55 protein-coding genes (1 of these 55 only partly in view) are annotated in these 57671 nt (G+C 54.7%); 44 read left to right on the top strand and 11 right to left on the bottom strand.

Annotated features, from left to right (window positions below):
* The first annotated feature begins 63 nt into the window (after window positions 1–63).
* The 4 genes from FND52_RS09875 to rlmM all read left to right on the top strand — a co-directional run bounded on the left by FND52_RS09875 (window position 64) and on the right by rlmM (window position 3101).
* Window positions 64–291 (top strand): YgdI/YgdR family lipoprotein, encoded by a 228-nt coding sequence (locus tag FND52_RS09875; RefSeq protein ID WP_125295576.1) that lies wholly within the window; start codon window positions 64–66, stop codon window positions 289–291.
* 357 nt (window positions 292–648) lie between these two features.
* Window positions 649–1566, top strand: coding sequence for a glycine cleavage system transcriptional regulator GcvA (gcvA, locus tag FND52_RS09870; protein WP_125295577.1), 918 nt, complete (start codon window positions 649–651; stop codon window positions 1564–1566).
* A 46-nt stretch (window positions 1567–1612) separates the two neighbouring features.
* Window positions 1613–2008 (top strand): DUF423 domain-containing protein, encoded by a 396-nt coding sequence (locus FND52_RS09865; protein ID WP_125295578.1) that lies wholly within the window; start codon window positions 1613–1615, stop codon window positions 2006–2008.
* Window positions 2001–3101: a 23S rRNA (cytidine(2498)-2'-O)-methyltransferase RlmM gene (gene rlmM, locus FND52_RS09860; RefSeq protein ID WP_125295579.1), complete on the top strand. Its 1101-nt coding sequence runs from the start codon at window positions 2001–2003 to the stop codon at window positions 3099–3101. Before FND52_RS09865 ends, rlmM begins: the two co-directional genes overlap by 8 nt.
* A gap of 51 nt (window positions 3102–3152) precedes the next feature.
* Here rlmM and xni read toward each other — a convergent pair whose 3' ends face one another.
* The 5 genes from xni to queF all read right to left on the bottom strand — a co-directional run bounded on the left by xni (window position 3153) and on the right by queF (window position 9549).
* On the bottom strand, window positions 3153–3908 hold the full coding sequence (gene xni, locus FND52_RS09855; protein WP_144130668.1) for a flap endonuclease Xni: 756 nt from the start codon (window positions 3906–3908) through the stop codon (window positions 3153–3155).
* 130 nt (window positions 3909–4038) lie between these two features.
* Window positions 4039–5406 (bottom strand): L-serine ammonia-lyase, encoded by a 1368-nt coding sequence (locus FND52_RS09850; protein WP_144130667.1) that lies wholly within the window; start codon window positions 5404–5406, stop codon window positions 4039–4041.
* A 66-nt stretch (window positions 5407–5472) separates the two neighbouring features.
* On the bottom strand, window positions 5473–6759 hold the full coding sequence (gene sdaC, locus FND52_RS09845; protein ID WP_125295582.1) for an HAAAP family serine/threonine permease SdaC: 1287 nt from the start codon (window positions 6757–6759) through the stop codon (window positions 5473–5475).
* Between the two features lie 465 nt (window positions 6760–7224).
* Window positions 7225–8589: a nucleotide 5'-monophosphate nucleosidase PpnN gene (gene ppnN, locus FND52_RS09840; protein WP_144130666.1), complete on the bottom strand. Its 1365-nt coding sequence runs from the start codon at window positions 8587–8589 to the stop codon at window positions 7225–7227.
* 114 nt (window positions 8590–8703) lie between these two features.
* Window positions 8704–9549: an NADPH-dependent 7-cyano-7-deazaguanine reductase QueF gene (gene queF, locus FND52_RS09835; RefSeq protein ID WP_144130665.1), complete on the bottom strand. Its 846-nt coding sequence runs from the start codon at window positions 9547–9549 to the stop codon at window positions 8704–8706.
* 70 nt (window positions 9550–9619) lie between these two features.
* Between queF and syd the strand changes: the two genes are divergently transcribed.
* The 14 genes from syd to FND52_RS09760 all read left to right on the top strand — a co-directional run bounded on the left by syd (window position 9620) and on the right by FND52_RS09760 (window position 22519).
* Entirely contained in the window at window positions 9620–10165 is a 546-nt protein-coding gene (syd, locus tag FND52_RS09830; RefSeq protein WP_244290566.1) for a SecY-interacting protein, read from the top strand.
* A 632-nt stretch (window positions 10166–10797) separates the two neighbouring features.
* Complete coding sequence (locus tag FND52_RS09820; protein ID WP_125295586.1) at window positions 10798–11127, top strand: YqcC family protein; 330 nt, start codon at window positions 10798–10800, stop codon at window positions 11125–11127.
* A 2-nt stretch (window positions 11128–11129) separates the two neighbouring features.
* Entirely contained in the window at window positions 11130–11909 is a 780-nt protein-coding gene (truC, locus tag FND52_RS09815; protein WP_144130676.1) for a tRNA pseudouridine(65) synthase TruC, read from the top strand.
* An 18-nt stretch (window positions 11910–11927) separates the two neighbouring features.
* Window positions 11928–12377 (top strand): flavodoxin, encoded by a 450-nt coding sequence (locus tag FND52_RS09810; RefSeq protein ID WP_144130663.1) that lies wholly within the window; start codon window positions 11928–11930, stop codon window positions 12375–12377.
* A 471-nt stretch (window positions 12378–12848) separates the two neighbouring features.
* Window positions 12849–14207, top strand: a complete 1359-nt coding sequence (locus FND52_RS09805; RefSeq protein ID WP_144130662.1) for an MFS transporter — start codon at window positions 12849–12851, stop codon at window positions 14205–14207.
* Window positions 14204–15544 (top strand): enolase C-terminal domain-like protein, encoded by a 1341-nt coding sequence (locus FND52_RS09800; protein WP_144130661.1) that lies wholly within the window; start codon window positions 14204–14206, stop codon window positions 15542–15544. The genes FND52_RS09805 and FND52_RS09800 overlap by 4 nt, the downstream gene beginning before the upstream one ends.
* Before the next feature lie 24 nt (window positions 15545–15568).
* A complete protein-coding gene (gene gudD / locus FND52_RS09795) occupies window positions 15569–16909 on the top strand; it encodes a glucarate dehydratase (protein ID WP_144130675.1) in 1341 nt (446 codons plus the stop codon).
* 110 nt (window positions 16910–17019) lie between these two features.
* Window positions 17020–18162 carry a glycerate kinase gene (locus tag FND52_RS09790; RefSeq protein ID WP_144130660.1) on the top strand — a complete coding sequence of 381 codons (1143 nt, stop codon included), beginning with the start codon at window positions 17020–17022 and terminating at the stop codon, window positions 18160–18162.
* Window positions 18163–18592: 430 nt separating this feature from the next.
* Window positions 18593–19069 (top strand): PTS sugar transporter subunit IIB, encoded by a 477-nt coding sequence (locus FND52_RS09785; protein WP_144130659.1) that lies wholly within the window; start codon window positions 18593–18595, stop codon window positions 19067–19069.
* On the top strand, window positions 19066–19833 hold the full coding sequence (locus FND52_RS09780) for a PTS sugar transporter subunit IIC (RefSeq protein ID WP_144130658.1): 768 nt from the start codon (window positions 19066–19068) through the stop codon (window positions 19831–19833). The genes FND52_RS09785 and FND52_RS09780 overlap by 4 nt, the downstream gene beginning before the upstream one ends.
* Before the next feature lie 12 nt (window positions 19834–19845).
* The gene (locus tag FND52_RS09775) at window positions 19846–20679 is read left to right on the top strand and encodes a PTS system mannose/fructose/sorbose family transporter subunit IID (protein ID WP_144130657.1); all 834 of its coding nucleotides are present in this window, start codon (window positions 19846–19848) and stop codon (window positions 20677–20679) included.
* The gene (locus FND52_RS09770; protein WP_144130656.1) at window positions 20679–21110 is read left to right on the top strand and encodes a PTS sugar transporter subunit IIA domain-containing protein; all 432 of its coding nucleotides are present in this window, start codon (window positions 20679–20681) and stop codon (window positions 21108–21110) included. Before FND52_RS09775 ends, FND52_RS09770 begins: the two co-directional genes overlap by 1 nt.
* Window positions 21091–21807: a GntR family transcriptional regulator gene (locus FND52_RS09765; protein ID WP_167509347.1), complete on the top strand. Its 717-nt coding sequence runs from the start codon at window positions 21091–21093 to the stop codon at window positions 21805–21807. The genes FND52_RS09770 and FND52_RS09765 overlap by 20 nt, the downstream gene beginning before the upstream one ends.
* 1 nt (window position 21808) lies before the next feature.
* The gene (locus FND52_RS09760; protein ID WP_144130654.1) at window positions 21809–22519 is read left to right on the top strand and encodes a 6-phosphogluconolactonase; all 711 of its coding nucleotides are present in this window, start codon (window positions 21809–21811) and stop codon (window positions 22517–22519) included.
* Window positions 22520–22570: 51 nt separating this feature from the next.
* On the opposite strand, the gene barA is transcribed toward FND52_RS09760, so the two are convergent.
* Window positions 22571–25324, bottom strand: a complete 2754-nt coding sequence (barA, locus tag FND52_RS09755; protein ID WP_144130653.1) for a two-component sensor histidine kinase BarA — start codon at window positions 25322–25324, stop codon at window positions 22571–22573.
* A 55-nt stretch (window positions 25325–25379) separates the two neighbouring features.
* Here barA and rlmD point away from each other — a divergent pair, with 55 nt between their 5' ends.
* The 5 genes from rlmD to eno all read left to right on the top strand — a co-directional run bounded on the left by rlmD (window position 25380) and on the right by eno (window position 33072).
* A complete protein-coding gene (gene rlmD, locus FND52_RS09750) occupies window positions 25380–26681 on the top strand; it encodes a 23S rRNA (uracil(1939)-C(5))-methyltransferase RlmD (RefSeq protein ID WP_144130652.1) in 1302 nt (433 codons plus the stop codon).
* Between the two features lie 41 nt (window positions 26682–26722).
* The gene (relA, locus tag FND52_RS09745) at window positions 26723–28954 is read left to right on the top strand and encodes a GTP diphosphokinase (protein WP_144130651.1); all 2232 of its coding nucleotides are present in this window, start codon (window positions 26723–26725) and stop codon (window positions 28952–28954) included.
* Between the two features lie 82 nt (window positions 28955–29036).
* Complete coding sequence (gene mazG / locus FND52_RS09740; protein ID WP_144130650.1) at window positions 29037–29828, top strand: nucleoside triphosphate pyrophosphohydrolase; 792 nt, start codon at window positions 29037–29039, stop codon at window positions 29826–29828.
* A 224-nt stretch (window positions 29829–30052) separates the two neighbouring features.
* Window positions 30053–31690, top strand: a complete 1638-nt coding sequence (pyrG, locus tag FND52_RS09735; RefSeq protein WP_125295602.1) for a glutamine hydrolyzing CTP synthase — start codon at window positions 30053–30055, stop codon at window positions 31688–31690.
* Between the two features lie 83 nt (window positions 31691–31773).
* Entirely contained in the window at window positions 31774–33072 is a 1299-nt protein-coding gene (gene eno / locus FND52_RS09730) for a phosphopyruvate hydratase (RefSeq protein ID WP_125295603.1), read from the top strand.
* Between the two features lie 61 nt (window positions 33073–33133).
* Here eno and FND52_RS09725 read toward each other — a convergent pair whose 3' ends face one another.
* Window positions 33134–34471 (bottom strand): gluconate:H+ symporter, encoded by a 1338-nt coding sequence (locus FND52_RS09725; protein WP_144130649.1) that lies wholly within the window; start codon window positions 34469–34471, stop codon window positions 33134–33136.
* Window positions 34472–34771: 300 nt separating this feature from the next.
* Here FND52_RS09725 and queE point away from each other — a divergent pair, with 300 nt between their 5' ends.
* Window positions 34772–35443 (top strand): 7-carboxy-7-deazaguanine synthase QueE, encoded by a 672-nt coding sequence (queE, locus tag FND52_RS09720; protein WP_125295605.1) that lies wholly within the window; start codon window positions 34772–34774, stop codon window positions 35441–35443.
* A 46-nt stretch (window positions 35444–35489) separates the two neighbouring features.
* Here queE and queD read toward each other — a convergent pair whose 3' ends face one another.
* Complete coding sequence (gene queD, locus FND52_RS09715) at window positions 35490–35852, bottom strand: 6-carboxytetrahydropterin synthase QueD (protein WP_125295606.1); 363 nt, start codon at window positions 35850–35852, stop codon at window positions 35490–35492.
* Between the two features lie 300 nt (window positions 35853–36152).
* Between queD and cysJ the strand changes: the two genes are divergently transcribed.
* The 4 genes from cysJ to FND52_RS09695 all read left to right on the top strand — a co-directional run bounded on the left by cysJ (window position 36153) and on the right by FND52_RS09695 (window position 40835).
* A complete protein-coding gene (gene cysJ, locus FND52_RS09710; RefSeq protein ID WP_144130648.1) occupies window positions 36153–37955 on the top strand; it encodes an NADPH-dependent assimilatory sulfite reductase flavoprotein subunit in 1803 nt (600 codons plus the stop codon).
* Entirely contained in the window at window positions 37955–39667 is a 1713-nt protein-coding gene (gene cysI / locus FND52_RS09705; protein ID WP_144130647.1) for an assimilatory sulfite reductase (NADPH) hemoprotein subunit, read from the top strand. Before cysJ ends, cysI begins: the two co-directional genes overlap by 1 nt.
* 20 nt (window positions 39668–39687) lie before the next feature.
* A complete protein-coding gene (gene cysH, locus FND52_RS09700) occupies window positions 39688–40422 on the top strand; it encodes a phosphoadenosine phosphosulfate reductase (protein ID WP_144130646.1) in 735 nt (244 codons plus the stop codon).
* A gap of 260 nt (window positions 40423–40682) precedes the next feature.
* Window positions 40683–40835: a Hok/Gef family protein gene (locus FND52_RS09695; RefSeq protein ID WP_144130645.1), complete on the top strand. Its 153-nt coding sequence runs from the start codon at window positions 40683–40685 to the stop codon at window positions 40833–40835.
* Between the two features lie 61 nt (window positions 40836–40896).
* Here FND52_RS09695 and FND52_RS09690 read toward each other — a convergent pair whose 3' ends face one another.
* Entirely contained in the window at window positions 40897–41952 is a 1056-nt protein-coding gene (locus FND52_RS09690) for an aminopeptidase (protein ID WP_144130644.1), read from the bottom strand.
* A 241-nt stretch (window positions 41953–42193) separates the two neighbouring features.
* Here FND52_RS09690 and cysG point away from each other — a divergent pair, with 241 nt between their 5' ends.
* The 13 genes from cysG to rpoS all read left to right on the top strand — a co-directional run bounded on the left by cysG (window position 42194) and on the right by rpoS (window position 53461).
* Entirely contained in the window at window positions 42194–43609 is a 1416-nt protein-coding gene (gene cysG / locus FND52_RS09685) for a siroheme synthase CysG (RefSeq protein ID WP_144130674.1), read from the top strand.
* Between the two features lie 60 nt (window positions 43610–43669).
* Entirely contained in the window at window positions 43670–44578 is a 909-nt protein-coding gene (gene cysD, locus FND52_RS09680; RefSeq protein ID WP_144130643.1) for a sulfate adenylyltransferase subunit CysD, read from the top strand.
* Window positions 44579–44588: 10 nt separating this feature from the next.
* Window positions 44589–46016, top strand: coding sequence for a sulfate adenylyltransferase subunit CysN (gene cysN, locus FND52_RS09675; protein WP_144130642.1), 1428 nt, complete (start codon window positions 44589–44591; stop codon window positions 46014–46016).
* Window positions 46016–46621 (top strand): adenylyl-sulfate kinase, encoded by a 606-nt coding sequence (cysC, locus tag FND52_RS09670; RefSeq protein WP_125295614.1) that lies wholly within the window; start codon window positions 46016–46018, stop codon window positions 46619–46621. Before cysN ends, cysC begins: the two co-directional genes overlap by 1 nt.
* Before the next feature lie 51 nt (window positions 46622–46672).
* Entirely contained in the window at window positions 46673–46996 is a 324-nt protein-coding gene (locus FND52_RS09665) for a DUF3561 family protein (protein WP_144130641.1), read from the top strand.
* Between the two features lie 177 nt (window positions 46997–47173).
* Window positions 47174–47485 (top strand): cell division protein FtsB, encoded by a 312-nt coding sequence (gene ftsB / locus FND52_RS09660; RefSeq protein WP_125295616.1) that lies wholly within the window; start codon window positions 47174–47176, stop codon window positions 47483–47485.
* Between the two features lie 18 nt (window positions 47486–47503).
* Window positions 47504–48214: a 2-C-methyl-D-erythritol 4-phosphate cytidylyltransferase gene (ispD, locus tag FND52_RS09655; protein WP_144130640.1), complete on the top strand. Its 711-nt coding sequence runs from the start codon at window positions 47504–47506 to the stop codon at window positions 48212–48214.
* On the top strand, window positions 48214–48693 hold the full coding sequence (gene ispF / locus FND52_RS09650) for a 2-C-methyl-D-erythritol 2,4-cyclodiphosphate synthase (RefSeq protein ID WP_125295618.1): 480 nt from the start codon (window positions 48214–48216) through the stop codon (window positions 48691–48693). The genes ispD and ispF overlap by 1 nt, the downstream gene beginning before the upstream one ends.
* On the top strand, window positions 48690–49739 hold the full coding sequence (truD, locus tag FND52_RS09645; RefSeq protein WP_144130639.1) for a tRNA pseudouridine(13) synthase TruD: 1050 nt from the start codon (window positions 48690–48692) through the stop codon (window positions 49737–49739). The genes ispF and truD overlap by 4 nt, the downstream gene beginning before the upstream one ends.
* A complete protein-coding gene (surE, locus tag FND52_RS09640) occupies window positions 49720–50481 on the top strand; it encodes a 5'/3'-nucleotidase SurE (protein WP_144130638.1) in 762 nt (253 codons plus the stop codon). Before truD ends, surE begins: the two co-directional genes overlap by 20 nt.
* Complete coding sequence (locus tag FND52_RS09635) at window positions 50475–51101, top strand: protein-L-isoaspartate(D-aspartate) O-methyltransferase (protein ID WP_125294887.1); 627 nt, start codon at window positions 50475–50477, stop codon at window positions 51099–51101. The genes surE and FND52_RS09635 overlap by 7 nt, the downstream gene beginning before the upstream one ends.
* A gap of 124 nt (window positions 51102–51225) precedes the next feature.
* Window positions 51226–52353, top strand: a complete 1128-nt coding sequence (gene nlpD / locus FND52_RS09630; RefSeq protein WP_125294886.1) for a murein hydrolase activator NlpD — start codon at window positions 51226–51228, stop codon at window positions 52351–52353.
* A gap of 115 nt (window positions 52354–52468) precedes the next feature.
* Window positions 52469–53461, top strand: a complete 993-nt coding sequence (gene rpoS, locus FND52_RS09625; RefSeq protein ID WP_002434658.1) for an RNA polymerase sigma factor RpoS — start codon at window positions 52469–52471, stop codon at window positions 53459–53461.
* A gap of 75 nt (window positions 53462–53536) precedes the next feature.
* Here the strand turns inward: rpoS and FND52_RS09620 are convergent, their stop codons facing one another.
* On the bottom strand, window positions 53537–53941 hold the full coding sequence (locus tag FND52_RS09620; RefSeq protein ID WP_144130637.1) for a MarR family winged helix-turn-helix transcriptional regulator: 405 nt from the start codon (window positions 53939–53941) through the stop codon (window positions 53537–53539).
* Window positions 53942–54107: 166 nt separating this feature from the next.
* Here FND52_RS09620 and FND52_RS09615 point away from each other — a divergent pair, with 166 nt between their 5' ends.
* Genes FND52_RS09615 through FND52_RS09605 form a run of 3 tightly spaced genes read left to right on the top strand, consistent with a single transcriptional unit; the run spans window position 54108 to window position 56374 of the window.
* Window positions 54108–54710 carry a non-oxidative hydroxyarylic acid decarboxylases subunit B gene (locus FND52_RS09615; protein ID WP_144130636.1) on the top strand — a complete coding sequence of 201 codons (603 nt, stop codon included), beginning with the start codon at window positions 54108–54110 and terminating at the stop codon, window positions 54708–54710.
* Window positions 54700–56124 (top strand): non-oxidative hydroxyarylic acid decarboxylases subunit C, encoded by a 1425-nt coding sequence (locus tag FND52_RS09610; protein ID WP_144130635.1) that lies wholly within the window; start codon window positions 54700–54702, stop codon window positions 56122–56124. The genes FND52_RS09615 and FND52_RS09610 overlap by 11 nt, the downstream gene beginning before the upstream one ends.
* A gap of 13 nt (window positions 56125–56137) precedes the next feature.
* Window positions 56138–56374 (top strand): non-oxidative hydroxyarylic acid decarboxylases subunit D, encoded by a 237-nt coding sequence (locus FND52_RS09605; RefSeq protein WP_125294882.1) that lies wholly within the window; start codon window positions 56138–56140, stop codon window positions 56372–56374.
* A 44-nt stretch (window positions 56375–56418) separates the two neighbouring features.
* Here the strand turns inward: FND52_RS09605 and mutS are convergent, their stop codons facing one another.
* Window positions 56419–57671, bottom strand: the final stretch of a protein-coding gene (gene mutS / locus FND52_RS09600; protein ID WP_144130634.1) for a DNA mismatch repair protein MutS. The gene runs 1315 nt beyond the window's last position; only the last 1253 of its 2568 coding nucleotides appear in the window; its start codon lies off the right edge, out of view — the gene reads right to left on this strand; its stop codon occupies window positions 56419–56421.

The following is a 57671-nucleotide window of genomic DNA, read 5'->3' as shown; positions in this document are numbered from 1 at the left end:
CAAATATTTTTGCCTGTTAGCAGTTGAGCTTTACAGAGCATGAAACTCTACGAGGAGAAGAATATGAATAAGACAGCCGCAGTAGTATCCGCTTGTGTAATGGCCTTTGCCCTGAGCGCCTGTTCCAGCCCGAACTATGTGATGCACACCAATGATGGCCGCTCCATCGTGTCCGAAGGCAAGCCGCAAACCGATAAAGAAACCGGTATGATCAAATATACCGATGCCAACGGCAACAAGCAGCAGATCAATCACAGCGATATCAAAGAGATGGTTGAGCTGGAACGCTAAGAAATAGCAAGCAGTAGATAAAAAAAAGCACCGCAATTTGCGGTGCTACATTAATCACTATGGACAGACAGGGTAAATGTACAGGAAGTGAAAAGGGGTAGTCTCGCTACCGAGGTCTGAATCGCAGACCAATTGCAAACACAACAACACAACATCACAACCGTAAGCCAAAAGCCCTCAGAACTATCGTTCGACCATCCCAATGACTTTTCGTTCCGGCTCAGGAAGTGCCGCAATGATAGGTATTTGCTGGTGCAACCTCAACGGACAATTTATAATGTCTCAGATAAAAAAAACTAATAGGTTAACTCTTGTTTCCTGTTTGTTACTGAGCATTAACATACAAGTCCGGTGCCCATGTCAAAGCGATTACCACCCCTTAACGCATTACGCGTATTTGATGCAGCAGCCCGCCATTTAAGCTTCACCAAGGCGGCCGAAGAACTGTTCGTCACCCAGGCGGCAGTGAGCCATCAAATTAAGTCTCTGGAAGACTTTCTCGGATTAAAACTATTTCGCCGACGCAATCGCTCGCTATTGCTCACGGAAGAGGGCCAGAGTTATTTTCTGGACATCAAAGAAATTTTCTCGCAGCTTACCGAGGCGACCCGTAAACTTCAGGCGCGCAGCGCGAAGGGCGCGTTGACGGTTAGCCTGCTGCCGAGCTTTGCCATCCACTGGCTGGTGCCTCGTCTTTCCAGCTTTAATATGGCCTACCCCGGCATTGATGTGCGAATTCAGGCGGTCGATCGCCAGGAAGATAAGCTGGCGGATGACGTCGATGTGGCGATTTTCTACGGACGCGGCAACTGGCCGGGATTGCGGGTTGAAAAGCTGTATGCAGAATATTTGCTGCCGGTCTGCTCGCCGATGCTGTTAACCGGCGATAAACCGCTGAAAACACCGGAAGATTTAGCGCGCCACACGCTATTGCATGATGCATCGCGTCGCGACTGGCAAACTTATACGCGTCAGCTTGGTCTTACTCATATTAACGTGCAGCAGGGACCGATATTCAGCCACAGCGCCATGGTATTGCAGGCGGCGATCCACGGGCAGGGCATCGCGTTAGCCAATAACGTGATGGCGCAAACCGAAATCGAAGCCGGGCGGCTGGCTTGCCCGTTTAATGATGTGCTGGTGAGTAAAAACGCGTTTTATCTGGTATGTCATGACAGCCAGGCAGAACTGGGTAAAATAGCGGCCTTTCGTCAATGGATCCTGTCGAAAGCAGCCAGCGAGCAGGAAAAATTCCGTTTTCGCTATGAGCAATAATCAATTTTTTGCGTACCTCGGGTGCGCATTACTTTAGGGCTAACACATGACCAGCCGATTCATGCTGATTTTTACTGCCGTTAGCGGCTTTATTTTTGTGGCGCTTGGGGCGTTTGGCGCGCACGTATTAAGCAAAACCATTGGGCCGATGGAGATGGGATGGATCCAGACCGGCCTGCAATATCAGGCGTTTCATACCCTGGCGATATTCGGTCTGGCGGTCGCGATGCAGCGCCGGATCAGCATTTGGTTTTACTGGAGCAGCGTATTTATGGCGCTGGGCACCGTATTGTTCAGCGGCAGTCTGTACTGCCTGGCGCTGTCACATTTGCGCCTGTGGGCGTTTGTTACGCCGGTGGGAGGCGTCAGCTTCCTCGCCGGTTGGGTATTGATGTTAATTGGCGCAGTGCGTCTGAAACGAAAAGGCAGTGGGCATGAATAAGGTAATTTTGTATTGCCGCCAGGGTTTTGAGAAAGAGTGTGCGGCGGAGATTACCGATAAAGCGGCTCTCCTGAACGTTTATGGGTTTGCACGCGTTAAAGAGCAATCCGGCTACGTGATTTTTGAATGCTATCAGCCGGAAGAGGCGGATAAACTGGCGCGCGAACTGCCGTTCAGTTCGCTGATTTTCGCCCGTCAGATGTTCGTTGGCGGCGAACTGTTGCAAAACCTGCCGCCGGAAGATCGTATTACGCCGATCGTTGGCATGTTGCAGGGCGTGGTGGAAAAGGGCGGCGACCTGCGTGTGGAAGTGGCTGACACCAATGAAAGCAAAGAGCTGATGAAGTTCTGCCGCAAATTCACCGTGCCGCTGCGCGCCGCGCTGCGTGAAGCCAATGTGCTGGCGAAGTTCGAAACCCCGAAACGCCCGGTGGTGCACGTTTTCTTTATTGCTCCCGGCTGCTGCTACACCGGCTATTCGTACACCAATAACAATTCCCCGTTCTACATGGGTATCCCCCGGCTGAAATTCCCGGCCGATGCGCCCAGCCGCTCGACGCTGAAGCTGGAAGAAGCGTTCCACGTGTTTATCCCGGCGGATGAGTGGGACGAACGTCTGGCGAACGGCATGCACGCCGTTGACCTGGGCGCATGCCCCGGCGGCTGGACCTATCAGCTGGTGAAACGCAATATGTGGGTGGCGTCGGTGGATAACGGCCCGATGGCGCAAAGCCTGATGGATACCGGGCAGGTCACCTGGCTGCGCGAAGACGGTTTCCGCTATCGTCCCAACCGCAATAACATCTCCTGGCTGGTGTGCGATATGGTGGAAAAACCGGCCAAAGTGGCGGCACTGATGGCGCAGTGGCTGGTCAACGGCTGGTGCCGCGAGGCGATTTTTAACCTCAAGCTGCCGATGAAAAAACGCTACGAGGAAGTGTCCCAGAATATCGCGTTTATTCAGCAACAGCTGGATGCGAATAGCATCAGTGCCCAGATCCAGGCGCGTCAGCTTTATCACGATCGTGAAGAAGTGACCGTACACGTACGCCGCATGTGGGCGGCGGTGGGCGGACGGCGCGACGAGCGCTAAGCTGTTATCACTTTTCTAAAGGGCCTGCGGGCCCTTTGTTGTTTCTCAGGCTCAGCGCCGCGTCAGGCGCAGCTGTTGCAGATTGCCGTCCAGCTGGAGATCGGTTTTCAGGGTCGAAATCGTCCGGCTCAGGAAAGCGCTCTCGCGGTGCGCTTCAAGCTTTTTACGCCATTTCTCCGGCACGTTTTCCAGATTGGCATAAATATTTTCCAGCGAGCCAAACTCGCTAATAAGCTGGGTGGCGCTTTTCGGCCCGATGCCCGCCACGCCGGGGATTTTTGAACTGCTGATGCCCGCCAGTCCCCAGTAATCCGGAAGCCTCTGCGGCGCGACGCCATACTCATTTTCGATAAACGGCGCATCCAGCCAACGCTTCTGAAAGTAATCACGGATCTGGATGGCCGGTGACAACAGCTGGCAGTAGCCTTTATCGGTGGAAACAATCATCGCCTGATGCCCGGCGCTGGCGATTTTAACCGCCAGGGTAGCAGCGAGATCGTCTGCTTCGTTACCCGGGGAATGCCAGCACGCTACGCCGTGGTCGGTAAACGCCCGGCGCAGGGCGGGCATTTCTGCGTGCAGATCGTCCGGCATTGGTGCGCGTCCCGCTTTGTAATCCGGGAACAGCTGATGACGCCAGCCGCTATCGCGCGCCTCGTCGTCAAACACGGCGACGGCGTGGGTCGGATTACTGTGCACGATTAACTGCTGAAGCGCATGAATGCAGGTATCTGTACAGGGCGAACCCTGTACGGCATGAATGCGACGAATAAGATTCAGTGCGTCAACGATTAAGAGTACCGCCATGGTTTCCGCCTCCGTGTCAATGTGGGGCTACCCTATCATTTCTCGAAAGCATGAACCACAAATGAGGGGAAATCAGGAAGATATGCCGCAAAAACAGCTCCGCCTTAACGGGGAAGGCGGAGAAGGGGAGTTAATCGCAGGTGACGACTTTCATCGCCAGGCCGCCGCGAGAGGTTTCGCGGTACTTGGCGTTCATGTCTTTACCCGTTTCGTACATGGTTTCGATAACTTTATCGAGGCAGACGCGCGGCTCGCTGGTGCGGCGCAGCGCCATACGCGCGGCGTTCACCGCTTTTACAGCAGCGATAGCGTTACGCTCGATGCACGGCACCTGCACCTGTCCGGCAACCGGGTCGCAGGTCAGGCCAAGGTTGTGTTCCATGCCGATTTCCGCCGCGATGCACACCTGCATCGGGCTTGCGCCCAGCAGCTCTGCCAGCCCCGCCGCCGCCATAGAGCAGGCTACGCCCACTTCACCCTGGCAACCCACTTCCGCACCGGAAATAGAGGCATTCATTTTGTAGAGCGAGCCGATAGCGCTGGCAACCAGCAGGTAACGCGCCAGCGAGTTGGCGTTCACTTCGCGGATAAACTTGTCGTAGTACGCCAGCACCGCCGGAACGATGCCGCATGCGCCGTTGGTCGGCGCGGTGACCACGCGGCCGCCTGCGGCGTTTTCTTCGTTAACTGCCAGCGCGAACATGTTGATCCAGTCAACCACCGCCATCGGGTCCATGGTGGTTTTGTCGCTGCTTACCAGCATACGGCGCAGCGCCGCAGCACGACGCGGTACGCGCAGTTTACCCGGCAGGACGCCTTCGGTGGTGATGCCGCGCTCAATGCCGCCGCGCATCACTTCCCATACCTGCGCCAGATGCGTTTCGAGCTCTTCTTTGCTGTGCAAAGCGAGTTCGTTTTTCATCATCAGGCCGGAGAGCGACAGGCCGGTTTCGCGACAATGGCGCTGTAAATCCGCCGCGTTTTTATACGGATAAGGCACTTCAACCGGTGACGCGCTGGTCACGCCGAAGTGGTCTTCATCGACGATAAAGCCGCCGCCGATGGAGTAATAAGTCTGGCTGTAAACCACCTTGTCACCGGCAAGCGCGGTAATGCGCATCCCGTTTTCGTGCAGGGAAAGGTTATCAGCGTGGAAATTCATGCACTGATCGACCGGGAACTCGACTTCGTGTTCGCCGTTCGCCAGCAGCAGGCGTCCATGGGTGTTAACGTCCTGGATAAAGCCAGGAATGCTATCGATATCAACCGAGTGCGGCAGGTTGCCCGCCAGACCCATAATGATAGCAATATCAGTGTGGTGGCCTTTGCCCGTCAGGGAAAGAGAACCGTAAACATCAACAACGACACGGGTAACATCACGCAACATTCCTTGTGCGATTAAATCATCCGTAAACTGCTTGCCCGCTTTCATCGGCCCGACAGTATGGGAACTGGAAGGACCGATACCGATTTTGAAAATATCAAAAACACTAATCATGATGCATCCATTGCGTAGTGAGAGGTAAGGGCATGCGCCGCTCAGCGAGCGGCGCGGACGAGGCTATTAGCCGAACAGCGAGTAGAAGATAGCGGAGATGGCAATCAGGCCCATCACAACCACGAATACGTTGCTGATATGGCCGCTGTACTTGCGCATAGCCGGTACTTTCTGGATGGCATACATCGGCATCAGGAACAGGATCATTGCGATAATCGGGCCGCCCAGGGTTTCAATCATGCCCAGGATGCTCGGGTTCAGGGTCGCCACAATCCAGGTGGTAACCAGCATGAACAGTGCAGTGATGCGGTTCAGTTTGTTGATTTCGATAGATTTACCTTTGCCACGCAGAGATTTAATCACCATACCGTTGAAGCCTTCACGCGCGCCCAGGTAGTGGCCGAGGAAGGATTTGGTGATAGCGATAATCGCGATGATCGGTGCCATCCAGGCGATGATCGGCGCGTTAAAGTGGTTAGCCAGATAAGACAGAATCGAGATGTTCTGCGCTTTCGCTTCTGCCAGGTCAGCCGGGGTCAGGCTCAGTACGCAGCTGAATACGAAGAACATGACCGTCAGCACCATCATGATGTGTGCGAAGGCCAGAATGCGTGAACATTTCTTCTCTGCGTCCACACCGTACTCTTCACGCTTCGCCACGGCGAAGGAGGAGATGATCGGCGAGTGGTTGAAAGAGAACACCATTACCGGGATAGCCAGCCACAGGGTCATCCACAGGCCGTTGCCGGTAGAGGCAGAGCTCAGGGACAGCGTGTCCAGCGCCGCGCCGTTCCACTGCGGGATCAGGTAAAGCGCCAGCAGCATCAGGGCCGCAACAAACGGGAACACCAGCACGCTCATCGCTTTCACGATCATCTGCTCACCGAAACGCACGATGGTCATCATGCCGATAATCAGGATAAGAGAAAGAATCGCACGCGGCGGCGCAGTCATACCCAACTGGTGGGTAATGAAGCTGTCGACCGTGTTGGTGATTGCCACGCTGTATACCAGCAGGATGGGGTAAATAGCAAAGAAGTAGAGCAGGGTAATCAGTTTGCCTGCGCCAACGCCGAAGTGCTCTTCAACCACTTCAGTGATGTCTTCGCCCGGGTTTTTGCCTGACAGCACAAAGCGGGTCAGCCCACGGTGTGCAAAGAAGGTCATCGGGAAAGCAATGATCGCCATGATGATCAGCGGGATCATGCCGCCGACACCGGCGTTAATCGGTAAGAAAAGAACACCTGCGCCGATTGCCGTGCCGTACAGGCCAAGCATCCACATGGTGTCGGTTTTGCGCCATGAACTACGCGTCGCGGTTGACGCAATGGTGCTGGTTTGGGTGGTTTCCATCTGTTTCTCCTGGAGGAAGCATAAAAATCAGGCTTTTAGAGACATCCAATGCAAAAGCGCCTGACTGTAAAACGAAATACTGGTAAAGAGGGGATTTTTATTATTTTTTCCCGTAACTATTTTCGGGCGGAAAGATACATTTATGGCGTCAATCTATCAGTGATCGGGATCTCAATTGCCATAATCTACTTTTTGTAAGGGTAATTTTTGGGCCTTTGCGCTGCTTTTTTACTCCTTTGCCAGATTATTGGACGCGAAGCCTATCATTCGCAGGGCAGGGCAGGATACTGCCAGCGACAGATATCAGATTTTACTCTGTTAAATTGCGGTTAAACGGGATTTATTAAGGGAAATTCATTGGTTAGGATGATGTTTTTCGTCAGGAACGTGAAAGCAATCGTTTTCCTTTTGCCGTAAAAGTGAAAAAAAGGGCGGCTCATGGCCGCCCGGGTATTTTAGATTATGCTAGGTACAGATCTCATAGCAGGGGATGTACGCACTGCCCGGCAGTTTCATACGGTGCTGTGCCACAAAACCCTGTAGCAGATGATCCATCTGCTTCATCATGTGCGCATCGCCGTGAATTTTATACGGGCCAAATTGCTCAATGGCCCGTATGCCGTTTTCCTTCACGTTACCTGCGACGATGCCGGAGAAGGCGCGACGCAGATCCGCCGCCAGCACTTCCGTCGGCTGGTCAGGATAAAGTTTCAGGTTCGCCATATTGGTATGGGTCGGCTCGAACGGCACCTGTAGATCCGGCGAAATGCGAATCGACCAGTTAAAGCTGTAGGCGTCGCCGGTTTCACGACGGTTCTCTTTCACCTGCGGCATCGCTTTTTTCATCTGGCGCGCCACTTCCGGTGCATCCTCAATAATAATGCGATAGTAACGACGCGCCTGCTCGCCCAGGGTACTGACAATAAACTCATCCAGCACCCGGAAGTAATCCGCGCTCTGCTTCGGCCCGGTGAGGATCAGCGACAGCACCTGGTCCTGGTTATGCGGATTCATCAGAATGCCCAATAAATAAAGCAGCTCTTCCGCCGTCCCCACCCCGCCCGGGAAAATAATGATCCCGTGGGCGATACGCACGAACGCTTCGAGGCGCTTTTCGATATCCGGCATGATGATCAGTTCATTCACCAGCGGGTTTGGCGGTTCCGCCGCGATAATCGACGGCTCGGTCATGCCGATAAAGCGACCATCTTTATAACGCTGCTGAGCGTGGCCTACCGCCGCACCTTTCATCGGCGCTTCCATCGCCCCCGGCCCGCAGCCGGTGCAGATATTCAGTTCGCGCAGGCCCAACTGGGTGCCGACGCGGCGGGCATACAAATATTCGGTTTCGTTGATTGAGTGGCCGCCCCAGCACACCACCATATTCGGCGCTTCCCCGACGTGCAGCGCGCGGGCGTTGCGCAGGATCGAAAACACCAGGTTGGTGATATGGGTGGAATCTTCCAGATCGAGATGCTGTAACCGACCGGCGCTGGTGATTTGCCCGTTAACGAACAAAATATCGCGCAGTACGGCAAACAGGTTGGCCTGTAGCGAGCGGATAATCCGGCCATCAACGAAGGCCTCGTCCGGCGGATTAATGAGTTCGAGCTTTACGCCGCGCTCGCGACGCAGCACGTTAATATCGAAATTTTCGAAGCGAGAAAGCAGTTCTTTACTGTTGTCGGTTTGACTACCGGAATTCAGTACGGCCAGTGAACAATTGCGGAAGAGTTGATAAAGGTCGCTGCTGGCCGTGCGTTTAAGCATGTCGACTTCCAGCTGCGACAACATATCCATTGAGCCAAGCGGGCTAATATGTGTAATCAAGTGAACTCCTTACGGGCACAACGCGCCGATCCCTGTGATTACAATAGCCCTGCCTGCTCCGGTTTAACAACCCGCTAACGTAAAATGGTGTGTCAAATGCGAGACATATTCCAGTTATTGACGCACCAGCCGCCCGGTGGCAGGGGTGAAATCGCAATTGCTGCGCCAGGGGTTAATGTCCAGCCCGCCGCGACGGGTATAGCGCGCGTAGACGCTCAGGGTTTGCGGTTGGCAGAATCGCATGATGTCGCTAAAAATCCGCTCCACGCACTGCTCGTGGAATTCGTTATGGTGGCGGAATGAGACCAGATAACGCAGCAGTTTTTCCCGGTCGATTTGCGGGCCGCGATAGCGAATTTGCACCGAGCCCCAATCCGGCTGATGGGTAATCAGACAGTTGGATTTCAGGATATGGCTGACCAGGGTTTCTTCAACCTGCTGCTCCCCGGCTGCGCCGTCCAGATAGGCGGCATCAAACTCGTAGTTATCAATGGTGATGGGCTGATTGTCGATACACACGCCGTCGAATGCAGCGATCGCTTGCCCTTCAATATCCTGGATCCGGTAAAGCTGTACCTCAACCTTGCCCTGCGCGCAGTGGCATAAATCCCGGGCAAGGGTGTTTTGCACCTCATCCCAGCTGGCGAAGCGGCTCTGGTTAAAGCTGTTGAGGTAGAGTTTGAAGCTCTTGGACTCCACCAGATTTACACTGGTGGAATCAATGCTGACGTGCCCGACAGCCACCTGCGGTAAGCCGTTGCTGTTAAGCCATGAGAGCTCGTACAGCGTCCAGATATCCGCGCCGTGAAACGGTAAATCATCGGCGCTAATTCCCAGCGGGTCGCGGTTTAAACTGCGCGGCACCGGCTGCAACAGGCTGGCATCGTAAATATCCCGATAATCCGTGGATTTGCCGAGCGTCAGTCCGCTTAACGCTGCGTGGTTTTCATAAGAAGTCATGTGTCACCAAAATAAAGCAGGTACAATATTCGGCCTAGTGTACCGTACCTGGCAAAGAGAGAGAAACGTGGTGGAAAGTGACGTGCAGCAGGCCCTGAAAGCCTTTACCAGCCGATTTTGCGATGCGTGGCATGAGGCCTACGCAACCTGGCCGCAAAGCGAAGAGCTGTACGGGGTGCCCTCGCCGTGCATCATTTCGACGTTGCAGGATAAGGTAATTTGGCAGCCGCAGCCGTTTGAACCTGCCGCCGATCTCAGCGCCGTGGAGCGGGCGATGGATATCGTCCTGCGCGCGGACATCCATCCTTTTTATACCACCCAGTTTGCTGGCGATATGCCCGCGCAGTTTGCTGGCGAAGCGCTGACGCTACTGCAAACCTGGAGCGAAGACGACTTTCGCCGGGTACAGGAAAACCTGATCGGGCACCTGGTCACGCAAAAGCGCCTAAAACTTTCTCCTACGCTATTTATTGCCACCCGTGAGGATGAACTGGAAGTGATTTCGGTGTGCAATTTAAGTGGTGAAGTGGTGCTGGAAAAACTGGGAACCCGCCAGCGCGCCGTGCTTGCACCTACGCTGAGTGACTTCCTGTCCCGCCTCGAACCGCGGGTGTAAGCAATTTTTGCTAATCAGCGTGTGAGATATCTCTTACAAGTTTGTGAGATATCGACACTAACACTTTAGGGTATTGGCCTGGGCTTAAAATTTAATTCGTTTTTTATCAGTGGGTTACGATTCATATGGGCGCTTTCGAATGAAACTTAACTGCAATTTGTGATCTGCGTTCGCTTGTAAGACGAGCCGTAATAGCGGATTCTATACGTGTCGACAGGACGTCGCGATATGAAGTGTACATCAGGATGATGTTACTTCAGACAGGGAACACACCGGGAAGGTGATTCAGGGAAGGCTTCAGGAAGAAGCAAGGATAACGCAAGGCTGCGTTAAAGGACACCTCCAGGAGGGAGAACGAGAGCCGGTCGGGATGTTCGGTGGATCAGGACGATCAGGGACTCAGCGCCAGGACGGTGCAACTAAACCATCAGGATGATGGCGTGCAGGATGCATGAATAAGGACATTGAGCTCTTGAGCTCGCAGGAAAAGTTGTCACGGATGAGCAGGGAGCAACAAAAGTAGCCGGACTGCTGCGAAACGAACCGGGAGCACTGTTTTTACAGTGCTCCCTTTTTTTATTCCCGCCATGTAATGCTATGCTTCGCGCCTGTTTGCCGGAATCGAGGTCATCATGAACAGAGCTGAGGCTGTGCGTCAGCAGCTTTTACGCATCGAAACCACGCTGCGTCATCATCAACAGTGGCAGGGTACGCCCCCGGATACCGCTGCGTTTAACAGTGATCAACCATTTTGCCTGGATACCCTCGCACCTTATGAATGGTTACAGTGGATTTTTATTCCGCGGATGAATGCGCTGCTCGACAGCAACACCCCGCTGCCGCAGGCGTTTGCCATCGCGCCATATTATGAAGTGGCCCTGCACCCCGGTCATCCGGCGCGGGAAGAGGTGCTGGAGCTTCTTCAGGAAATGGACGTCTGGTTCACTGAGGAAAACCAGTGAGTCTGGAGATCCTGTATCAGGATGAGTGGCTGGTGGCGGTAAATAAACCGTCCGGCTGGCTGGTGCATCGCAGCTGGCTCGATCGCGATGAAAAAGTCGTGGTGATGCAAACCGTGCGCGATCAGATAGGTCAGCACGTGTTTACCGCTCACCGGCTGGACAGGCCAACTTCTGGCGTACTGCTGATGGGGCTTTCCAGTGAGGCGGGACGGCTGCTGGCACAACAGTTTGAACACCATCAGATCCAAAAACACTACTACGCGATTACGCGCGGCTGGTTGCAGGATGAGGCGGTGCTGGATTATCCATTGACCGAAGAGCTGGATAAGATCGGCGATAAATTTTCCCGCACCGATAAAGGCCCGCAGCCGGCAGTGACTCACTATCGCGGCGTCGCCACCGCTGAAATGCCGGTCGCGGTTGGCCGCTATTCCACCGCGCGCTACAGCCTGGTGTCGTTACTGCCGCAAACCGGACGCAAGCACCAGCTGCGCCGCCACTTAGCCCATCTGCGCCACCCGATTATCGGCGACAGCAAACACGGTGATTTACGGCAAAACCGTGCGGCGGCAGAGCATTTTGGCTGCGATCGCCTGATGCTGCATGCCAGTTCGCTGTCGCTGAATCATCCGGTTACCGGTGAACCGCTGAAGATTACGGCTCCGCTGGATAATGTCTGGATGTCGGCGTTATCACATTTCGGCTGGCGTGGAATTCTCCCCGATATTGAAAGGGTTGAGTTTCCTTCCCTCAACGGTCAGGATGACTCTCATCAGGATTAACCGTAAGGAGTCACAGCAATGGCAAAGATAGGGATTTTTGTCGGCACCATGTATGGCAACGCGCTACTGGTGGCGGAAGAGGCGGAAGCTATCTTACGCGGCCAGGGGCATAGCGCCACCGTGTATGAGGATCCGGAACTCAACGACTGGCGGCAGTATGAGAACGATTACGTGCTGGTAGTGACCTCGACAACCGGGCAGGGGGATCTGCCGGACAGCATTGCGCCGCTGTTTCACGGCATTAAGGATCAGTTGGGCTTTCAGCCGGGGCTGCGCTATGGTGTGATTGCCCTGGGCGATAGCACCTACAAGAATTTTTGCGGTGCCGGAAAGCAGTTCGATGCGCTACTCGCTGAGCAAAGCGCCAAACGCGTCGGCGAAGTGTTGATGATCGACGCCAGCGAAGATCCGGAACCGGAATCCGTTTCCAATCCCTGGGTTGAAGCCTGGGGCGCGCAGCTTAATTAATGCCGGGCCCCTCATCCGGGGGCTCACATTGACTTTTCAGAATTTATCGCCAGTGGTTAATGCTGGATCAACTCTTTGATAATTAGTAATTTTACTCCATTCATTGTTTTCTTTTCTCGCCGTGCCTTTTTCTGCGTCAAGCGACAAGCCTCACAATCTTTATCTTCATTTCATTTGAAACAACGTTTCATGTACCTCCGGTTTCATTTCCGTGAAGCATCGCCCACTGCGTTGTGCGGATGCCATAAACCCTTAAGGGAATGCCGCGCAATGTTGTGGCGCTGCACGGTGAGCTCTTTTCGTCCCCTTCATATACTTTTTTCGCCAGTTCTTAAAACGCAGAAATCAGGGCGGTCACGCCTCTGGGCTAACAATACTGCGACTTACAACTAAAAAACTCATTCTGATTACCCTCCAGGTTGTGCTGTTCAGAATGAATGTAGCAACACGCTATGATTCAGGAGTGCAACAATGAATACGATTAGCCAGACGGCGAGCGCCGTGCAAAAGCGCACCAATGCTCGTTATTGGATAGTGGTGATGCTGTTTATCGTCACCTCGTTTAACTATGGCGACCGCGCCACGCTCTCTATCGCTGGGTCAGAAATGGCCAAAGATATCGGGCTGGATCCGGTCGGGATGGGTTATGTGTTCTCAGCGTTTTCATGGGCATACGTAATCGGTCAGATCCCGGGCGGTTGGCTGCTTGACCGTTTTGGTTCAAAACGCGTCTACTTCTGGTCCATTTTTATCTGGTCGATGTTTACCCTGCTGCAGGGCTTCGTCGATATCTTCAATGGTTTCGGCATCATCGTTGCGCTGTTTACCTTGCGCTTCCTGGTGGGGCTGGCTGAAGCGCCTTCTTTCCCCGGCAACAGCCGAATCGTCGCGGCCTGGTTCCCGGCGCAGGAAAGGGGCACCGCCGTCGCCATTTTTAACTCCGCACAGTACTTCGCAACCGTTATTTTCGCCCCAATCATGGGCTGGCTGACGCACGCGGTGGGCTGGTCGCACGTGTTCTTCTTTATGGGCGGTCTGGGTATTCTGGTTAGCTTCCTGTGGCTGAAAATGATCCACGAACCGAACCAGCATCCGGGCGTAAACCAGGCGGAACTGGATTACATCGAAGCCGGCGGCGCGCTGATCAATATGGATCAGAAGAGCAACAAACAAACCGTGCCGTTCAGCCAGAAATGGGGGCAAATTAAGCAGCTGCTGAAGTCCCGTATGATGATCGGCGTGTATATCGGCCAGTACTGCATTAACGCCCTGACGTACTTCTTTATTACCTGGTTCCCGGTGTATCTGGTGCAGGCGCGCGGCATGTCGATTCTCAAAGCGGGCTTCGTGGCGTCTGTTCCGGCGATCTGCGGCTTCGTGGGCGGCGTGTTAGGGGGCATTATTTCCGACTGGCTGATGCGCCGTACCGGCTCGCTGAATATCGCCCGGAAGACGCCGATCGTACTGGGTATGCTGCTCTCCATGACCATGGTGTTCTGTAACTATGTGGATGCGGAGTGGATGATTATCGGCTTTATGGCCATGGCGTTCTTCGGTAAAGGCATCGGCGCGCTGGGTTGGGCGGTGATGGCGGATACCGCGCCGAAAGAGATCAGCGGCCTGAGCGGCGGTCTGTTCAACATGTTCGGCAACATCTCCGGTATCGTGACGCCAATCGCTATCGGTTATATCGTTGGGGTTTCCGGTTCGTTCAACGGCGCGCTGATTTATGTGGGTGTCCACGCCTTTATCGCGGTGCTGAGCTATCTGGTGATCGTAGGCGATATCAAACGTATCGAACTTAAACCTGTTACCGGGAGCCGCGCATGAGCACACAATCAAGTCCCATGATTACCGAGATGAAGGTGATCCCGGTCGCGGGCCAGGACAGCATGCTGATGAACATCGGCGGCGCGCATAACGCCTGGTTCACCCGTAATATCGTGGTACTGACCGACAACGCCGGGAATACCGGCGTTGGTGAAGCCCCCGGCGGCGAAGTGATTTACCAGACCCTGGTAGACGCTATTCCCACGGTCGTCGGTCAGGAAGTGGCGCGTTTAAATCGCGTGGTGCAGCAGGTGCACAAGGGCAATCAGGCAGCGGATTTCGATACCTTCGGTAAAGGCGCCTGGACGTTTGAACTGAAAGTGAACGCCGTGGCGGCACTGGAAGCGGCACTGCTCGATTTGCTGGGCAAAGCGCTGAACGTCCCGGTGTGTGAACTGCTCGGCCCGGGCAAGCAGCGCGACGCGGTAACCGTGCTGGGTTATCTGTTCTACATCGGCGATCGCACCAAAACCGACCTGCCTTATCAGGCGGGCGAGCAGGGCAAGCATCCGTGGTATCACCTGCGCCATCAGGAAGCGATGGACAGTGAATCGGTGGTGCGCCTGGCGGAAGCCGCTCAGGATCGCTACGGGTTTAAGGATTTCAAACTTAAAGGCGGCGTACTGCCGGGTGAGCAAGAGATTGAGGCTGCCCGCGCCCTGAAAAAACGCTTCCCGGATGCGCGCATTACCGTAGACCCGAACGGGGCCTGGCTGCTGGATGAAGCCATCAACCTGTGCAAAGGGCTGAATGATGTGCTGACCTACGCCGAAGATCCGTGCGGCGCTGAGCAGGGCTACTCCGGGCGGGAAGTGATGGCGGAATTCCGCCGGGCGACCGGCCTGCCGGTCGCCACCAATATGATCGCTACTAACTGGCGTGAAATGGGCCACGCGATCATGCTCAATGCGGTAGATATCCCGCTGGCGGACCCGCATTTCTGGACCTTAAGCGGCGCTGTGCGCGTGGCGCAGATGTGTGATGACTGGGGTCTGACCTGGGGTTGCCACTCCAATAACCATTTTGATATTTCGCTGGCGATGTTTACCCACGTTGGCGCGGCGGCACCGGGCAACCCGACCGCCATTGATACCCACTGGATCTGGCAGGAAGGCGAATCACGGCTGACCCGCGATCCGCTGCAAATTAAAGACGGCAAAATTGCCGTACCGGATGCGCCGGGCCTGGGCGTGGAGATCGACTGGGATCAAATCCACAACGCCCACGAAGCGTATAAGAAACTGCCCGGCGGCGCGCGCAACGATGCCGGCCCGATGCAGTATCTGATTCCTGGTTGGAAATTTGACCGCAAACGCCCGGTATTCGGACGTTCCTGAAGGCTTAGATAAAGGATTTACATGATGACGACTTATCAATCCACGCCCGTAGTCACCGAAATGCAGGTTATCCCGGTGGCGGGTTACGACAGCATGCTGATGAACCTGAGCGGTGCCCATGCTCCGTTCTTTACGCGTAATATCGTGATTATCAAAGACAACTCAGGCCATACCGGCGTGGGCGAGATCCCCGGCGGCGAGAAAATTCGCCAGACCCTGGAAGACGCCGCCGCGCTGGTGGTGGGCAAAACGCTCGGTGAATATAAAAATATCCTCAATACCGTGCGCAATACGTTTGCCGACCGCGATGCGGGCGGCCGCGGCCTGCAAACCTTCGACCTGCGCACCACCATTCACGTGGTCACCGGTATTGAAGCCGCGTTACTAGACCTGTTAGGCCAACACCTGGGTGTGAATGTGGCGTCGCTGTTGGGCGATGGTCAGCAGCGCAGCGAAGTGGAAATGCTCGGCTATCTGTTCTTTGTCGGCGACCGTAAACGGACGCCGCTGCCGTACCAGAGCCAGCCGGACGACGCGTGCGACTGGTATCGCCTGCGCCACGACGAAGCCATGACCCCGCAGGCGGTAGTACGCCTGGCGGAAGCGGCTTACGAAAAATACGGCTTTAACGATTTCAAACTCAAAGGCGGCGTGCTGGCGGGTGAAGAAGAGGCCGAATCCATTATTGCGCTGGCGAAGCGCTTCCCGCATGCGCGAGTGACGCTGGACCCGAACGGCGCATGGTCACTGAACGAAGCCATTAAAATCGGCAAATACCTGAAAGGCTCGCTGGCCTATGCGGAAGATCCGTGCGGCGCTGAACAGGGCTATTCCGGTCGTGAAGTGATGGCGGAGTTCCGCCGCGCTACCGGCCTGCCGACCGCGACTAATATGATTGCCACCGACTGGCGTCAGATGGGGCACACCCTGTCGCTGCAATCCGTGGATATCCCGCTGGCGGACCCGCATTTCTGGACCATGCAGGGCTCGGTCCGCGTGGCGCAGATGTGCCATGACTTCGGCCTGACCTGGGGCTCACACTCCAATAACCACTTTGATATCTCGCTGGCGATGTTTACCCACGTTGCGGCTGCCGCGCCGGGCAACATTACCGCCATCGATACCCACTGGATCTGGCAGGAAGGCAACCAGCGTCTGACCAAAGCGCCGTTCGAAATCAAAGGCGGCATGGTGCAGGTACCGTCAACGCCGGGCCTGGGCGTCGAACTGGATATGGACCAGGTGATGAAGGCCAACGAGCTTTATCAAAAACATGGACTTGGCGCACGCGATGACGCCATGGGTATGCAGTATCTTATTCCTGAGTGGAAATTCGATAACAAGCGCCCCTGCATGGTGCGTTAATCGTCTCGGTGCCCTCGGGCACCGTTTTTTTTTAACGGCAGGCGGCTGCCGTTGTCGCCACTTATGCTTTATCAAAAGAGGCGAAATAAAACCGCGCGAAAGGAACAGCTATGAAAATCGTTATCGCTCCTGATTCCTGGAAAGAGAGCCTGACTGCGCTGGAGGTCGCGACCGCCATTGAGGACGGCTTCCGGCAGATTTTCCCTGATGCGGAGATGGTAAAAATCCCCATGGCCGACGGCGGTGAAGGCACCGTTGAGGCGATGGTGGCGGCGACGCAGGGCCGCATCGTCAATCTTCGCGTCACCGGGCCGCTGGGCGAGCCGGTTGATGCGTTTTATGGGCTTTCCGGCGATGAGCAGCAGGCGTTTATCGAAATGGCGGCGGCGAGTGGTCTGGAGTCGGTGCCGCCAGCGCGCCGCGACCCGCGCATCACCACCAGCTGGGGCACCGGCGAACTGATTCGCCACGCGCTGGATGCGGGGGTACGGCATATTATTATCGGGCTGGGCGGCAGCGCGACCAACGACGGCGGCGCGGGCATGGTGCAGGCATTGGGCGCGCAATTGCTGGATAAGCAGGGCGAACCCCTGGGCTTTGGCGGCGACGCGTTGAGCCAGCTGGCGCGCATCGACATCAGCCAGCTTGATAAACGGCTGGCAGAATGCCGCATTGAAGCCGCCTGCGATGTGACCAATCCCCTGACGGGTGAGGAAGGCGCAACCGCGATTTTCGGCCCGCAAAAAGGGGCGACGCCGGAGATGATTAAACAGCTCGACAATGCGTTGACCCATTACGGCCAAATCATCGAGCGCGATCTTGATAAATCGGTGATGACGTTAAAAGGCGGCGGCGCGGCAGGCGGCATGGGCGTGGCGCTGTATGCGTTCTGCGGCGCGGATCTGCGCCAGGGCATTGAAATTGTTACCGAAGCGCTGGCGCTTGACGCTGCCGTGCGTGATGCGGACCTGGTGATCACCGGGGAAGGGCGAATCGACAGCCAGTCGATCCATGGCAAAGTGCCCATCGGCGTGGCCCACGTAGCGAAACGCTACGCGATTCCGGTGATAGGCATTGCTGGCAGCCTGACGGCGGATGTAGAAGTGGTTTACGACCACGGTCTGGACGCAATTTTTAGCGTGATCCCGCGTATCTGTACTCTGGATGAGGCTCTGGAAAATGCTGCGGAGAATCTGCGGATGAATGCCCGCAATATAGCTGCCGTAATAAAAATGTCTTCGCTGAAATCATGAATGCCGCCTCTTCCTGAAGGGAGGAGCGGCAGTTTTAATCATTTTGACATGCAGGTCATCGAGAAAGTCTCCCCAGATATTCGTCTTGTCTATTATTTTATTATTACTGACTTATTATTTTATTTAATTGCCAGGTCGGTTCTTTCTTAGGAATACCTTGTTTTTATTGATTTTCTGTTGTCCTGACGAGTGCTGTATCTCTCTTTATTTATCCGAGTGGAAATTTGCTTAGGTATAATTCTTAAATAATCCTTTATGCTCGGGTTGGCTATTAATAACTCTAATAAATGACAGTCGTTCCTGATTCTTAATAATTTTATCCCATTGAAAAAACTGTCACACATCACATCCAGAGATGTTTATCACCGCTTACAGTAATAACGTAAACATTAGTATGTTTGCGTGGTCTATTTAATTAAGGTGATAATTCATGGCAAATATAGTTCATTGTCGAATCGACGATCGGTTAATTCATGGTCAGGTTGCCACCAGCTGGCTCCCTCATACCAAAGCCAACTTATGTTTAATTGCAAATGACGACGTTGCGGTTAATGACTCTCAAAAATTACTATTGGCGATGGCCGTTCCTGAGGGCGTTGACTTACGCTGTTTTTCAATTGACCGTGCGCTACAGACTATTAATAAAGCGGCACCGCATCAGAAAATATTTGTTCTGCTGCGCAGCATCAGCGATGCTGCGCGCCTGGTAAAGGGCGGCTTTCCCGTTACGCAGATTAATTTAGGAAATATCAGCGCCAAAGCGGGCGCAGAAAATCTCTTCCGCACGATTTATGTGACACCGGAGGAGCGCGCCATGCTGAAAGAAATCATGCAACAAGGCGTGGCGTTAACGTATTGCTTACTGCCGACCGATCAGATCGTCACGCTTGATGGGAAAACATTATGAATCTGGAAACGGCTTTATTACTGGCGCTGGTGGGTGCCATTTGTGGTGCGGATTCTTTTGCCGAACAATTCCAGATTTATCGGCCTGTGGTTGTCGGATTTCTCGTTGGCCTGGTATTAGGCGATGTGAAAACCGGTTTAATCGTTGGCGGCATGTTTGAGCTGGTCTTTTTAGGGCAAACCGCTGCGTTTGGCGGCGCACAGCCGCCGAATATGATTATTGGGACTTTAATGGGCGTCACGTTTGCTATTGTCAGTAAATTACCGCCGCAGACGGCTATTGCCGTTGGGGTGCCTTTTGCCGTGTTAATGCAGGCGATAATGACGACGTTTTGTACGCTACTGTCGTGGTTAATGCACCGTAATGATAAACATATCGAAGAGGGGAATTATAAAGGCATTGAAATAAACCAGTACATGGGGCTGGCATTGTGTGCGGTGCTCTATTTTATTGTCTCCTTTATTCCGGTCTATTTCGGTGCGGATAAAGCGGCTCAGGCAATTAAACTACTTCCTGAATGGATTATTCATGGTCTGGGCGTTGCGGGGGGCATTCTTCCTGCGGTCGGTTTCGCCATGTTATTGAAAATGATGTTCCGTACTGAATACGTGGTTTTTCTTATTCTCGGTTTCTTTGCTACCGCGTATCTGAATTTACCGGTACTGGCTCTGGCGATCTTCGCGTTTTGCTTTGTGATTTATGATTACTATTTGCAAAAGAGCCTGAGCAAAGACACCACGCCTGCTGAAACTGATGGTATTTAAAAGGATTTAACCATGGATGCATTACCTGAAAACCAAATCGAATTTGAAGATAAAACGCCCGTGACGCTGACGCACGCTGATTTAAATAAAGTCGCCTGGCGGACCATGCTGTTGAATACTTCATTTAACTACGAGCGTATGCAGGCGGGAGGCGTGCTGTTTGCATTGCTGCCTGCTCTGAAAAAAATCCACGCTAATAACCCTGAGGATTTAAAAAAATCCCTGAAACTCCATAACGAATTCTTTAACACCAATACATTCGTGGTGCCAGGCCCGCTGGCACTGGGCCTGGCGGCAGAAAGCCGCAAGGAACCTGTAGCCACCATCAATGCGGTGAAACTCGCTGCGATGGCGCCTCTGGCGGGTATTGGCGATTCGCTGCTGTGGGCGACGGGTATTCCCATTATCGGCGGCATTGCAGCCAGCCTTGCGTCTACCGGTAATGCGATTGCGCCATTCTTTTATATTCTGGCTTTTTTCCTGCTGCAAAACCTGGTGCGTTTTGGTTTGATGCGGGTGGGCTATCGCCAGGGGATCCAGGCGATCACTTCGCTGAAAGACAGTACCCGGATGATCACCCGCGCCGCCACGCTGTTAGGTCTTACAGTCATCGGCGGGTTAATTGCCGCCTATGTCAGCATCACGACGCCCTTAGTGATCCATGCCGGGGATGCCGTTGTTACTGTACAAAAAGATCTGCTGGATGCGATCGCGCCAAAACTGCTGCCGCTATTGGTCACCGGTTTGCTTTTCTGGCTAATTAAATATAAAGGGGCGAAACCTTTGACGCTAATTTCGCTGATTGCTGCGATCAGTCTGGTGTTTTCCTGGGCGGGGATCTTGTAATGAAAGGCATCGTTATATCGGGACATGGCGAGTTTGCCCAGGGATTATTTTCTCTGGTACAAGGGATTCTGGGGCATACAGAGCAACTGGCGATTGCGCCTTATGATTTTGAAAAAGGCGCTGAAGAGCTTAAATCCGATCTGATTGTTTGCGCGAATCGCGTCGACTCAGGGGAGGGTGTGATATTTTGCACCGACATTCTGGGGGGGACGCCGTTTAATAAATCCAGCGAGATTGCCATTGTTAATCCGGGATATCACGTTATTGCAGGCTGCAATTTTACCACGCTGCATGCGGCAATCAGTTTGCGCGAGGACGACGGCGACGATGAGTCACTTATTCAGGCAATAATACAGCAGGGTAAAGAGGGTATTACTTCTTTAGCTGAACAGCTGGTCAGGATAAATGCCAATGAAAACGACGGAATTTAATCCTAAATACCTGATGGTAGCCGAGGACATTAAAAATAAAATCGGCACGCTTTATACTATTGGCCAACTTTTGCCTGCGGAACCCGAGCTGGAAAAAATGTACATGTGCAGCCGCGCAACAATCAGAGGAGCCATCAGCTATCTGGCCTCGCTGGGTTATGTGACAAAAAGCCGTGGCATCGGCACTACCGTTAAAATGCCTTCGATGATGCATGATAACAGTAAGCCAATCAGTTTTACTGATGAGATGGCGGCATACGGCAAGCAACACAGTACCAGTATTAAAGATTTTACCGTCATTAAAGATGCCCGTATTGCTTCAGAATTAGAAATGGGGCGCGAGGGGTTAATTCTCAGAATTGCCCGGTTACGCCATATTGAAAAGAAACCCGCACTCTATGAAACCAGTTATTTACCCTATGAGCGCTTTAAAGGCATTACTGAGGAAAGTATTAAAAAGCACGGTTTGTACCACATGATTGCGCAATGCACGGGGGAATACAGCATTTTTGTTGAAGAAGTTTATCACCCCGTTTTAACCGGTAAGCGGGAAAGCGAAATGCTGGGACTGGAACCCGGTACGCCGATTATTAAAATTGTTCGCCAGGCCACAAATGGCGGTATTGCAATGGAATATACCGAAGCTTTCGCTCATCCGGTCAATTATCAAGTTACGTTATCTATGAAAAGAGGTTGAAATGAAATTTATCTGTATTGAGTCTGAACATACCCTTGCCGATAAAGCGGCAGGTGAAATTATCGGTATCGTCAATGCAAAACCGGATGCGTTTATCATGCTGGCATCGGGTCAGTCTCCGACGTTAGCTTATGATTGTGTTTCTAAGAAGCTAAACGGGGATACTGCGCGGTTTGCATCAGTAAAAGTTCATAAACTTGATGAGTGGGAAGGATTAGGACTTTCCGATCCACAATCCTGTGACAGCTATTTGATGAAGCATGTTTTGCAGCCATGGGGAATTAAGAAAGCGAATTACTCAGGCATTAATGCGCTGTCATCTAATCTTCAACAGGAGTGTGACAAAGCTAATGCGCTGCTAAACAATATCGTTAACCCCGATCTGTGTATTCTGGGGATAGGCCTCAACGGACATATCGGATTTAACGAGCCCGCCAACGCATTACCCGCTCAAACTGCGGTTGTGAAACTGGCTGACTCATCGATGAAACATCCGATGATTGAAGGAACGGCTCCCATTACGCGCGGCATTACTACCGGCATTGCGCAAATCCTGATGAGCAAAAAAATCATCGTGATCGTCACCGGTAAAAATAAGCAAGCGGTGTTGAAGCGGCTGATGGAAACCACACAGGTCTCCACCCAGTTCCCTGCCTCTCTGCTGCTTACTCACCCTGACGTTACCGTGATGTATGACGCTCAGGCGAAGTAAAAGTAGCAATGGCTGTCCGGCAATAATCACGCCATGGGGCTGTTTGCCGGACTAAGCCAGTATTTTCTGCGCCTCGCGCGCCACGTTGTCCATTTCATCCAACAATTCCAGCATTTCCGGCTCAAGATCGGCAGGCGGCGTACCGCTTCGCAACTGCTGCTCAATCAAATGGCACAGTTTTTTGAGCCTGGGAACGCCGCTATAGCCTGAGCTACCGTGCAGTTTATGGATGGTATCCAACAGGTTTTCCGGGTTTTCACCGACCAGTTGCTCCTCCAGGGCATTGCGCACTTCCGGCAGAAATTCCAGCAGCATATGTAGCATCTCCCTGGCCAGGTCAGGCTTATTGGCTGCCTGACGCAGGGCCAGTTGCCAGTCGAGGGTGACATCAGGTTGCGGCTCCGTGGTGACGGAAGTGGTCGCGGGCTGGCTGGCGACCACCTGTCCGGGCTGATAGCGCAGCAATAAAGCCCGCAGCTTCTCTTCCTCAATTGGCTTCGCCAGATAATCGTTCATGCCCGCTGCCAGCAGTTTTTCTTTCTGGCCCGCCATGGCATGTGCGGTGACCGCAATCACCGGCGTTTGTTGATGATGAGGCAACTGGCGGATCAGTTCGCAGGCGCGAATGCCATCCATACCCGGCATTTGAATATCCATCAGGATAATATCCAGCGGCTGCGCTTTGGCGCGTTCGATGGCTTCGATTCCGTTCTCGCACAGTTCAATATGCTGAACGTGATCGTTAAGCAGCGCGGCGATCAGCTTCAGGTTAGCCGGATTGTCGTCCACCGCCATCACCGTCATCGGCAACTTGCCCTGCTCGTCGGCTGGCGGATGCACAGGATGACCATTCGGGCAATGCTCCAGCAGTAGCGGGATCAGCCGGGTAGCCGTGATGGGCTTCAGTAAACAACCCGCAGCACCTTCTTGTTTCAACGCCTCAGCATCTACCTGCGCATGACAGGGAAGAGCCAACAACAGGCAGTCGGTCATGGTCGCCGCTTTCGCCAGTAACTCATGCTGCATGGTCAGCGGTTCACGCTGAGTCACAGAGGTGGCGTAAAGCAGGATATCGTAATGGCTTTCCGTCAGGCCGGTAAACGTGGGGCTATACACCACGGTGAGCGGCGTGGAGGCTAACACATCCAGCGTGCTTTGTGCGGCGGCCTGGTTAGGTTCGACATACGCAATTCGTCTGCCCGCCAGAATTTCGGTGGTCTGGCGGTCAATCACTACGTTTTGGTTCAAATCGAGATTGATGTGGAACCAGAAGGTCGAACCGCGATTCGGCTGGCTGTGGAAAGAGATATCGCCGCCCATTTCATTGACCAGCCGCTGGGTGATCACCAGCCCCAGACCGGTGCCGCCGTGCCGCCGTGAAATACTGGCGTCTGCCTGGCGGAATGCCTGGAACAGGCGCGACTGATCGCGCTCCGGAATGCCGATGCCGGTATCACGGATTTGGATTTCAAGCTGCACTTTGCTGTGGCTGATGGCCCGTTTCTCAACAAAAATGTCAATGTTGCCGCTTTCGGTGAATTTGATGGCGTTGCCCACCAGATTGGTGATCACCTGTTGCAGGCGCAGCGGATCGCCAATCACGTTATCCGGCACATCATTTTTAATATTGATGGTCAGCTCAAGCCCTTTGTCATGCGCCGAATGGGCCAGCAGCGTCATCACTTCATCCAGCGTGGTGCGCAGCAGGAAGGGGATGCTTTCGAGGATCAGTTTTCCGGCTTCCAGCTTCGAGAAGTCCAGCACATCGTTGATGATGGCCAGCAGGTTGTTAGCCGAACGCTCAATGGTGTTCAGATGATCGCGCTGGGTGGGGTTGAGATCGGTTTTCAGCGTCAGCCGGGTAAAGCCGATCACGCCATTGAGCGGAGTACGTAGCTCATGGGACATATTGGCGAGGAATTCGGATTTGATCCGCGCGGCTTCCTGGGCGCGTTTTTTGGCCAGATCCAGCTCCACGTTCTGGATTTCCATCTGCTCCAGCGTTTCGCGCAGGTCAGAGGTCGCCTGGTCGACGTTATGCTGCATCTCCTCGTGATAGGCCGCCAGCGACATTGCCATTGAATTGATGCCGTTTTTCAGCATATCCAGTTCGCCGAGCATAAAGCCTTCCACGCGACTGTCGAGCTGCCCACGACGGATACGGTCGACGGTGTTCACCATATTGCGGATCGGCCCGGTGACGTCGCGCATCAGACGCCAGGCGAATATTAATGCGCAAAAAATGCATAGCGATAGCATTAACACCGAGATGATCATCTCTTTATACTGTTGCAGCCGTACCGAACTGAGGTCGAGCTCCAGCGCCACGTAGCCGAGCATATTGCCTTCCGGCTTGGCGTCCGTGGCGGCCGATTCATCAGGCGAATAGCTCTCGGAGATGATCGGCGTGCGCATAATCATCAGGTTACCCTGGCGGCTTACCGTGAGATGAGTGGGCAGCGCGCTCCCTTCGCTGAGGCGCAGCCCTTCGGTGCGGGAATGGGAATTCGAGGTGACGAACAGGTTGTTGTCCCGATCGTAAACTGAAATCGCGCGCACAATATCCGAATGGCGGCGGTGTAAAACGCTAATCAATTGCCGGACGGATTCGCGATTTTTTTGGTTGATGCCGTATTCGCTGGATACCGCCAGCGGTTCGATAATGCTGGCACCGGCGTCTTCCAATTGGCGTTGTAAATCGTGATAGCGGTGGACGACGAAGAAAATACTCAGCAGCAACCCGATAAGAACGGTTGGCGCCAGGATCAGAATCATCATGCGTGCCCGCAGGCTGTAGTTGGTCATGGGCTTCCGTTATGGGACAATCATCGTCACTTAGTTTTAAGAATACCTGTAAGCAATGGCGCAATTCTACTCTGCAAAGCGACGCGTGACGACGCGTCAGATCATAACCGTTACGGTAAATGACCTTGACCCTTTTGGCCAGGGCGTAGCACGTCACGACGGAAAAACCTTATTTATTAACGGCCTGCTTCCCGGGGAGCGGGCGGACGTGACGCTCACCCAGGATAAACGCACCTTTGCTCACGCAACGGTAAAAAAACGGCTGAATGATAGCCCGGCGCGCGTCACGCCGCGCTGCCCGCATTTTGGCGTCTGCGGCGGCTGCCAGCAGCAGCATGCCAGCGTTGAGCTTCAGCAAACCAGCAAAGCCCAGGCGCTGGCGCGCATGATGAACCATCCGGTTGATGAGATTATCGCCGGGCCGGGGTGGGGCTACCGCCGCCGCGCGCGGTTGAGCTTGAATTACCTGGCCCGCGCACAAACCTTACAGATGGGGTTTCGCAAAGCCGCCTCAAATGAACTGATCGATATCCAGCAGTGCCCTGTTTTGGCTCCCCAGCTTGAGGCGTTGCTGCCCGCGCTGCGAGCCTGCCTGAACGAATTACAGGGCGCGCGGCGGCTGGGGCACGTGGAACTGGTGCTGGCGGATAACGGTCCGCTGATGGTGTTGCGCCATCCCGAACCGTTATCGGCAAAAGATAAACAAAAACTGGAACATTTCTCGCATCAGCATGATGTGGCGCTGTTTTTAGCGCCGCAAAGTGATTCACTGGAACAGGTGACCGGGGAAGCGCCGTACTATCATTCAGACGGTCTACGCTTAACCTTTAGTCCGCGCGACTTTATCCAGGTTAATGACGTGGTCAACCAGCAGATGGTGGCGCGCGCCATTGAGTGGCTCGATGTGCAGGCTGGCGATCGGGTTTTAGATCTGTTTTGCGGGATGGGGAATTTTACCCTGCCGCTGGCGAGGCGCGCCAAAAACGTCATCGGCGTGGAAGGTGTCCCCGCCTTAGTGGCTAAGGCTCAGCGTAATGCCGAAGATAATGGGCTTAAAAACGTCACCTTTTTTCATGAAAATTTGGAAGAAGATGTTACACGCCAGCCCTGGGCTGCGCAGGGGTTTGATAAGATATTACTGGACCCGGCCCGCGCCGGCGCGCCCGGCGTGATGCAGCATATTGTGAAATTAACGCCCAGCCGCGTGGTCTACGTTTCCTGTAATCCCGCGACGCTTTCGCGCGACAGCGACGTTTTACTGCAGGCGGGATACCAAATTCAGCGGCTGGCGATGCTGGATATGTTCCCGCACACTGGGCATCTGGAGTCTATGGTGCTGTTTGTTCGGCATGAGTGAAGGCCTGGTAACAGGCCAGCGCGTCCCTGAAGGAGAGGACAATGGTTGCGGTAAGAAGTGCACATCTTAATAAAGCTGGCGAATTTGACCATGAGAAATGGGTGGCGAGTCTTGGGATCAATAACCAGCAGTCGTGTGAACGCTTAACCGAAACCTGGGCGTATTGCGAACAGCTCACCAAAGGGCACCCGCAGGCGGAATTGCTGCTGTGGCGCGGCGTCGAGATGGTGGAGATCCTCTCGATGCTGAGCATGGATAACGACACGCTGCGCGCTGCGCTGCTTTTCCCTATCGCCGACGCTGACGTGGTGAGCGAAGAGGTGCTTAAAGAGACGGTGGGCAAATCCATCGTCAATCTCATCCACGGCGTGCGCGATATGGACGCCATCCGCCAGCTCAAAGCCACCCATACTGACTCCGTCTCTTCCGAGCAGGTCGACAACGTGCGCCGCATGCTGCTGGCGATGGTGGACGATTTCCGCTGCGTGGTGATTAAACTCGCCGAGCGTATCGCCCATCTGCGCGAAGTCAAAGACGCGCCGGAAGACGAACGCGTGCTGGCGGCGAAAGAGTGCACCAATATCTATGCGCCGTTGGCCAACCGCTTAGGCATCGGCCAGCTCAAATGGGAGCTGGAAGATTACTGCTTCCGCTACCTGCGGCCTGCGGAATATAAACGCATCGCCAAACTGCTGCATGAGCGGCGTATCGACCGCGAACATTACATCGACGAGTTTGTCGGGCTGATCCGCAAATCGATTAAAGAAGAGGGCGTGAAAGCCGAGGTTTACGGGCGTCCGAAGCATATCTACAGTATCTGGCGCAAAATGCAGAAGAAACATCTCGCGTTTGACGAGCTGTTTGACGTGCGCGCAGTACGTATCGTGGCCGAACGCTTGCAGGACTGCTACGCCTCGCTGGGGATCGTCCATACTTTGTTCCGCCATCTGCCTGACGAGTTCGACGATTATGTCGCCAACCCGAAACCCAACGGTTACCAGTCAATCCACACCGTGGTGCTGGGGCCGGGCGGTAAGACGGTGGAGATCCAGATCCGTACCCGCCAGATGCATGAAGACGCTGAGCTGGGCGTCGCCGCGCACTGGAAATACAAAGAGGGCACCGTGGGCGGCGGCCATGCCGGTTATGAGGACCGCATCGCCTGGCTGCGCAAACTGATTGCGTGGCAGGAAGAGATGTCCGATTCCGGCGAAATGCTTGATGAAGTGCGCAGCCAGGTGTTTGACGACCGGGTTTACGTGTTTACCCCGAAAGGCGATGTGGTGGATTTGCCGGCTGGCTCTACGCCGCTGGATTTTGCCTACCACATTCACAGCGACGTCGGGCACCGCTGCATCGGGGCTAAAATCGGCGGGCGCATTGTGCCGTTTACCTATCAGCTGCAAATGGGCGATCAGATTGAAATCATCACCCAGAAACAGCCGAACCCAAGCCGCGACTGGCTGAACCCGAACCTGGGATACGTCACCACCAGCCGTGGACGCTCTAAAATCCACGCCTGGTTCCGTAAACAGGATCGCGATAAAAACATTCTCGCCGGGCGGCAAATCCTCGACGACGAACTGGCGCATCTCGGTATCAGTATGAAGGAAGCGGAAAAGCATCTGCTGCCGCGCTATAACTTCAATGAAATCGAAGAGTTGCTGGCGGCAATTGGCGGTGGCGATATCCGCCTCAATCAGATGACCAACTTCCTGCAAGCGCAGTTTAATAAGCCGAGCGCTGCCGAGCAGGATGCCGCCGCGCTGAAACAGCTACAGCAAAAAACCTATCAGCCGCAGACCCGCAATAATAAGAACAACGGTCGCGTAGTGGTGGAGGGCGTCGGCAATCTGATGCACCACATTGCCCGCTGCTGCCAGCCGATCCCCGGGGACGATATCGTCGGATTTATCACCCAGGGGCGCGGGATTTCAATCCACCGCGCCGACTGCGATCAGCTGACCGAGCTACAGTCGCACGCGCCGGAACGTATTGTTGATGCGGTTTGGGTCGAAAGCTACTCTGCGGGCTATTCGCTGGTGGTGCGTGTCACCGCCAACGATCGCAGCGGATTGCTGCGCGATATCACCACCATCTTAGCCAACGAAAAGGTTAACGTGCTTGGTGTGGCGAGCCGCAGCGATACCAAACAGCAGTTGGCCACCATCGACATGGATATTGAAATCTATAACCTGCAGGTGCTGGGCCGCGTACTGGGCAAACTCAATCAGGTGCCGGACGTTATCGACGCCCGCCGTCTGCACGGATAATCGCTCGTAACCTCTGTTTACCAGAGGGCCGGGGTGCAGCGCCAGTGACGCTGCACCCCGTTTTTCTTAAAAGGATCTCTTGATGAATCAACTCGATCGCCTGCTGGGCATTATGGAACGACTGCGCGATCCGCAAACCGGCTGCCCGTGGGATAACGCACAGACCTTTGCCACCATCGCGCCTTATACCCTTGAAGAAACCTACGAAGTGCTGGACGCCATCGCCCGGGAAGATTTTGACGATCTGCGCGGCGAACTGGGCGATTTGCTGTTCCAGGTGGTGTTTTACGCTCGCATGGCGGAAGAGCAGGGGCGCTTTAACTTCAGCGATATTTGCCGCGCCATCAGCGACAAACTGGAGCGCCGCCACCCGCACATCTTCGGCGAGGCGAATTTTGCCGATAGCGAGCAAGTGCTCGCTAACTGGGAAAAAACCAAAAGCGCTGAGCGTGCCGAAAAAGCGCAGCACTCTGCGCTGGACGATATTCCTGAAAGCCTGCCGGCGCTGATGCGGGCGTATAAAATCCAGAAGCGCTGCGCGGCGGTGGGGTTTGACTGGACCACTCTCGGCCCGGTGGTCGACAAAGTGCATGAAGAGCTGGATGAAGTGATGCATGAAGCCAACCAGGCGGTGGTGGACGAGGCGAAGCTGGAAGAGGAGATTGGCGACCTGCTGTTTGCGACGGTAAATCTGTCCCGTCACCTGGGCAGTAAAGCGGAAATTGCGCTGCAAAAGGCTAACCGCAAATTCGAGCGCCGCTTCCGGGAAGTGGAGAAGATCATCGCCGCCCGGGGGGTAAAACTGGACGACGCCACGCTCGATCAGATGGAAAATGCCTGGTGCGAAGTAAAACGCCAGGAAGCTGATAAATAAACAGTTTTTGCGATCAAGCGCTTGTTGTTGCAAAACGTAACTGACAAGTGCTTGATTTACGTCAAAAACATTTCCGCCAGACGGGCTATTTTCTCCCGGCTTTATTAAGCGAGGTGTGGCGTTGATTGCTGAGAATGAAAGTTTGTGACCCCCGTCCTGTTCAGGTATACTACTTTCCCGTCCTGGTATTCCACCGTCTTTAAACCTAACTTCTCAGGTTCAGCATGACAACGAACTATATTTTTGTGACCGGCGGGGTCGTTTCCTCTCTGGGTAAAGGCATTGCCGCAGCCTCCCTCGCAGCCATTCTTGAAGCCCGTGGCCTCAACGTAACTATCATGAAACTGGATCCGTATATCAACGTCGATCCGGGCACCATGAGCCCCATTCAACACGGGGAAGTGTTCGTAACTGAAGACGGCGCTGAAACCGATTTAGACCTCGGCCACTACGAGCGTTTTATCCGCACGCGTATGACGCGTCGCAACAACTTCACTACCGGTCGCATCTACTCCGAGGTTCTGCGTAAAGAACGTCGCGGCGACTATCTGGGCGCGACCGTGCAGGTTATTCCGCACATCACCAACGCCATTAAAGAACGCATTCTGGAAGGCGGCGAAGGCCATGACGTGGTGCTGGTAGAAATCGGCGGCACCGTCGGCGATATCGAATCCCTGCCGTTCCTTGAAGCGATTCGCCAGATGGCGGTGGAAGTGGGCCGCGAGCACACCATGTATATGCACCTGACCCTGGTGCCGTATATGGCCGCAGCCGGTGAAGTCAAAACCAAACCGACACAGCACTCTGTAAAAGAGCTGCTCTCCATCGGTATTCAGCCAGATATCCTGATTTGCCGTTCCGATCGCGCAGTCCCTGCTAATGAACGCGCCAAAATTGCTTTATTCTGTAACGTTCCTGAAAAAGCGGTTATTTCTCTGAAAGATGTCGATTCCATCTATAAAATTCCGGGCCTGTTGAAATCCCAGGGGCTGGACGATTATATTTGTAAACGATTCAGCTTGAATTGCCCCGAGGCAAATCTGGCAGAATGGGAGCAGGTGATTTACGAAGAAGCCAATCCGGCTGGCGAAGTGACCATCGGTATGGTCGGCAAATACATTGAATTGCCGGACGCCTACAAATCGGTGATCGAAGCGCTGAAACACGGCGGGCTGAAAAACCGCACCACGGTCAACATCAAGCTGATCGATTCGCAGGATGTTGAAACCCGCGGCGACGAAGTGCTGAAAGGACTGGACGCGATCCTGATCCCTGGCGGCTTCGGCTATCGCGGCGTGGAAGGCAAAATCGCCACTGCGCGTTATGCGCGTGAAAACAATATTCCTTACCTGGGCATTTGCCTGGGGATGCAGGTTGCATTGATTGAATTTGCCCGTAATGTGGCGAATATGGACAACGCCAACTCAACCGAATTTGTGCCAGACTGTAAGTACCCTGTCGTGGCGCTTATCACGGAATGGCGTGATGAAGACGGCAATGTCGAAGTACGTTCTGAGAAGAGCGACCTCGGCGGCACCATGCGCCTGGGCGCACAGCAGTGCCAGTTAGATGATGAGAGCCTGGTTCGCAAGCTGTACGGCGCGCCGACCATCGTTGAACGTCACCGTCACCGTTATGAAGTCAACAACCTGTTACTGAAACAAATTGAAGCAGCGGGTCTGCGTGTTGCGGGTCGTTCTGGCGATGATCAACTGGTCGAAATCATCGAAGTGCCGAATCACCCGTGGTTTGTGGCGTGTCAGTTCCACCCGGAATTCACCTCCACGCCGCGTGATGGACACCCACTGTTTGCAGGCTTCGTGAAGGCCGCAACTGAGTATCAGAAGCGTCAGGCGAAGTAAAACGAGTTAGTACGGCAGTGCACCCACATACGGTGCACTGTTTGTCTGGAGTTTTAGTTAACTTGTGACTAGAGGAAAATCTAATGTCCAAAATCGTTAAAATCATCGGTCGTGAAATCATCGACTCCCGTGGTAACCCGACTGTTGAAGCTGAAGTTCACCTGGAAGGCGGTTTTGTCGGTATGGCAGCTGCGCCGTCAGGAGCTTCTACTGGTTCCCGCGAAGCGCTGGAACTGCGCGATGGCGACAAATCCCGCTTCATGGGCAAAGGCGTAACCAAAGCTGTTGGCGCGGTTAACGGCCCGATTGCTCAGGCTCTGCTGGGTAAAGACGCGAAAGACCAGGCTGGCCTCGACAAAATCATGATCGAGCTGGATGGTACTGACAACAAATCTAACTTCGGTGCTAACGCAATTCTGGCTGTTTCTCTGGCTGCCGCTAAAGCTGCCGCTGCTGCTAAAGGCATGCCGCTGTACGAGCACATCGCTGAACTGAACGGCACCCCGGGCAAATTCTCTATGCCGTTGCCGATGATGAACATCATCAACGGTGGCGAGCACGCTGACAACAACGTTGATATCCAGGAATTTATGATTCAACCGGTTGGCGCGAAAACCCTGAAAGAAGCGGTACGCATCGGTTCTGAAGTGTTCCACAACCTGGCGAAAGTGCTGAAGTCTAAAGGCATGAACACCGCTGTGGGCGACGAAGGCGGCTACGCGCCGAACCTGGGTTCTAACGCCGAAGCGCTGGCTGTTATCGCTGAAGCGGTAAAAGCAGCTGGCTACGAGCTGGGTAAAGACGTTACCCTTGCGATGGACTGCGCAGCATCTGAATTCTACAAAGACGGCAAATACGTTCTGGCTGGCGAAGGCAACAAAGCGTTCACCTCTGAAGAATTCACCCACTTCCTGGAAGAGCTGACCAAACAGTACCCGATCGTGTCCATCGAAGATGGTCTGGACGAGTCTGACTGGGATGGCTTCGCTTACCAGACTAAAGTACTGGGCGACAAAATCCAGCTGGTTGGTGACGACCTGTTCGTAACCAATACCAAGATCCTGAAAGAAGGCATCGAGAAAGGCATCGCTAACTCCATCCTGATCAAATTCAACCAGATCGGTTCTCTGACCGAAACTCTGGCTGCAATCAAGATGGCGAAAGATGCAGGCTACACTGCCGTTATCTCTCACCGTTCTGGCGAAACTGAAGACGCGACTATTGCCGACCTGGCAGTAGGTACCGCTGCTGGCCAGATCAAAACCGGTTCTATGAGCCGTTCTGACCGTGTTGCTAAGTACAACCAGCTGATTCGTATCGAAGAAGCACTGGGTGACCGCGCACCGTTCAACGGTCTGAAAGAAGTGAAAGGCCAGGCGTAATCGTCTGTACTTGCCGTAAAAAAGCCGGGCAGCGATGCCCGGCTTTTTGTTTTATACCCGCTTAGATGATCAAATCCAGCAGTAGTACTATCAACAAGCCCACCACTGAGTTAGTCAGTTCCAGTAAGCCCCATGTCTTAAACGTGTCTTTAATCGACAGGCCGAAATATTCCTTAAACAGCCAGAAAGCGGCATCGTTGACGTGGGTCAGGGTGTTACTCCCGGATGCGGTCGCCAGCACCATCAACGCGGGATCAACGTTAAACGTAGTAATCATCGGCCCGACAATCCCGGCTGCCGTGATTGCCGAAACGGTGCCCGCACCGGTCGCCAGACGTAGCAGTACGGTGATAAACCACGCCATGATCAGCGGCGATACCGATGAGGTACGCATCATATCGGCAATGTAGTCACCCACGCCGGTATCCATAATGATCTGCTTAAACGCGCCGCCCGCACCGATGATAAACACCACCAGCGCGACTTTTTCGATCGCGGTGGAATACGAGAGCATCACTTCGGTCATCGATTTGCCACGCGCGGTACCGAAGGCATAGAGCGCCACCAGCACAGCGATCAGCATACTGATTTGCGCGCTGCCGATGAAGTTCAGCAGCGACGTAATGTGCGGATTCGCCGGGACCACCAGCTTGATAAGCGTAACGCCGGTGATGATAATTGCCGGGATCAGCGGAACCAGCAAACTGACGGCGAATGAGGGCATCTCATCATCGCGAAATACTTTCTGCGATTCGAGCAGTTGTGGGATCGGGCGGTCCAGGTTACCCAACAGCTTCGGCAAAATAATCCCGGAACAAATTACCGTCGGGATCGCCACAATCACGCCATAGATATAGACCATCCCCATATCCGCATGGAACGCCGCCACCAGCGCGGTTGGACCCGGTTGAGGCGGGAACAGGCTGTGGGCGGTGGTTGCCGCCGCGACCATGGTGATGCCGAGTTTCAGGAACGGAATTTTTGCTTCCCGGGCGATACTGATCACCAGCGGCGCAAGGATCAGGAAGGCCACTTCATAGAACATGGCGAGGCCAAAAATTAGCCCGATAACCATAATCGCCCACTGTACTTTTTTCGGCCCGAAGCGCTGTAGCAGCGTTGAAGAGACCCGCTGTGCAGCGCCCGAATCCACCATCAATTTCCCGAGGATAGCGCCGAACAGAATAATCAGCGCCAGGTGCCCAAGGGTACTTCCTATCCCCGTCTCAATAGACTTGCCGATAGCTTCCAGCGGTAACCCTTCGCAAAAACCCACGAAGATTGCCGCCAGCAGCAACGCCAGCATCCCATTGATTTTAAACTTCATATTGAGTATCAGCAGTACCACGACGCCAAGTGCTACCCAGATGACCGGCATGGCTTCAACGAAAGTGTTCATCCAGTTTCCTTGTTAAAATTTATAATTGGTATGATATGTAGGTGAGATTGGATATTACTCGGCTGAATGTGTTATACCAATTTAATTAGCAGGGTAAGTTTTAAAAGGTGATGAACCGCAAAAAATGGTGAAATAAGAATTTTTGTTGCATATGTGATGCCAGAGTGTGTCACACAATGTGCTTTTACATTAGCAACGGGCGGATTTACCGCCCTGACAAGCCTTCCGGGCAGGAACTGCGCAAGCGCCAGTGGCGGGAATATGCGATACTAGTGGTTTACCACCAACGAAGAGCCGACGATGCAGTACCCGATAAACGAGATGTTCCAGACCCTGCAAGGCGAGGGTTATTTCACCGGCGTTCCTGCCATTTTTATTCGCTTACAGGGATGCCCGGTAGGCTGTGCCTGGTGCGACACCAAACACACCTGGGACAAGCTTGCCGATCGGGAAGTGTCGCTTTACAGCATCCTTGCCAAAACCAAAGAGAGCGATAAATGGGGGGCAGCCAGCCCGGAAGAGCTGCTGGCGGTCATTGAACGCCAGGGCTGGACCGCGCGCCATGTAGTGATCACCGGCGGCGAGCCCTGTATTCACGACCTCATCCCGCTCACCCATCTGCTGGAGAAAAGCGGTTTTAGCTGCCAGATTGAAACCAGCGGCACCCATGAAATCCGCGCTGTCGCCACCACCTGGGTGACGGTCTCGCCGAAAGTGAATATGCGTGGTGGATATGACGTGCTGCATCAGGCGCTGGAACGGGCCGATGAAATTAAACATCCGGTCGGACGGATGCGCGATATTGAAGCGCTGGATGAGTTGCTGGCGACGCTCAACGACCAGAAACAGCGCGTGATTGCGCTTCAGCCTATCAGCCAGAAAGAAGACGCTACGCGCCTGTGTATTGAAACCTGCATCGCCCGCAACTGGCGGTTCTCAATGCAGACCCACAAGTATTTGAATATTGCCTGATATAGCTTTGCGCCCGAACGTTTCTGATAACGTTCGGGCGAAGCACTTACTCGCCGCGATAAACGCAGCCTGCCGTGCAGGTTTCTTTAATCATCACTGCGCTCAGCAACGGCATTTTCGGCTTCATCTGCTGCCAAATCCAGCGCGCCAGCACTTCGCTGGTGGGGTTTTCCAGGCCTGGGATATCATTCAGATAATAGTGATCCAGCCGATCGTAGATCGGTTTAAACGCCGCTTTTAAATCAGCGAAATCCACAATCCAGCCGGTATGGGGATCGACTTCCCCGGTAATTTCCAGACGTACCAAAAATGAGTGGCCATGCAGACGACCGCATTTATGCCCTTCCGGCACATGGGGTAAACGGTGGGCGGCTTCGAAGATGAATTCTTTAAAAATTGTGGTTGGCATGACGGGATCCTGGTGCAAAAAAACCGCCGTAGGGTACAGGAAACCACTTTTTTTAGCATTAACTAAAACCGGCATCCTGCGGCGATGCGCGGATTTTGTCATTTACTCTTTGAAATACTATTAAAAATCAAAATGTTAATTAACCTGTTTTATCGCTAATACGTACCTGTAAAAACGGTTAGTCATTTTGGTTATTTGATATTTCAACCGCTTATTTAATAGATATCATGTCGCCCGGTAACCTTACATTCTGTTCTGTTTTTATAACGAAGACAGCTTTAATACTGGACATTACGACGCATGACGACTCAGGCCCCTCCGAACGCTTTGCTCCCGCTGAGCCCGGAACAACTGGCGCGCCTTCAGGCGGCCACTACGGACTTTTCCCCCACACAGCTGGCATGGGTTTCCGGCTATTTCTGGGGCGTGATTAATCAACAGGGCGCAGCGCCGGGCGCGGTCGTGCAGAGCGCGCCGGAAGCGGCGGCCATTACCCTGATCTCCGCGTCGCAAACCGGCAACGCGCGCCGCGTGGCGGAAGCGCTGCGCGACGACTTGCTGGCCGCGAAGCTGAACGTGACGCTGGTGAACGCGGGCGACTATAAATTTAAGCAAATCGCCCAGGAAAAATTGCTGATCGTCGTGACGTCCACCCAGGGCGAAGGCGAACCGCCGGAAGAAGCGGTCGCCTTGCACAAGTTCCTGTTCTCGAAAAAAGCGCCGAAGCTGGATAACACCGCGTTTGCCGTGTTCGGGCTGGGCGACAGTTCCTATGAGTTTTTCTGCCAGTCCGGTAAAGACTTCGACAGCAAACTGGCGGCGCTGGGCGCAGAGCGTTTGCTCGATCGCGTAGATACCGACGTTGAATTTCAGCCAGCCGCACAGGCGTGGCGCGAGCGCATCATCGAGGTGCTGAAATCCCGAGCGCCTGCCGCGACGGGCGCTGTGCCGCAAACCGCGTCTGGCGCGGTTAACGATGTGACCAGCACGCCGTACACCAAAGAAGCGCCGCTGACTGCCAGCCTGGCGGTAAACCAGAAAATCACCGGGCGTGACTCTGAGAAAGACGTGCGTCATCTGGAAATCGATTTAGGCGATTCCGGGCTGCGCTACCAGCCGGGCGATGCGTTAGGCGTGTGGTATCAGAACGATCCCGCGCTGGTCGATGAGCTGGTGGGCCTGCTGTGGCTGAAAGGGGACGAACCCGTTGAGCTCGACGGTAAAACGCTGTCGCTGCGCGAAGCGCTGCTGTGGCATTTCGAGCTGACGGTTAACACTGCCAATATCGTTGAGAATTACGCCACGCTGACCCGCGCCGAAACCCTGCAGGATCTGATTGGCGATAAAAACAAATTACAGCATTACGCCGGTATCACGCCGATTGTCGATATGGTGCGTTTTGCTCCGGCGCAGCTGGATGCCGCGCAGCTGATCGGCCTGCTGCGTCCGCTGACGCCGCGCCTGTACTCTATCGCCTCTTCCCAGGCGGAAACGGAAAACGAAGTGCATATCACCGTTGGCGTAGTGCGTTACGACGTTGAAGGCCGCGCACGCGCTGGCGGCGCATCCAGCTTCCTGGCGGATCGTGTGGAAGAAGATGGCGAAATCCGCGTGTTTATCGAGCATAACGATAACTTTCGTCTGCCCGCTAACCCGGACACGCCGGTGATTATGATTGGCCCAGGCACCGGCATTGCGCCGTTCCGCGCCTTTATGCAGCAGCGCGCTGCCGAAGGGGCAGGCGGTAAAAACTGGCTGTTCTTTGGTAACCCGCATTTCACCGAAGATTTTCTTTATCAGGTGGAGTGGCAGAGCTACGTCAAAGAAGGCCTGCTGACTCGTATCGATCTGGCCTGGTCACGGGATCAAAAACAAAAAATTTACGTACAAGACAAACTGCGCGAACAGGGCGCGGAACTGTGGCGCTGGATCAATGATGGTGCCCATATTTATGTCTGCGGCGACGCCAACCGAATGGCGAAAGACGTTGAGCGGACGTTACTGGACGTGATTGCCGAATTTGGTGGCATGGATACCGAAGCGGCGGATGAATATTTAAGTGAGCTGCGCGTTGAGCGCCGTTATCAGCGAGATGTCTACTAATGAGCGAAAAACACCCTGGCCCACTGGTGGTCGAAGGCAAACTGTCTGACGCCGAGCGCATGAAGGTAGAGAGCAACTACCTGCGCGGCACCATTGCCGAAGATTTAAACGACGGCCTGACCGGCGGTTTCAAAGGCGACAACTTTCTGCTGATCCGCTTTCACGGCATGTATCAGCAGGACGATCGCGATATCCGCGCCGAGCGCGCCGCGCAAAAGCTGGAGCCGCGTCACGCGATGCTGCTGCGCTGCCGCCTGCCGGGCGGGATCATCACCACCAAACAGTGGCAGGCGATCGACAAGTTCGCCCATGACAACACGATTTACGGCAGCATTCGTCTGACCAACCGCCAGACCTTCCAGTTCCACGGCATTCTGAAGAAGAACGTTAAGCCGGTGCACCAGATGCTGCACTCGGTGGGGCTGGACGCGCTGGCGACCGCCAACGACATGAACCGTAACGTGCTGTGTACTTCCAACCCGTACGAATCCGAACTGCACGCTGAAGCGTATGAGTGGGCGAAGAAGATCTCCGAACATCTGCTGCCGCGTACCCGCGCTTATGCGGAGATCTGGCTCGATCAGGAGAAAGTGGCAACTACTGACGAAGAACCGATCCTCGGCCAGACTTATCTGCCGCGTAAGTTCAAAACCACGGTGGTGATCCCGCCGCAGAACGATATCGATCTGCACGCCAACGACATGAACTTCGTGGCGATTGCCGAAAACGGCAAGCTGGTGGGCTTTAACCTGCTGGTGGGCGGCGGCCTGTCCATTGAGCACGGTAACAAGAAAACCTATGCGCGCACCGCGAGCGAGTTTGGTTATCTGCCGATTGAGTACACGCTGGCGGTGGCGGAAGCCGTTGTCACCACGCAGCGCGACTGGGGCAACCGCACCGATCGTAAGAACGCCAAAACCAAATACACCCTGGAACGCGTCGGCCTTGACACCTTTAAAGAGGAAGTGGAGCGTCGCGCAGGTATCAAATTTGAACCGATCCGCCCGTATGAATTTACCGGTCGCGGCGATCGCATCGGTTGGGTGAAGGGCATCGACAATAAATGGCATCTGACGCTGTTTATCGAAAATGGCCGTATCCTGGATTATCCTGGCCGCCCGCTGAAAACTGGCCTGCTGGAGATCGCGAAGATCCATAAAGGCGAATTCCGCATTACCGCCAACCAGAACCTGATTATCGCCGGGGTGCCGGAAAGCCAGAAAGCGAAGATCGAGAAGCTGGCGCGCAATCATGGGCTAATGGATGCGGTAACGCCGCAGCGTGAAAATTCTATGGCCTGCGTGTCGTTCCCGACCTGTCCGCTGGCCATGGCGGAAGCCGAGCGTTTCCTGCCGTCTTTTACGGATAAAGTTGAAGCGGTACTGGAAAAGCACGGCGTCGGCGAAGAACATATCGTGTTGCGTGTGACCGGTTGCCCCAACGGCTGTGGCCGCGCGATGCTGGCAGAAGTCGGTCTGGTCGGTAAAGCGCCGGGTCGTTATAACCTGCACCTGGGCGGTAACCGTATCGGCACGCGTATTCCGCGCATGTATAAAGAAAACATCACCGAGCCGGAAATTCTGGCGTTGCTGGACGAGCTGATTGGCCGTTGGTCAACAGAGCGTGAAGACGGTGAAGGGTTTGGCGATTTCACCGTGCGTACCGGCATCATCCGTCCGGTCCTCGATCCGGCGCGTGATTTCTGGGAATAACTCCAACAGAAGAGGTGATTATGTCCATTCTGGATCTACAGACGCTAAATGAATTACCGAAAGTGGATCGGATTCTGGCGCTGGCGGAAACCAACGCTCAGCTTGAGAAGCTGAGCGCCGAGGAGCGTGTCGCCTGGTCGCTGGAAAACCTGCCGGGCGAGATAGTGCTGTCATCCAGCTTTGGTATCCAGGCGGCGGTGAGCCTGCATTTAATTAGCCAACAGCGCCCGGATATTCCGGTGATCCTGACGGATACCGGCTATCTGTTCCCGGAAACCTATCAGTTTATCGACGAGCTGACCGACAAGCTGAAGCTGAACCTGAAGGTGTACCGCGCGGAACAAAGCCCGGCCTGGCAGGAAGCGCGCTATGGCAAACTGTGGGAGCAGGGCGTTGAGGGCATTGAGAAATACAATGACATCAACAAAGTGGAGCCGATGAACCGGGCGTTAAGCGAACTGAACGCCAAAACCTGGTTTGCCGGCCTGCGTCGCGAGCAGTCCGGCAGCCGTGCGAACTTGCCGGTGCTGGCGATCAGCCGGGGCATCTTCAAAGTGCTGCCGATTATCGACTGGGATAACCGGACGGTGTACCAGTATCTGCAAAAGCACGGGCTGAAATACCATCCGCTGTGGGATCAGGGCTATCTGTCGGTGGGAGATACTCACACCACCCGCAAATGGGAGCCGGGAATGGCGGAAGAAGAAACCCGCTTCTTCGGCCTGAAGCGCGAATGTGGCCTGCACGAAGGTTAATATTCGGAATCTATTCAATGCCTCCGCCATCATGCCGGGGGCATTTTTTTATCTTGCGAGCCGTCTTCCGTAACGGAGCGACAAACACAGACAAAGACGAGATCGGGAATAGAATTGCGGCGGGTGCTTGAGGCTGTCTGGCTTTGAGCATTTGCAGGGTTCAGATAGTTAAAAGCCCCAGGAGATATTTCTATCAACCTGAGGCTAACAACCAAACCAGCAATTTGGATGGTAGTCTCTTCTTTATCTGGAGGCAAGACATGCTGTCAAAGTACGCCCTTGTGGCAATCATTGCGCTGTGTATCACGGCGCTGGGGTTCACACTAATGGTGCGCGACTCGCTTTGCGAGCTGCGCATTAAAGAGCGTGGTATGGAATTCAGCGCTGTTCTCGCTTACGAACCGAAGAAGTAGCTGAAACGCGGGGGTAACCCCGCGTATCGAATTGTGAAGGTTTGGCCTCACGCACCCATTTTTACGCTTTGCCTGCTTTCGCCAGCTCTTTCACCAGCGGCAGCATAATCCGCATCACCTCGCGGCTGCGTTTTTCAATTCTTCCCGGCAGGGCGCGATCGATATACTGCTGGTTATCCAGTTGGGCATTGTGCCAACTGGTGCCCGCCGGAAACTGCACGCTTTTCGCCCGTTGCTGATACCCGTCTTTATGGCCTAACGACCAGTTGGTCGCTTCCACGGATAACACCGGAATACCGGCTTTATCAAAAACCTCTGCATCATTGCAGCAGCCTGTGCCTTTTGGATAACGTGCGTTAAGACCGGGATTGGTACTGGCGGCGATATGATTATTGCGCGCGATAGCCAGCGCCCGGTCGCGGGTCAGCTTACGTACTGCCGTTGGCGTGGATCGCCCGCTGTTAAAGTAGAGCTTATCCCCGACAATCAAATTATCCAGATTGATCACCAGCAAGGTGTTTTTGCGCTCCTGGTCGCTCATCCGCTTGAGGATATTTTCTGCGCCCAGCTTACCCTCTTCTTCGGCGCTGGTGGCGATAAAGCGAATGCCATACTGGGTCGGCGTGTCTTTGAGTTTTTCCGCCAGCTCCAGCATTACACCAAGCCCGGCAGCGTTATCGTCGATGCCCTGTAACGTCAGCCCGCCCAGATTGGTGTCGATATCCGCATCGCTTTGCGGCGCGTAGGTATCGAGATGCGCCATGATGATGATTTGCTGCGGCAACTTGCCTTCATGGGCGGCAATAACGCTTGATCCGGTGACGTTCTGCCAGTTGGTTAGCTTATTGGCGCGGGTAAAAACGTAGCGGGTATTAAAAGTGCGGATGTCGCTTTGATATCCCCACTGGGCGAACTGCTGGCGGATGTAATCGGCGGAAAGCATTTCTGCTGGCGTGCCGGTCATACGGCCGGGAAAATAGGTGGCGATATGGCGAGCCTGCGCGCTTGCGGTTTCGCCGGGGGCTGAGACCTGGGCAAACGCTGGGAAAAGAGCACCAACACTGAGCGCCAGACCGATTGCACAATCGATCACGCCACGGCGCAATGCGGGAAACATAGATAATCCTTAATCATGAAAACGAGGAAAAATTTTTTTGCCTAGTATGAAACTGTGACGTGCGTTACACAATTTCATTTGCTCTGAAACCCCCGAAAAATCACGCCTTAAGCACTTTTTGAACTTTGCTTTGCCAGCGGCTTATTCCTTTGTGGAACTACTCATGCCAATTGGTAATTTCATTCGTTTTAAGGCGCCCCCTATAGTCGCTTCTGGATTCTGATGTTGAGTGAGCCAGCGAGTGGACTATCTTCCCCTGTTTGCAGACCTGAAAGCGCGCCCGGTATTAGTCGTCGGTGGCGGCGACATTGCGGTGCGTAAAATTAGCCTACTGCGCCGGGCTGGCGCAGTGCTGCACGTGGTTGCCAAAAAACTGGCGGCTGAACTGCAACGGGACGTTGATGCCGGTCATGTCGAATGGCTGGCCGCAGAGTTTGACGAGCAGCAGCTCGACAGCGTTTTTCTGGTTATCGCCGCCACCAATAACCGCGAACTGAATCGCCGGGTGTTTGACGCGGCTAACGCGCGTCATCGGCTGGTCAACGTGGTGGACGATCAGCCGCTGTGCTCGTTTATTTTCCCTTCGATTGTCGATCGCTCGCCGTTAGTGGTGGCGGTCTCCTCCGGCGGCAATGCTCCGGTGCTGGCGCGTTTGCTGCGCGAAAAGCTGGAATCGCTGTTGCCGCAAAGTCTCGGACGCATGGCCACGGTGGCGGGCAGCTTCCGCGAGCGGATTAAAGGCGCGTTAACCACCACCGACGCGCGGCGGCGTTTCTGGGAGCAGGCGTTTCGCGGCCGCTTCGCCAGCCTGATGGCGGCGGGGAATGAGCCTGCGGCGATTAAAACGCTGGAAGCCGCGCTAGAAAACCCCCAGCCGCAAAGCGGGGAAATCATCCTGGTGGGCGCGGGGCCAGGCGATGCCGGGCTGCTGACGCTGCGCGGTTTACAGGTGCTCCAGCAGGCGGATGTGGTGCTGTATGACCACCTGGTCAGCGACGAGGTGCTGGAACTGGTGCGCCGCGATGCCGATCGCATTTGCGTGGGTAAACGCGCGGGAGAGCATGCGGTTCCCCAGCATGAAACCAACCAGATGCTGGTGGATTTCGCGCGTGAAGGCAAAACCGTGGTGCGCCTGAAAGGCGGCGACCCGTTTATTTTTGGTCGCGGCGGTGAAGAGTTGCAGGCGGCACAGCAGGCGGGCGTTGCGTTCCAGGTGGTACCGGGGATCACCGCCGCCGCTGGCGCGACGGCTTACGCGGGCATTCCGCTGACCCATCGTGAACACGCCCAGAGCGTGACCTTTGTTACCGGCCACTACAAGCCGGATAGCCAGCCGTTTGACTGGGCGCATCTGGCGCAGGGGCGTCAAACCCTGGCGATCTACATGGGCACCATGAAGGCCGCCCAAATTAGCGAACAACTTATTCAACATGGCCGTGCTGCCGACACGCCGGTGGCGGTCATCAGCCGCGGCTCCCGGAAAGACCAGCAGGTACTGACCGGCACATTACAACAACTCGACGACCTGGCGAAACGCTCGCCGATGCCCGCTTTGCTGGTGATTGGCGAAGTCGTGGCGCTCAATGAGCAACTCGCCTGGTTTCAACCGACCACTCAGGCAGAGGGCGATTCCTCTTCCGTAGTGACTTTGGCTTAGGTACTGGCGCGACAGGCCGTAATACAACGCCTGCGGTGTCAGGCCTTATAAGGAAAGGTTATGGATCAAAAACGACTCACTCACCTGCGACAACTGGAGGCGGAAAGCATCCATATCATTCGTGAAGTTGCCGCAGAATTCGCGAATCCGGTGATGATGTACTCCATCGGCAAAGACTCCAGCGTGATGCTACACCTGGCGCGTAAAGCGTTTTATCCGGGCACGCTACCGTTCCCGCTGCTGCATGTCGATACCGGCTGGAAATTCCGTGAGATGTACGAGTTCCGTGACCGTACCGCTAAAGCCTATGGCTGCGAACTGCTGGTGCATAAAAACCCGGAAGGCGTGGCGATGGGTATTAATCCCTTCGTCCACGGCAGCGCCAAGCATACCGACATCATGAAAACCGAAGGTCTGAAGCAGGCGTTGAATAAATACGGTTTTGATGCGGCCTTTGGCGGCGCGCGCCGCGATGAAGAGAAATCCCGCGCCAAAGAGCGTATTTATTCGTTCCGCGATCGCTTCCACCGCTGGGACCCGAAAAACCAGCGTCCGGAGCTGTGGCACAACTACAATGGCCAGATTAACAAGGGCGAAAGCATCCGCGTCTTCCCGCTGTCGAACTGGACCGAGCTGGATATCTGGCAGTACATCTACCTGGAAAATATTGAGATCGTGCCGCTCTACCTGGCCGCAGAGCGCCCGGTGCTGGAGCGCGACGGCATGCTGATGATGATCGATGACGACCGTATCGATCTTCAGCCTGGCGAAGTGATCAAGAAACGCATGGTGCGCTTCCGTACTCTTGGCTGCTGGCCATTGACCGGCGCGGTGGAGTCCGATGCGCAAACGCTGCCGGAAATCATCGAAGAGATGCTGGTTTCCACCACCAGCGAACGGCAGGGCCGCGTGATTGACCGCGATCAGTCAGGCTCCATGGAGCTTAAAAAACGTCAGGGTTATTTCTAAGGAGCCGCTAATGAACACCACGATTGCCCAACAAATTGCTAACGAGGGTGGCGTAGAGGCTTACCTGCATGCCCAACAGCACAAAAGCCTGCTGCGCTTCTTAACCTGCGGCAGCGTTGATGACGGGAAAAGCACCCTGATTGGCCGCTTGCTGCACGATACCCGTCAGATTTACGAAGATCAGCTCTCTTCGCTGCATAACGACAGCAAACGCCACGGTACCCAGGGCGAGAAACTGGATCTGGCGCTGCTGGTGGATGGCCTGCAGGCCGAGCGCGAGCAGGGCATCACTATCGATGTGGCGTACCGCTATTTCTCCACCGAGAAGCGTAAATTTATTATCGCTGACACCCCGGGGCATGAGCAGTACACCCGCAACATGGCAACCGGCGCGTCCACCTGCGATCTGGCGATCCTGCTGATCGACGCCCGTAAAGGCGTACTCGATCAGACTCGCCGCCACAGCTTTATCTCCACGCTGCTGGGGATTAAGCACCTGGTGGTCGCGGTTAACAAAATGGATCTGGTTGAGTTCAGCGAGCAGACCTTTGAGCAGATCAAACAGGATTATCTGACTTTCGCCGGGCAGTTGCCGGGCTCGCTGGATATCCGTTTTGTGCCGCTGTCGGCGCTGGAAGGCGATAACGTCGCCAGCCAGAGCGATAAAATGCCGTGGTACAGCGGCCCAACGCTGTTGGAAGTGCTGGAAACCGTCGAGATCCGTAAGGACGTAGAGCAGCAGTCATTCCGCTTCCCGGTTCAGTACGTAAACCGCCCAAATCTCGATTTCCGCGGCTATGCCGGGACCGTGGCATCCGGCGTGGTAAAAGTCGGCCAGCGTATTAAAGTGCTGCCGTCTGGCGTGGAATCCACCGTTGCGCGTATCGTGACGTTTGACGGCGATCTGAAAGAGGCGGCGGCAGGTGAAGCTATTACGCTGGTGCTGAAAGATGAAATCGACATCAGCCGTGGCGATGTATTGCTGGACGCTGGTGAAAGTCTGGCTACCGTGCAGGCCGCGAAAGTTGACGTGGTCTGGATGGCAGAACAGCCGCTGACGCCGGGCCAGAGCTACGACATCAAAGTCGCCGGGAAAAAGACCCGTGCCCGGGTCGACAATATTCAGTTTCAGGTAGATATCAACAACCTGACCCAGCGCGTGGTGGAAACCCTGCCGCTGAACGGGATCGGGCTGGTGGATTTGACGTTTGACGAGCCGCTGGTGTTGGATCCCTACCAGCATAACCCGGTCACCGGCGGCCTGATCTTTATCGATCGGCTGTCCAACGTCACCGTGGGCGCAGGCATGGTGCTTGAACCGCAGGTAGACGTCTTCCAGGAGCCTTCTGCTTACAGCGCATTCGAGCTGGAACTGAACGCGCTGGTGCGCCGTCACTTCCCGCACTGGGGCGCGCGCGATTTGCTGGGAGGCAAGTAATGGCCGCCCATGATGAAAATGTCGTCTGGCATTCGCATCTGGTGACCCAGCAGGCCCGTGAGCAGCTGCACGGGCACCGGGGCGTGGTGCTATGGTTCACCGGGCTTTCGGGCTCGGGTAAATCCACGCTCGCGGGGGCGCTGGAGACGGCGCTGCACGAGCGCGGCGTCAGCACTTATCTTCTTGACGGCGATAATGTGCGCCACGGTTTGTGTAGCGACCTGGGCTTTAGCGATGCCGATCGCAAAGAAAATATTCGCCGCGTGGGAGAAGTGGCTAACCTGATGGTGGATGCCGGGCTGGTAGTATTGACGGCGTTTATCTCTCCGCACCGGGCAGAACGCGCCATGGTGCGCGAGCGGGTCGGGGAAGGGCGCTTTATCGAAGTGTTTGTCGACACTCCTCTGGAGGTCTGTGAAGCGCGCGATCCCAAGGGATTGTATAAGAAAGCCCGCGCTGGCGAGTTGCGCAATTTCACCGGTATCGACGCGGTATATGAAGCCCCGGATCGCCCTGAAATCCATTTAGATGGTGAACAATTAGTAACAAATTTGATTGCGCAAATATTAGACCTGCTGCGGCGGGACGATATTATCAAATTCTGAGACAGCGCCGGGGGACTCTCTCTTCCGGCAAGTCAGGTCACAGGATCGGGTATGCGCAATTCAACGAATATGATTATCTCGCAGGCATCTGTCCCGCCTGCTGCTGAAGAGACAACCTGGACATTCCCTGGGGCTATTCTTGGGTTTTTGGCGTGGTTGTTGGCGTTGGGTTTTCCTTTCCTGTTTTATGGTTCTAACACCCTGTTCTTCTTCCTCTATACCTGGCCTTTTTTCCTGGCGCTGATGCCTGTGGCCGTTGTTATCGGCATTGCGCTCCATTCCTTGCTTGATGGACGCCTTATTGTCAGTTGCATGATGACGATCGCCACCGTCGCGCTAATGTTTGGCGTACTGTTTCTCTGGCTAATGAGCTAAGTTAAGGCATACTTCCAGGCGTAACGAGTTATTAATTCCGCTCCCGCTCCGCAGGTACAGGCGCAAATCGCCGTGTTATGTGGTACATTTTGCCGCTGTTTTTTTGGGAGTCGGATTGGGCCAGGTAGTGCCCGACGGAAAGTTATGGGATGATTATGCCGTTTTTCAGGGGGCAGAATGGGTAAACTAACACTGCTATTGCTGGCATTAGTCGTCTGGCTACAGTATTCATTGTGGTTTGGTAAAAACGGCGTTCATGACTACACCCGCGTCAGCGATGACGTGGCGGCCCAGCAGGCAACCAACGCAAAACTCAAAGCGCGTAACGACCAGTTGTTCGCGGAAATTGACGATCTCAACGGCGGACAAGAAGCGATTGAAGAGCGCGCGCGTAACGAATTGAGCATGACCAAACCGGGTGAAACTTTCTTTCGTCTGGTGCCCGATGCGTCTAAGCAGGCGGCAGGGTCACGGCAGAATAATCGATAACAGGCTCAGGTTTCACACATGGCATCTTCCAGTGCGGACGTGATTGCCGTGGTGCCGGCTGCCGGGATTGGCAGCCGCATGCAATCAGACTGTCCCAAACAATATCTCACCATTGGTGACCACACTATTCTTGAACACGCGGTGGCAAGCTTGCTGCGCCACCCGCGCGTGGGCCGCGTTATCGTGGCCGTCAGTCCCGCCGATAAGCAGTTTGATGCGCTGCCGCTGGCTCGCGATCCGCGCGTAATGCGCGTTGACGGCGGCCGCGAGCGTGCAGACTCGGTGTTGGCGGGGTTGAAGATGGCCGACGGTGCCGCATGGGTGCTGGTGCATGACGCCGCGCGGCCCTGTTTGCATCCTGACGATCTGGACGCGCTGCTGGCAATCACGGCGCACAGCCGCGTCGGCGGCATCCTGGCCGCGCCGGTGCGCGACACCATGAAGCGCGGCGAGCCGGGAAAAGCGCTGATTGCCCATACCGTCGATCGTATCGACCTCTGGCACGCGCTCACCCCGCAACTCTTTCCGCTTGAATTACTGCGCGACTGCCTGATCCGCGCCCTCAACGAAGGGGCGACGATCACCGACGAGGCGTCGGCTTTGGAACACTGCGGCTATCATCCCGAACTGGTGGCCGGACGCGGCGATAATATTAAAGTGACGCGTCCTGAAGACCTTGCCCTTGCGGCGTTTTATCTTACCCGTTTAACCCAGATGGAGAATGCATAATGCGGATCGGACATGGCTTCGATGTACACGCCTTTGGCGGCCCAGGCCCACTGATCGTTGGGGGCGTGCGCATCCCTTATGAAAAAGGGTTGCTGGCCCATTCAGATGGCGACGTGGCATTGCATGCTTTGACCGACGCGCTGTTAGGCGCGGCGGCGCTGGGCGATATCGGTAAACTGTTTCCGGATACCGATCCGGCGTTTAAAGGTGCAGACAGTCGTGAACTGCTGCGCGAAGCCTGGCGCCGGATTCAGGCCAAAGGCTATACCCTGGGCAACGTCGATGTGACCATCATCGCCCAGGCACCGAAAATGCTGCCGCATATTCCGCAAATGCGCGTGTTTATCGCCGAGGATCTGGGTTGCCATATGGATGACGTTAACGTCAAAGCCACCACCACCGAGAAACTGGGCTTTACCGGGCGCGGCGAAGGTATCGCCTGTGAAGCGGTGGCGCTGCTGGTGAAGGTGAAAGCCTGATGGATTTTGAACAGCTGACGTGGCTGCACGGCAAACCGCAGGGGTCGGGCGTTCTCAAGGCCTCGCCGGAAGATTTCGTGGTCGTGGAAGATTTAGGCTTCTCGCCGGATGGTGAAGGCGAGCAACTGCTGGTGCGCATCGTTAAAAAAGGCTGCAACACGCGCTTTGTGGCGGACGCGCTGGCTAAGTTCCTTAAAGTGCCTGCTCGCGAAGTCAGCTTCGCCGGGCAAAAAGACAAACATGCCGTTACCGAACAGTGGCTTTGCGTGCGCTTACCCGGTAAAGAGATGCCGGATTTAAGTGGCTTTGCGCTGGAAGGCTGCCAGGTGCTGGAGTATGCGCGCCATAAGCGCAAACTGCGCACCGGGGCATTAAAAGGCAATCACTTCACGTTAATATTGCGCGACATTACCCGGCGCGATGAGCTGGAAACTCGCCTTCATGCAGTAAAAATCGACGGCGTGCCAAACTATTTTGGCCCGCAGCGTTTTGGCCGCGGCGGCAGCAATCTGATTCAGGCTCGGGTATGGGCGCAAAACAACCAGCCGCTGCGCGATCGCAATAAACGCAGTTTTGCATTGTCAGCAGCCCGCAGCGCGTTGTTTAATCAGCTGGTTAGCGAGCGGCTTAAAAAAACAGACTTTAATCAAGTTGTTGACGGCGATGCGCTACAATTAGCGGGGCGCGGAAGCTGGTTTGTGGCGACGCAGGAAGAGCTGCCGACGCTCCAGACGCGTGTGGATAATCATGAACTGCTAATCACAGCGGCGCTGCCGGGCAGCGGCGAGTGGGGAACCGTGGGCCAGGCGCTGGAAAACGAGCAGCAGTACATTGCACATGAGGCGGATTTACAGGCTTTATTAATGCGTGAGAAAGTAGAGGCCGCCCGGCGCGCGATGCTGATGTTTCCTCAGTCAATGAGCTGGGCCTGGCGGGATGACGCCACCGTGGAAGTGCGTTTTTGGTTGCCTGCGGGGAGTTTTGCCACCAGTGTAGTAAGGGAATTGATAACAACGTCGGGTGATTATGCGGATATTGCTGAGTAACGATGATGGAATCCATGCGCCGGGGATCCAAACCCTGGCAAAAGCCTTGCGCGAATTCGCCGAGGTGCAGGTTGTCGCACCCGATCGCAACCGCTCCGGCGCGTCAAACTCGCTGACGCTTGAGTCTTCTCTGCGCACCTTTGAACACCCTAATGGCGATATCGCCGTGCAAATGGGGACGCCTACCGACTGCGTCTACCTGGGCGTTAATGCACTCATGCGCCCGCGCCCGGACGTGGTAGTGTCTGGCATCAATGCCGGGCCAAATCTCGGGGATGACGTTATCTATTCAGGTACGGTGGCGGCAGCGATGGAAGGGCGTCACCTCGGTTTCCCTGCGCTGGCGGTATCGCTTAACGGCTTTGAGCATTACGAAACCGCTGCGGCAGTGACCTGTAGCATTCTGCGGGCTCTTGAGCGTGAGCCGCTGCGTACTGGCCGTATTCTGAACATCAATGTTCCCGATTTACCGTTGTCTGAGATTAAAGGCATCCGCGTAACGCGCTGCGGCAGCCGTCATCCGGCGGATAAAGTGATCCCTCAGCAGGATCCGCGCGGCAATACGTTGTACTGGATTGGCCCCCCCGGCGAAAAGCACGATGCCGGACCGGAAACCGATTTTGCTGCCGTTGATGAAGGTTATGTTTCAGTTACGCCTCTTCATGTGGACCTGACGGCCTATAGCGCGCAGGAGGTTGTCTCCACCTGGCTCGATCGTGCGGGAGTGGATGGGCAATGGTAAGTAATCGCGTACAAACACTTTTAAAACAGTTGCGTGCGCAGGGAATTAGCGACGAGCGCGTGCTTGAAGCGCTGGCTCAGGTTCCACGCGATAAGTTCGTCGACGAGGCGTTTGAACACAAAGCGTGGGATAACGTCGCACTGCCGATCGGTCAGGGACAAACCATTTCGCAACCCTATATGGTCGCCAGGATGACGGAGCTTCTGGAGCTGACCCCGGAATCTCGGGTGCTGGAAATTGGTACCGGTTCAGGTTATCAGACCGCCATTCTGGCGCATCTGGTTCATCATGTTTGCTCGGTAGAACGCATCAAAGGGCTTCAGTGGCACGCCAGACGCCGCCTGAAGCAGCTCGATTTGCACAACGTTTCAACCCGTCACGGCGATGGCTGGCAAGGCTGGAAAGCGCGCGCGCCGTTTGACGCTATTATTGTCACAGCAGCGCCGCCGGAAATCCCTGCCGCCTTAATGGCGCAATTAGATGACGGCGGTATTCTTGTTTTGCCTGTGGGTGATGAACACCAGCTGTTAAAGCGGGTTCGTCGGCGGGGCGACGAGTTTATTATCGACACCGTGGAAGCCGTTCGCTTCGTACCTTTAGTTCGGGGAGAACTGGCATAACCAGGAGTTTTTCCTGTTTCCTTATCGGTTTATCAGCGTATGGTGAGGCGAATTTTCATTTTGCTGATAGCCGGACACGGTTGTCTTCATTTTAAGCAGTAAAGACTATCATTTTGGGGGAACAATGAGCGCGGGAAGCCATAAATTTACAGCACGCCAGGTGGCGACACTTTCTCTGATTTCACTCCTGGTCGCTGGGTGTTCATCCAATAACCAATCACAAGCGCCGATCAGTTCAGTTAACGGCGGCAACAGCGGCGGTAATACCAGTAGCGGAATGTTGATTACCCCGCCGCCAAAAATGAATACGCAACCGCCGGTTTCAGCACCGCAAATCCAACCGGTACCACAACCTGTTACCCAACCCGCGCAGGTACAGGCGATTCCCAGCGAGCCTGTTCGTACAGAAAATGGTCGAATTGTTTACAATCGTAAATATGGGAACATTCCGAAGGGCAGTTATGCGGGCGGTAGCACCTATACCGTTAAGCGTGGTGATACACTTTTCTACATTGCCTGGATAACTGGTAATGATTTCCGTGACTTAGCGCAGCGAAACAACGTCCAGGCCCCTTACGGTTTGAATGTTGGACAGACGCTGCAAGTAGGAAACGCATCGGGAACACCTATCACTGGCGGTAATGCAATTACCCAGGCCGATGCTACTGCGCAGGGGATCGTTACGCCACCTGCACAAAATTCCACCACGGTAGTTGCGTCGAAACCAACAATTACGTATTCTGAGTCCTCAGGTGAACAAAGTGCTAACAAAATGTTGCCGAACAATCCGAGTACTGGGACAGTTGTCACAGCACCGGTAACGGCACCTGTGGTTAGCTCTACTGAACCGACTGTCAGCAGCACGACAACCAGTTCGCCGATTTCTACATGGCGCTGGCCGGCTGATGGCAAGGTTATCGAGAACTTCTCCGCCAATGAGGGTGGTAACAAAGGGATCGATATCGCAGGCAGTAAAGGACAAGCTATCATCGCCACAGCGGACGGGCGGGTAGTTTATGCCGGTAATGCTTTGCGCGGTTACGGTAATCTCATCATCATAAAACACAACGATGATTACCTGAGTGCCTACGCCCATAACGACACAATGCTGGTCCGGGAACAACAAGAAGTTAAGGCGGGGCAGAAAATAGCTACCATGGGTAGCACCGGAACCAGTTCTACACGCTTGCATTTTGAAATTCGTTACAAGGGGAAATCCGTAAACCCGCTGCGTTACTTACCGCAGCGATAATTTGGTAAAGCGGTTTGCCACTCTGCTTTAAAGGGCGCAACGGCTCACATAGCCACTGCGCTCGGAAAACTGAGCCAGGCGCTTTGCTTAGGGATCACGGGTAGGAGCCACCTTTATGAGTCAGAATACGCTGAAAGTTCATGATTTAAATGAAGACGCGGAATTTGATGAGAACGGAGTAGAGGCTTTTGACGAAAAAGCCTTAATAGAAGAGGAACCCAGTGATAACGACTTAGCTGAAGAAGAGCTGTTGTCGCAGGGTTCAACACAGCGTGTGCTGGACGCGACTCAACTGTATCTGGGGGAAATTGGTTATTCCCCGCTGTTAACCGCAGAAGAAGAAGTCTATTTCGCGCGCCGCGCTTTGCGTGGTGATGTCGCCTCCCGCCGTCGCATGATCGAAAGTAACCTGCGTCTGGTGGTAAAAATTGCTCGTCGCTACAGCAATCGTGGTCTGGCTTTGCTGGATCTGATTGAAGAGGGCAACCTGGGGCTGATTCGCGCTGTCGAGAAATTTGACCCTGAACGTGGGTTCAGATTCTCAACCTACGCAACATGGTGGATTCGTCAAACGATTGAACGGGCGATCATGAATCAAACCCGTACCATTCGTCTGCCGATTCACATCGTTAAAGAGTTGAACGTTTATCTGCGTACTGCGCGTGAACTTTCCCACAAGCTGGACCACGAGCCCAGCGCGGAAGAGATTGCCGAGCAGTTGGATAAACCGGTTGATGACGTAAGCCGTATGCTGCGTCTCAACGAGCGCATTACCTCTGTTGACACCCCACTGGGTGGCGACTCAGAGAAAGCGCTGCTGGACATCCTGGCTGATGAAAAAGACAACGGCCCGGAAGACACCACGCAAGACGATGACATGAAACAAAGTATCGTCAAATGGCTGTTCGAACTGAACGCCAAACAGCGTGAAGTGTTGGCGCGTCGCTTCGGCCTGCTGGGCTATGAAGCAGCAACGCTTGAGGATGTGGGTCGTGAAATCGGCCTGACTCGCGAGCGTGTACGTCAGATTCAGGTTGAAGGTTTGCGCCGTCTGCGTGAAATTCTTCAGACTCAGGGTCTGAACATCGAAGCGCTGTTCCGCGAATAAGCATCATGCTATTCAGAAAGGCCAGTCTCAGGACTGGCCTTTTTCATTTTTGGCGTTTGGATTTGTTCTTGCGCGTTAGTCCATCATCTTGCGGATCAGCTCGCCCAGCTGTTTTCGTTCCTGCATGCTTAACTTTCCCAGAAATGCGTCATCCACACCCGCACCGACGGGCAAACAGTTATTCAGCAGCGCATTTCCTTCAGCGGTGAGAAAGACGAACCGCCGTCGTTTGTCCTGCGGATCGGGTTCCCGGCGTACCAGGCCGCGCATTTCCATTCGGTTGAGCATCTCGGCGAGCGTCGCTTTGGTACTGACGGCGACTTCGGTCAGCGCCACTTGTTCTATACCTGGATGTTCGGCGATGGCGCGCATAACCGCATATTGTGGTTTCGTTAGCTCCGGCATGGCCTGCTGCCAGCGCGACGTATGCTGTTGGAAAAGCTGGCGCAACAGGTGAAACGCCTCGTGTCTCAGCTCCATGAAAGCTCCGTTGTAAAAGTTCTTTTCTATCATAGCCGCTAACCCACCCATTTTTAATGCGTGTTTCGTTGACTAAAAATGCGCAGGCCAACGATCGCGCTTGCGTTGGCAGAATGCCCGGCGTAAATTCCATATCGTTCGTACACGAACGATATGGCGAGGCGTAATGAGATTAATTGTTGGAATGACCGGTGCCACAGGCGCTCCGTTGGGCGTAGCCCTGTTAAAAGCACTGCACGATATGCCGGAAATTGAAACGCATCTGGTGATGTCGAGATGGGCGAAAACCACCATCGAGCTGGAAACGCCGTATACCGCGCGGGAGGTGGCTGCACTGGCGGATGTTACTCATCATTCAGCCGACCAGGCTGCGGTCATTTCGTCGGGTTCCTTTCGCACCGACGGCATGATTGTCATTCCTTGCAGCATGAAAACGCTGGCAGGCATTCGCGCCGGCTATGCAGATGGTCTGGTTGGACGTGCCGCCGACGTGGTGCTGAAAGAAGGGCGCAAGCTAGTGCTGGTGCCGCGCGAAACGCCGCTCAGCACTATTCATCTGGAAAACATGCTGGCGCTGTCCCGCATGGGTGTGGCCATGGTGCCGCCCATGCCCGCGTATTACAACCATCCGCAATCCGTCGATGACATCACGCAGCATATTGTTACGCGCGTCCTCGATCAGTTTGGTCTTGAGCATCACAAAGCGCGACGTTGGGAAGGATTGCAGGCGGCAGAGAATTGTTCACAGGAGAAAGAATATGGCTTTTGATGATTTACGCAGTTTTTTGCAGGCGCTTGATGAGCAGGGGCAACTGCTGAAAATTAGCGAAGAAGTTAATGCGGAACCCGATTTAGCGGCAGCAGCTAACGCGACTGGCCGCATCGGCGATGGCGCTCCCGCGCTGTGGTTCGATAATATCCGCGGCTTTACGGATGCCCGTGTGGCAATGAACACCATCGGCTCCTGGCAGAACCACGCCATTTCTATGGGATTGCCGCCGAACACTCCGGTCAAAAAACAGATCGACGAATTTATTCGCCGCTGGGATAACTTCCCGGTTGCGCCAGAGCGCCGTGAAAACCCCGCATGGGCGGAAAATAGCGTGGATGGCGATGCGATTAACCTGTTTGATATTTTGCCGCTGTTTCGCCTCAACGATGGCGATGGTGGATTTTATCTGGATAAAGCCTGCGTGGTTTCCCGCGATCCGCTCGATCCTGGCCATTTCGGCAAGCAGAACGTGGGCATTTACCGTATGGAAGTGAAGGGCAAGCGCAAGCTTGGCCTGCAACCGGTGCCGATGCACGATATCGCGTTACATCTGCATAAAGCGGAAGAACGCGGCGAGGATCTCCCCATCGCCATTACGCTCGGCAACGATCCGATCATTACGTTAATGGGTGCCACGCCGCTGAAATACGATCAGTCGGAATATGAGATGGCGGGCGCGCTGCGCGAAAGCCCATACCCGATCGCGACCGCACCGCTCACCGGCTTTGACGTGCCCTGGGGCTCGGAAGTGATACTGGAAGGGGTGATCGAAAGCCGTAAGCGTGAAATCGAAGGGCCATTTGGCGAATTTACCGGACACTACTCCGGCGGTCGCAACATGACCGTCGTGCGTATCGATAAGGTCTCTTACCGCACCAGGCCAATATTTGAATCACTGTATCTGGGCATGCCCTGGACTGAAATCGATTATCTGATGGGGCCAGCCACCTGCGTACCCCTATACCAGCAGCTGAAAGCCGAATTCCCGGAAGTGCAGGCGGTCAACGCGATGTATACCCACGGACTTCTGGCGATTATCTCGACCAAAAAACGCTACGGCGGTTTCGCCCGTGCAGTCGGTCTGCGCGCCATGACCACGCCGCACGGCCTGGGCTATGTGAAGATGGTCATTATGGTTGATGAAGACGTTGACCCATTCAATCTGCCGCAGGTGATGTGGGCGCTGTCGTCGAAGGTGAATCCGGCTGGCGACCTGGTTCAACTGCCGAATATGTCGGTACTGGAGCTCGATCCCGGCTCAAGCCCGGCGGGTATCACCGACAAGCTGATTATTGACGCCACGACCCCAGTCGCGCCCGACAATCGTGGCCATTACAGCCAGCCGGTTCAGGATCTGCCGGAAACTAAAGCCTGGGCCGAAAAACTAACCGCAATGCGGGCTGCACGCTAATAAGGAGAAGCAAATGATTTGTCCACGTTGTGCCGATGAGCACATTGAAATGATGGCGAAATCCCCGGTGCCGGGCGTCTGGACGGTATTCCAGTGTCAGCATTGCCTTTATACCTGGCGCGATACCGAGCCCCTTCGCCGCACCAGCCGCGAGCATTATCCTGAGGCGTTTCGTATGACGCAAAAAGATATTGATGATGCGCCGCAGGTGCCAACCGTTCCGCCGCTGCTGGCGGAAAGTCAGCGTTAATAACAGCACCCGGCTCCGGTTAGCGAGCCGGGTGCTGATGCTTCCTAGATCAGATTTTTCAGACGATAGATCCACTCCAGCGCCTGACGCGGCGACAGCGAATCGGGATCGAGCGCTTCGAGCGCCTCCACCGCCGGGCTGGTTTCTTCCGCCGCGGCAAGCAGCGACATCTGGGTACCGTCGATTTGCGTGGCTGACGCATTGCCGGACAGGTTTTCCAGCTCACGCAGCTTCTGACGGGCGCGCTTAATCACCTCTTTTGGTACACCGGCCAGCGCCGCTACCGCAAGGCCATAGCTCTTACTGGCCGCCCCGTCCTGCACGCTGTGCATAAAGGCAATGGTGTCTCCATGCTCAATGGCGTCAAGATGTACGTTGGCGACACCTTCCATTTTCTCAGGCAGCGTGGTGAGCTCAAAATAGTGGGTCGCAAACAGGGTGAACGCTTTAATCCGGTTCGCCAGGTTTTCTGCGCAGGCCCATGCCAGCGACAGGCCATCGTAGGTAGAGGTGCCGCGGCCAATTTCGTCCATCAGCACCAGGCTGTGTTCGGTAGCATTGTGCAGAATGTTGGCGGTTTCGGTCATCTCAACCATAAAGGTTGAACGGCCAGACGCCAGGTCGTCCGCAGCGCCAACGCGGGTAAAGATGCGATCGACAGGGCCGATTTCCGCCTGGGTTGCCGGAACGAAGCTGCCGATATAGGCCATCAGCACAATTAACGCGGTCTGGCGCATATAGGTACTTTTACCGCCCATATTCGGGCCGGTAATGATCAGCATCCGGCGTTGCGTGGACAGGGCCAGCGGGTTGGCGATAAAGGGCTCATTAAGCACCCGTTCCACCACCGGATGCCGTCCTTCGACAATATTGATACCGGGTTTGTCGCTCAGGGTAGGGCAGCAATAATTCAGCGTTAACGCGCGCTCGGCGAGGTTAACCAGAACGTCGAGCTCGGCAAGCGTAGTGGCGCTTTGCTGCAACTCAGCCAGATGGGGAAGCAGCATATCGAATAACTGGTCGTAGAGCTGTTTTTCCAGCGACAGCGCTTTCCCTTTCGAGGTGAGTACCTTGTCTTCGTACTCTTTTAATTCCGGGATGATGTAACGCTCGGCGTTTTTCAGCGTCTGACGGCGTACATAATTCATCGGCACTAAATGGCTTTGCCCGCGGCTAACCTGAATGTAATAGCCGTGTACGGCGTTAAAACCGACCTTAAGCGTATCCAGCCCAAGCTTTTCACGCTCGCGGATTTCCAGCCGGTCGAGGTAATCCGTTGCGCCGTCCGCTAACGCGC

The organism is Atlantibacter subterraneus (assembly GCF_007570865.1).
GTDB classification, from domain to species: domain Bacteria; phylum Pseudomonadota; class Gammaproteobacteria; order Enterobacterales; family Enterobacteriaceae; genus Atlantibacter; species Atlantibacter subterraneus.
This window is presented reverse-complemented; position numbering and strand designations above follow the sequence as displayed.

Bases quoted from the DNA above. Each gene is read 5' to 3' on its own strand.
- FND52_RS09875 (WP_125295576.1), top strand. From the start codon at position 64: ATGAATAAGACAGCCGCAGTAGTATCCGCTTGTGTAATGGCCTTTGCC.
- gcvA (WP_125295577.1), top strand. From the start codon at position 649: ATGTCAAAGCGATTACCACCCCTTAACGCATTACGCGTATTTGATGCA.
- FND52_RS09865 (WP_125295578.1), top strand. From the start codon at position 1,613: ATGACCAGCCGATTCATGCTGATTTTTACTGCCGTTAGCGGCTTTATT.
- rlmM (WP_125295579.1), top strand. From the start codon at position 2,001: ATGAATAAGGTAATTTTGTATTGCCGCCAGGGTTTTGAGAAAGAGTGT.
- xni (WP_144130668.1), bottom strand. From the start codon at position 3,908: ATGGCGGTACTCTTAATCGTTGACGCACTGAATCTTATTCGTCGCATT.
- FND52_RS09850 (WP_144130667.1), bottom strand. From the start codon at position 5,406: ATGATTAGTGTTTTTGATATTTTCAAAATCGGTATCGGTCCTTCCAGT.
- sdaC (WP_125295582.1), bottom strand. From the start codon at position 6,759: ATGGAAACCACCCAAACCAGCACCATTGCGTCAACCGCGACGCGTAGT.
- queF (WP_144130665.1), bottom strand. From the start codon at position 9,549: ATGACTTCTTATGAAAACCACGCAGCGTTAAGCGGACTGACGCTCGGC.
- FND52_RS09820 (WP_125295586.1), top strand. From the start codon at position 10,798: ATGAACAGAGCTGAGGCTGTGCGTCAGCAGCTTTTACGCATCGAAACC.
- FND52_RS09810 (WP_144130663.1), top strand. From the start codon at position 11,928: ATGGCAAAGATAGGGATTTTTGTCGGCACCATGTATGGCAACGCGCTA.
- FND52_RS09805 (WP_144130662.1), top strand. From the start codon at position 12,849: ATGAATACGATTAGCCAGACGGCGAGCGCCGTGCAAAAGCGCACCAAT.
- FND52_RS09800 (WP_144130661.1), top strand. From the start codon at position 14,204: ATGAGCACACAATCAAGTCCCATGATTACCGAGATGAAGGTGATCCCG.
- gudD (WP_144130675.1), top strand. From the start codon at position 15,569: ATGACGACTTATCAATCCACGCCCGTAGTCACCGAAATGCAGGTTATC.
- FND52_RS09790 (WP_144130660.1), top strand. From the start codon at position 17,020: ATGAAAATCGTTATCGCTCCTGATTCCTGGAAAGAGAGCCTGACTGCG.
- FND52_RS09785 (WP_144130659.1), top strand. From the start codon at position 18,593: ATGGCAAATATAGTTCATTGTCGAATCGACGATCGGTTAATTCATGGT.
- FND52_RS09780 (WP_144130658.1), top strand. From the start codon at position 19,066: ATGAATCTGGAAACGGCTTTATTACTGGCGCTGGTGGGTGCCATTTGT.
- FND52_RS09775 (WP_144130657.1), top strand. From the start codon at position 19,846: ATGGATGCATTACCTGAAAACCAAATCGAATTTGAAGATAAAACGCCC.
- FND52_RS09770 (WP_144130656.1), top strand. From the start codon at position 20,679: ATGAAAGGCATCGTTATATCGGGACATGGCGAGTTTGCCCAGGGATTA.
- FND52_RS09765 (WP_167509347.1), top strand. From the start codon at position 21,091: ATGAAAACGACGGAATTTAATCCTAAATACCTGATGGTAGCCGAGGAC.
- FND52_RS09760 (WP_144130654.1), top strand. From the start codon at position 21,809: ATGAAATTTATCTGTATTGAGTCTGAACATACCCTTGCCGATAAAGCG.
- barA (WP_144130653.1), bottom strand. From the start codon at position 25,324: ATGACCAACTACAGCCTGCGGGCACGCATGATGATTCTGATCCTGGCG.
- rlmD (WP_144130652.1), top strand. From the start codon at position 25,380: ATGGCGCAATTCTACTCTGCAAAGCGACGCGTGACGACGCGTCAGATC.
- relA (WP_144130651.1), top strand. From the start codon at position 26,723: ATGGTTGCGGTAAGAAGTGCACATCTTAATAAAGCTGGCGAATTTGAC.
- mazG (WP_144130650.1), top strand. From the start codon at position 29,037: ATGAATCAACTCGATCGCCTGCTGGGCATTATGGAACGACTGCGCGAT.
- pyrG (WP_125295602.1), top strand. From the start codon at position 30,053: ATGACAACGAACTATATTTTTGTGACCGGCGGGGTCGTTTCCTCTCTG.
- eno (WP_125295603.1), top strand. From the start codon at position 31,774: ATGTCCAAAATCGTTAAAATCATCGGTCGTGAAATCATCGACTCCCGT.
- FND52_RS09725 (WP_144130649.1), bottom strand. From the start codon at position 34,471: ATGAACACTTTCGTTGAAGCCATGCCGGTCATCTGGGTAGCACTTGGC.
- queE (WP_125295605.1), top strand. From the start codon at position 34,772: ATGCAGTACCCGATAAACGAGATGTTCCAGACCCTGCAAGGCGAGGGT.
- queD (WP_125295606.1), bottom strand. From the start codon at position 35,852: ATGCCAACCACAATTTTTAAAGAATTCATCTTCGAAGCCGCCCACCGT.
- cysJ (WP_144130648.1), top strand. From the start codon at position 36,153: ATGACGACTCAGGCCCCTCCGAACGCTTTGCTCCCGCTGAGCCCGGAA.
- cysI (WP_144130647.1), top strand. From the start codon at position 37,955: ATGAGCGAAAAACACCCTGGCCCACTGGTGGTCGAAGGCAAACTGTCT.
- cysH (WP_144130646.1), top strand. From the start codon at position 39,688: ATGTCCATTCTGGATCTACAGACGCTAAATGAATTACCGAAAGTGGAT.
- FND52_RS09695 (WP_144130645.1), top strand. From the start codon at position 40,683: ATGCTGTCAAAGTACGCCCTTGTGGCAATCATTGCGCTGTGTATCACG.
- FND52_RS09690 (WP_144130644.1), bottom strand. From the start codon at position 41,952: ATGTTTCCCGCATTGCGCCGTGGCGTGATCGATTGTGCAATCGGTCTG.
- cysD (WP_144130643.1), top strand. From the start codon at position 43,670: ATGGATCAAAAACGACTCACTCACCTGCGACAACTGGAGGCGGAAAGC.
- cysN (WP_144130642.1), top strand. From the start codon at position 44,589: ATGAACACCACGATTGCCCAACAAATTGCTAACGAGGGTGGCGTAGAG.
- cysC (WP_125295614.1), top strand. From the start codon at position 46,016: ATGGCCGCCCATGATGAAAATGTCGTCTGGCATTCGCATCTGGTGACC.
- FND52_RS09665 (WP_144130641.1), top strand. From the start codon at position 46,673: ATGCGCAATTCAACGAATATGATTATCTCGCAGGCATCTGTCCCGCCT.
- ftsB (WP_125295616.1), top strand. From the start codon at position 47,174: ATGGGTAAACTAACACTGCTATTGCTGGCATTAGTCGTCTGGCTACAG.
- ispD (WP_144130640.1), top strand. From the start codon at position 47,504: ATGGCATCTTCCAGTGCGGACGTGATTGCCGTGGTGCCGGCTGCCGGG.
- ispF (WP_125295618.1), top strand. From the start codon at position 48,214: ATGCGGATCGGACATGGCTTCGATGTACACGCCTTTGGCGGCCCAGGC.
- surE (WP_144130638.1), top strand. From the start codon at position 49,720: ATGCGGATATTGCTGAGTAACGATGATGGAATCCATGCGCCGGGGATC.
- FND52_RS09635 (WP_125294887.1), top strand. From the start codon at position 50,475: ATGGTAAGTAATCGCGTACAAACACTTTTAAAACAGTTGCGTGCGCAG.
- nlpD (WP_125294886.1), top strand. From the start codon at position 51,226: ATGAGCGCGGGAAGCCATAAATTTACAGCACGCCAGGTGGCGACACTT.
- rpoS (WP_002434658.1), top strand. From the start codon at position 52,469: ATGAGTCAGAATACGCTGAAAGTTCATGATTTAAATGAAGACGCGGAA.
- FND52_RS09620 (WP_144130637.1), bottom strand. From the start codon at position 53,941: ATGGAGCTGAGACACGAGGCGTTTCACCTGTTGCGCCAGCTTTTCCAA.
- FND52_RS09615 (WP_144130636.1), top strand. From the start codon at position 54,108: ATGAGATTAATTGTTGGAATGACCGGTGCCACAGGCGCTCCGTTGGGC.
- FND52_RS09610 (WP_144130635.1), top strand. From the start codon at position 54,700: ATGGCTTTTGATGATTTACGCAGTTTTTTGCAGGCGCTTGATGAGCAG.
- FND52_RS09605 (WP_125294882.1), top strand. From the start codon at position 56,138: ATGATTTGTCCACGTTGTGCCGATGAGCACATTGAAATGATGGCGAAA.